At 48.8% G+C, this 57,671-nt stretch carries 48 protein-coding genes and 2 pseudogenes (1 of these 50 running past the window's edge); 26 read left to right on the top strand and 24 right to left on the bottom strand.

What is annotated here, in order from left to right:
- Positions 1-97: 97 nt before the first annotated feature.
- Positions 98-1,288, top strand: a complete 1,191-nt coding sequence (locus tag ACK8P8_RS02255) for a porin (RefSeq protein WP_369860062.1) — start codon at positions 98-100, stop codon at positions 1,286-1,288.
- Between the two features lie 384 nt (positions 1,289-1,672).
- On the opposite strand, the gene ACK8P8_RS02250 is transcribed toward ACK8P8_RS02255, so the two are convergent.
- From ACK8P8_RS02250 to ACK8P8_RS02200, 11 genes are all read right to left on the bottom strand, one after another.
- Positions 1,673-2,449: a nitrilase-related carbon-nitrogen hydrolase gene (locus ACK8P8_RS02250; protein WP_369860061.1), complete on the bottom strand. Its 777-nt coding sequence runs from the start codon at positions 2,447-2,449 to the stop codon at positions 1,673-1,675.
- A gap of 9 nt (positions 2,450-2,458) precedes the next feature.
- The gene (locus ACK8P8_RS02245; RefSeq protein WP_369860060.1) at positions 2,459-4,222 is read right to left on the bottom strand and encodes an aconitase family protein; all 1,764 of its coding nucleotides are present in this window, start codon (positions 4,220-4,222) and stop codon (positions 2,459-2,461) included.
- A gap of 158 nt (positions 4,223-4,380) precedes the next feature.
- Positions 4,381-5,139: a copper homeostasis protein CutC gene (locus ACK8P8_RS02240; RefSeq protein ID WP_369860059.1), complete on the bottom strand. Its 759-nt coding sequence runs from the start codon at positions 5,137-5,139 to the stop codon at positions 4,381-4,383.
- Positions 5,140-5,549: 410 nt separating this feature from the next.
- Positions 5,550-7,109 carry a DUF6562 domain-containing protein gene (locus ACK8P8_RS02235; RefSeq protein WP_410025507.1) on the bottom strand — a complete coding sequence of 520 codons (1,560 nt, stop codon included), beginning with the start codon at positions 7,107-7,109 and terminating at the stop codon, positions 5,550-5,552.
- A 206-nt stretch (positions 7,110-7,315) separates the two neighbouring features.
- Positions 7,316-8,005 carry a lipoyl(octanoyl) transferase LipB gene (gene lipB / locus ACK8P8_RS02230; protein WP_369860057.1) on the bottom strand — a complete coding sequence of 230 codons (690 nt, stop codon included), beginning with the start codon at positions 8,003-8,005 and terminating at the stop codon, positions 7,316-7,318.
- Positions 8,006-8,103: 98 nt separating this feature from the next.
- Positions 8,104-8,958 (bottom strand): lipoyl synthase, encoded by an 855-nt coding sequence (gene lipA / locus ACK8P8_RS02225; protein ID WP_186975641.1) that lies wholly within the window; start codon positions 8,956-8,958, stop codon positions 8,104-8,106.
- Positions 8,959-9,156: 198 nt separating this feature from the next.
- Positions 9,157-10,476, bottom strand: coding sequence for a TolC family protein (locus ACK8P8_RS02220; RefSeq protein ID WP_410025539.1), 1,320 nt, complete (start codon positions 10,474-10,476; stop codon positions 9,157-9,159).
- Positions 10,476-11,579, bottom strand: coding sequence for an efflux RND transporter periplasmic adaptor subunit (locus tag ACK8P8_RS02215; protein ID WP_186975642.1), 1,104 nt, complete (start codon positions 11,577-11,579; stop codon positions 10,476-10,478). The genes ACK8P8_RS02220 and ACK8P8_RS02215 overlap by 1 nt, the downstream gene beginning before the upstream one ends.
- 276 nt (positions 11,580-11,855) lie before the next feature.
- Entirely contained in the window at positions 11,856-13,115 is a 1,260-nt protein-coding gene (locus tag ACK8P8_RS02210) for an ABC transporter permease (RefSeq protein WP_099292683.1), read from the bottom strand.
- A 2-nt stretch (positions 13,116-13,117) separates the two neighbouring features.
- On the bottom strand, positions 13,118-14,392 hold the full coding sequence (locus tag ACK8P8_RS02205) for an ABC transporter permease (protein WP_186975643.1): 1,275 nt from the start codon (positions 14,390-14,392) through the stop codon (positions 13,118-13,120).
- A gap of 10 nt (positions 14,393-14,402) precedes the next feature.
- Positions 14,403-15,119 (bottom strand): ABC transporter ATP-binding protein, encoded by a 717-nt coding sequence (locus ACK8P8_RS02200; RefSeq protein ID WP_186975644.1) that lies wholly within the window; start codon positions 15,117-15,119, stop codon positions 14,403-14,405.
- Between the two features lie 792 nt (positions 15,120-15,911).
- On the opposite strand from ACK8P8_RS02200, the gene ACK8P8_RS02195 reads away from it, so the two are divergent.
- The 13 genes and pseudogenes from ACK8P8_RS02195 to ACK8P8_RS02135 all read left to right on the top strand — a co-directional run bounded on the left by ACK8P8_RS02195 (position 15,912) and on the right by ACK8P8_RS02135 (position 32,054).
- Positions 15,912-17,312, top strand: a complete 1,401-nt coding sequence (locus ACK8P8_RS02195; protein WP_186975645.1) for an alanine/glycine:cation symporter family protein — start codon at positions 15,912-15,914, stop codon at positions 17,310-17,312.
- 136 nt (positions 17,313-17,448) lie between these two features.
- Positions 17,449-18,708, top strand: a complete 1,260-nt coding sequence (locus tag ACK8P8_RS02190; protein WP_186975646.1) for a DEAD/DEAH box helicase — start codon at positions 17,449-17,451, stop codon at positions 18,706-18,708.
- Positions 18,709-18,728: 20 nt separating this feature from the next.
- Positions 18,729-20,228 (top strand): potassium/proton antiporter, encoded by a 1,500-nt coding sequence (locus ACK8P8_RS02185; RefSeq protein WP_186975647.1) that lies wholly within the window; start codon positions 18,729-18,731, stop codon positions 20,226-20,228.
- 134 nt (positions 20,229-20,362) lie between these two features.
- Entirely contained in the window at positions 20,363-21,775 is a 1,413-nt protein-coding gene (locus ACK8P8_RS02180; protein ID WP_369860052.1) for an AfsR/SARP family transcriptional regulator, read from the top strand.
- 195 nt (positions 21,776-21,970) lie between these two features.
- Complete coding sequence (gene nadB / locus ACK8P8_RS02175; protein WP_369860051.1) at positions 21,971-23,569, top strand: L-aspartate oxidase; 1,599 nt, start codon at positions 21,971-21,973, stop codon at positions 23,567-23,569.
- 27 nt (positions 23,570-23,596) lie between these two features.
- Positions 23,597-24,433: a carboxylating nicotinate-nucleotide diphosphorylase gene (nadC, locus tag ACK8P8_RS02170; RefSeq protein WP_369860050.1), complete on the top strand. Its 837-nt coding sequence runs from the start codon at positions 23,597-23,599 to the stop codon at positions 24,431-24,433.
- 9 nt (positions 24,434-24,442) lie between these two features.
- A complete protein-coding gene (nadA, locus tag ACK8P8_RS02165) occupies positions 24,443-25,369 on the top strand; it encodes a quinolinate synthase NadA (RefSeq protein ID WP_099292690.1) in 927 nt (308 codons plus the stop codon).
- Between the two features lie 240 nt (positions 25,370-25,609).
- Complete coding sequence (pheT, locus tag ACK8P8_RS02160) at positions 25,610-28,060, top strand: phenylalanine--tRNA ligase subunit beta (protein WP_186975651.1); 2,451 nt, start codon at positions 25,610-25,612, stop codon at positions 28,058-28,060.
- Positions 28,061-28,157: 97 nt separating this feature from the next.
- A pseudogene (locus tag ACK8P8_RS02155) lies at positions 28,158-28,661 on the top strand (septation protein IspZ); the annotation flags it as partial.
- Entirely contained in the window at positions 28,662-29,198 is a 537-nt protein-coding gene (locus tag ACK8P8_RS02150) for an NUDIX hydrolase (RefSeq protein WP_369860162.1), read from the top strand.
- A 373-nt stretch (positions 29,199-29,571) separates the two neighbouring features.
- Positions 29,572-30,150: a transposase gene (locus ACK8P8_RS02145; RefSeq protein WP_410025505.1), complete on the top strand. Its 579-nt coding sequence runs from the start codon at positions 29,572-29,574 to the stop codon at positions 30,148-30,150.
- Positions 30,151-30,178: 28 nt separating this feature from the next.
- Positions 30,179-30,592, top strand: coding sequence for a transposase (locus tag ACK8P8_RS02140; protein ID WP_410025504.1), 414 nt, complete (start codon positions 30,179-30,181; stop codon positions 30,590-30,592).
- Positions 30,593-30,743: 151 nt separating this feature from the next.
- A complete protein-coding gene (locus ACK8P8_RS02135) occupies positions 30,744-32,054 on the top strand; it encodes a phage integrase SAM-like domain-containing protein (RefSeq protein ID WP_410025502.1) in 1,311 nt (436 codons plus the stop codon).
- A gap of 58 nt (positions 32,055-32,112) precedes the next feature.
- Here the strand turns inward: ACK8P8_RS02135 and ACK8P8_RS02130 are convergent, their stop codons facing one another.
- Together ACK8P8_RS02130 and ACK8P8_RS02125 are read right to left on the bottom strand one after the other, a co-directional pair.
- Positions 32,113-35,421 (bottom strand): sacsin N-terminal ATP-binding-like domain-containing protein, encoded by a 3,309-nt coding sequence (locus tag ACK8P8_RS02130; protein ID WP_410025501.1) that lies wholly within the window; start codon positions 35,419-35,421, stop codon positions 32,113-32,115.
- A gap of 346 nt (positions 35,422-35,767) precedes the next feature.
- Positions 35,768-36,043, bottom strand: a complete 276-nt coding sequence (locus tag ACK8P8_RS02125) for a hypothetical protein (RefSeq protein ID WP_410025500.1) — start codon at positions 36,041-36,043, stop codon at positions 35,768-35,770.
- A gap of 253 nt (positions 36,044-36,296) precedes the next feature.
- On the opposite strand from ACK8P8_RS02125, the gene ACK8P8_RS02120 reads away from it, so the two are divergent.
- Positions 36,297-36,515, top strand: a complete 219-nt coding sequence (locus ACK8P8_RS02120; RefSeq protein ID WP_410025499.1) for a hypothetical protein — start codon at positions 36,297-36,299, stop codon at positions 36,513-36,515.
- A 23-nt stretch (positions 36,516-36,538) separates the two neighbouring features.
- Here the strand turns inward: ACK8P8_RS02120 and ACK8P8_RS02115 are convergent, their stop codons facing one another.
- From ACK8P8_RS02115 to ACK8P8_RS02065, 11 genes and pseudogenes are all read right to left on the bottom strand, one after another.
- Positions 36,539-37,069, bottom strand: a complete 531-nt coding sequence (locus ACK8P8_RS02115) for a hypothetical protein (RefSeq protein ID WP_410025498.1) — start codon at positions 37,067-37,069, stop codon at positions 36,539-36,541.
- Positions 37,070-37,134: 65 nt separating this feature from the next.
- Positions 37,135-37,416: an HU family DNA-binding protein gene (locus ACK8P8_RS02110; protein WP_410025538.1), complete on the bottom strand. Its 282-nt coding sequence runs from the start codon at positions 37,414-37,416 to the stop codon at positions 37,135-37,137.
- 208 nt (positions 37,417-37,624) lie between these two features.
- A complete protein-coding gene (locus ACK8P8_RS02105; RefSeq protein WP_410025497.1) occupies positions 37,625-38,644 on the bottom strand; it encodes a hypothetical protein in 1,020 nt (339 codons plus the stop codon).
- A gap of 15 nt (positions 38,645-38,659) precedes the next feature.
- A complete protein-coding gene (locus ACK8P8_RS02100) occupies positions 38,660-40,246 on the bottom strand; it encodes a phage terminase large subunit (protein WP_410025496.1) in 1,587 nt (528 codons plus the stop codon).
- Complete coding sequence (locus ACK8P8_RS02095) at positions 40,237-40,683, bottom strand: DUF5675 family protein (RefSeq protein ID WP_410025494.1); 447 nt, start codon at positions 40,681-40,683, stop codon at positions 40,237-40,239. The genes ACK8P8_RS02100 and ACK8P8_RS02095 overlap by 10 nt, the downstream gene beginning before the upstream one ends.
- Positions 40,684-40,802: 119 nt before the next feature.
- Positions 40,803-41,069, bottom strand: a complete 267-nt coding sequence (locus tag ACK8P8_RS02090) for an HU family DNA-binding protein (protein WP_410025493.1) — start codon at positions 41,067-41,069, stop codon at positions 40,803-40,805.
- Positions 41,070-41,110: 41 nt separating this feature from the next.
- Positions 41,111-42,091, bottom strand: a complete 981-nt coding sequence (pfkA, locus tag ACK8P8_RS02085) for a 6-phosphofructokinase (RefSeq protein WP_410025492.1) — start codon at positions 42,089-42,091, stop codon at positions 41,111-41,113.
- Positions 42,092-42,093: 2 nt separating this feature from the next.
- Positions 42,094-42,315 carry a winged helix-turn-helix domain-containing protein gene (locus ACK8P8_RS02080; protein WP_306449787.1) on the bottom strand — a complete coding sequence of 74 codons (222 nt, stop codon included), beginning with the start codon at positions 42,313-42,315 and terminating at the stop codon, positions 42,094-42,096.
- A gap of 20 nt (positions 42,316-42,335) precedes the next feature.
- Positions 42,336-44,891: pseudogene (glgP, locus tag ACK8P8_RS02075) on the bottom strand (alpha-glucan family phosphorylase); the annotation flags it as partial.
- A gap of 205 nt (positions 44,892-45,096) precedes the next feature.
- Complete coding sequence (locus ACK8P8_RS02070) at positions 45,097-47,313, bottom strand: patatin-like phospholipase family protein (protein WP_369859195.1); 2,217 nt, start codon at positions 47,311-47,313, stop codon at positions 45,097-45,099.
- A 16-nt stretch (positions 47,314-47,329) separates the two neighbouring features.
- The gene (locus ACK8P8_RS02065; protein WP_369859194.1) at positions 47,330-48,082 is read right to left on the bottom strand and encodes a helix-turn-helix domain-containing protein; all 753 of its coding nucleotides are present in this window, start codon (positions 48,080-48,082) and stop codon (positions 47,330-47,332) included.
- A 315-nt stretch (positions 48,083-48,397) separates the two neighbouring features.
- On the opposite strand from ACK8P8_RS02065, the gene ACK8P8_RS02060 reads away from it, so the two are divergent.
- The 11 genes from ACK8P8_RS02060 to atpA all read left to right on the top strand — a co-directional run.
- Complete coding sequence (locus tag ACK8P8_RS02060) at positions 48,398-49,834, top strand: TolC family protein (RefSeq protein WP_306449784.1); 1,437 nt, start codon at positions 48,398-48,400, stop codon at positions 49,832-49,834.
- 18 nt (positions 49,835-49,852) lie between these two features.
- A complete protein-coding gene (locus ACK8P8_RS02055; RefSeq protein WP_369859193.1) occupies positions 49,853-50,848 on the top strand; it encodes an HlyD family secretion protein in 996 nt (331 codons plus the stop codon).
- Positions 50,845-52,026, top strand: coding sequence for an ABC transporter permease (locus ACK8P8_RS02050; protein WP_369859192.1), 1,182 nt, complete (start codon positions 50,845-50,847; stop codon positions 52,024-52,026). The genes ACK8P8_RS02055 and ACK8P8_RS02050 overlap by 4 nt, the downstream gene beginning before the upstream one ends.
- On the top strand, positions 52,023-53,204 hold the full coding sequence (locus tag ACK8P8_RS02045) for an ABC transporter permease (protein WP_306449781.1): 1,182 nt from the start codon (positions 52,023-52,025) through the stop codon (positions 53,202-53,204). The genes ACK8P8_RS02050 and ACK8P8_RS02045 overlap by 4 nt, the downstream gene beginning before the upstream one ends.
- A gap of 242 nt (positions 53,205-53,446) precedes the next feature.
- Positions 53,447-54,949, top strand: a complete 1,503-nt coding sequence (gene atpD / locus ACK8P8_RS02040) for a F0F1 ATP synthase subunit beta (RefSeq protein WP_306449780.1) — start codon at positions 53,447-53,449, stop codon at positions 54,947-54,949.
- Positions 54,950-54,975: 26 nt separating this feature from the next.
- Positions 54,976-55,221, top strand: a complete 246-nt coding sequence (locus tag ACK8P8_RS02035; protein WP_306449779.1) for a FoF1 ATP synthase subunit delta/epsilon — start codon at positions 54,976-54,978, stop codon at positions 55,219-55,221.
- A gap of 17 nt (positions 55,222-55,238) precedes the next feature.
- The gene (gene atpB / locus ACK8P8_RS02030) at positions 55,239-56,306 is read left to right on the top strand and encodes a F0F1 ATP synthase subunit A (protein ID WP_369859191.1); all 1,068 of its coding nucleotides are present in this window, start codon (positions 55,239-55,241) and stop codon (positions 56,304-56,306) included.
- Between the two features lie 32 nt (positions 56,307-56,338).
- The gene (atpE, locus tag ACK8P8_RS02025; RefSeq protein ID WP_289300029.1) at positions 56,339-56,554 is read left to right on the top strand and encodes an ATP synthase F0 subunit C; all 216 of its coding nucleotides are present in this window, start codon (positions 56,339-56,341) and stop codon (positions 56,552-56,554) included.
- Positions 56,555-56,572: 18 nt separating this feature from the next.
- Positions 56,573-57,094, top strand: a complete 522-nt coding sequence (atpF, locus tag ACK8P8_RS02020; protein ID WP_369859190.1) for a F0F1 ATP synthase subunit B — start codon at positions 56,573-56,575, stop codon at positions 57,092-57,094.
- Positions 57,079-57,636 carry an ATP synthase F1 subunit delta gene (gene atpH / locus ACK8P8_RS02015; protein WP_369859189.1) on the top strand — a complete coding sequence of 186 codons (558 nt, stop codon included), beginning with the start codon at positions 57,079-57,081 and terminating at the stop codon, positions 57,634-57,636. The genes atpF and atpH overlap by 16 nt, the downstream gene beginning before the upstream one ends.
- A 4-nt stretch (positions 57,637-57,640) precedes the next feature.
- On the top strand, positions 57,641-57,671 hold the 5' portion of the coding sequence (gene atpA, locus ACK8P8_RS02010) for a F0F1 ATP synthase subunit alpha (RefSeq protein ID WP_369859188.1). The gene runs 1,550 nt beyond the window's last position; the window shows 31 of its 1,581 coding nt (coding positions 1-31); its start codon is at positions 57,641-57,643; its stop codon lies off the right edge, out of view.

The raw sequence follows: 57,671 nt of genomic DNA, 5'->3' as shown, positions 1-57,671 counted from the left end.
AAAAGATAAAAGTTAAAAACTAAAAGTTTGAGATAGCTTGAGGCTACTTCCCGGCTTTTAGTTTTTATTTTTTTAGTCTTAAACTCTTTCACCGAACATGAAAAAAGGACTTTTACAACTCACGCTATTCACGCTATTATCACTGGGAGTAAATGCCCAAGGTCTATTATCACGATTATCAAACGGCGATACACTCTCCAGTCAATCTCTTTTCGAACGATTGACCGGGATAGAGAAAAAGACCAATCGTTTCAATCTCACGCTAAATATGCATACCTCGTTCAACGCCGCTCTCGAAGATGGTTCCCTACAACAGGCCGCATTCAAGATGAACCAACTGCGACTGGAAGCCAAAGGGGATATAAACGACTGGTTATCTTACCGCTGGCGGCAACGACTGAATAGCGGCAACACCGCCCACGATCTGGACAATCTTCCATCGTCCATCGATTATGCCATGCTTACCATTCGTCTTACCGACAAATTGTCAACGATGATCGGTAAACAGGCAGCCGCCTATGGGGGGATTGGATACGATCTCGATCCGATAGAAATCTACCAGTACAGCGACATGATCGACCTCATGTATTTTGACTTTATGACGGGAATCACCTTCTCGTGTATGCTGACACCCTCGCAGGAAATCGTTTTACAAATCACCAACAGTCACACGGCATCTCTAAAAGACATATACGGTCTTCTTCCCAAAGATCTGGAAGAAAGCAGGGCACCCCTTGCCTACTCGGTCAACTGGAACGGGACATTCTTCAACGACGCCCTTAAAACCCGTTGGTCATTTTCTCTCCTAACTCAAGCGAAAGAAAAATACAATTACTTCTATGCCTTGGGAAATGAATTTACCTTGGGAAAATTCAACATGTACCTTGATTTCTATCTCTCGAAAGAAGATTTAGATAGCCGGGGCGTATTGAGTGAATTTTATAGGGAAGACGCTCATCTTCCTTGCGCGGAGAATGCCCGTTACACCTCTTGGGTAACCAAATTGAACTATCGTTTTTTACCTAAATGGAACGCTTTCGTGAAAGGAATGTACGAAACCGCTTCTTTATGCAAGAACATGGAACAGATGGAAAAAGGGAAATACCGTACTTCCTACGGTTATTTCGGGGGAATCGAATTTTACCCCATGACGGACAATCTTCACTTTTTCGCCACCTACATGGGACGCTCGTATCGATTCACGGAAAGAGCAAAAGCATTTGACAGCCACAATTACAACACATCGATATTTTCCGTCGGCTTGATCTACCACATTCCGTTGTTTTAGCAGCGAGTTGCAGGTTACAGGTTAACTTACTTGTATTAGGGACTGTAACTAGCTCTCCCTCTGTTTATAGAGGAAAACTGGCGAGTAAGAGAGAACAGACAGAGAGCTTGCTCGTTGTCTGTCGAACGAGAGCCAGTTCGAGACCGGTTTCCGAGCTCAATACCCCGAAGGGGGGGAGGGAGTTTTTTAATTTTAGATTTAATGATTTTAGATTTCAAATTAAACTCCTCCGTCCGCTTCGCAGCTACCTCCTCTATAAACAGAGGAGGAGTTGGAATACAGTCCCTAACGCAGGGAAAGCAACCTGCAACTCGCCGAAGGCGACTAAAAATCATAAATCTAAAATTCCTCAATCACCGAATCAGCAATTAATAAATCACTGAATCAATAAATCTCCACCACCTTTATCTCGTCTTTTCCTTCATCACAACGGTCTATCCACTCCCCGTCCGTGCCGACTATTCCCGAATCCCCGGCATAATACAATCCATTCGAGTCTGTACCCGCACAATTTACTCCTATCACGTGAGCTTTATTTTCTTTAGCCCTTTCCCGCAACAGTTTCTGCCAGTCTTCCCGACGGGAAGCCGGCCAATTCGCCACGTATATCGCCACGTCATACCCCGTCATGTTCCGGCTCCATTCAGCGAATCGTAAGTCATAACAAATATAAGTGGCTATCTTGAATCCCTTGTAATCAAAAATAAGTTGCCCTTCCCCCGGCGAGAAAGCTCCTTTTTTAAAACAGTTGTGCTTGTCGTAATACAAACACTTCCCGTCCGGGAAAGCCGCAATCAACCGATTGTAATACCGATCGCCTTCCGCAAATATCGTCGAACCCATCACCACCGCTTTTTTACTTATCGCCCACTCTTTCAACTTTTCACGTATATCCCCGTACCGGGCGGCAATCTCAGCTTTCTTATCCCCGCCTCCTTTCTTCATCTCGCAACCCGATGCAAACAACTCCGGGAACACAATTACGTCCGCCTCGCCACATCTCTCCACCCTCTCCCCGAACGCTTTCAGGTTTCCGTCCACATCACCCCATTGCAAGTGTGCTTGAATAAGGGCAACCCGTAAGGATTGCCCTCTCTCTGTTCCGGCGTACCCGGATACAACAAAAAACAACACACACATGAAAATCGTCAGTCGCATCATATCTTTAAATCATGAAAAGGCTTTCGCGAGTCCGCCTTTTCCGATAATTTCACTAAATTCCTTGTCCATTCTCGGGAGTGGGTATTCTCTGTCATTCAAATACGCAACCCGATTCTCCCAGTCGAATTTCAATGATTCACCGGAAGTATAGGCATCCGCAATAGCCCAGTCTACCAGAATCAGCAAACCGTGATTAATCGCCATACGATAGAAATCATGGTTTACCGACTTCACGATAACCAATTTCACCCCGACAGCCACCAACCCCGTGGCGGCGTGTTTCACCAACGGTCCGCGACCGAAGTTCTCCCCGGCTATGATAATATCACCCGGTTTCGCGTCCGTGGCAAAATTCTTATCCAACCCGGCGAACAAGTAAGGCTTGATCTCCTCCACCTGTTCCAGTGTCAAACGGTACATCAATTTCTCCGCGAAAATCTGGTTACTCGAGATATTATCCACGTCCGCATAATTCCATACCCCGTTCACCCTACGATAATCATAGCCGCCCAACATCACCGGCTCAACGGGTTTTACCTCGTATTTATAACGCACTCCCTCGAAATGAATCACCGACGAGAGCTCCCCGCGCAAAGCGGTCATGGCAATCGTGGCGGGAGAAGCAATATATTTCTCAACACCGGAGGCATTCGCACCCCCGATATACATGCTGTTCGCCGTCGATATCAAACGACTGTTCCCTGCCGAGGCAACGTGTCCGACACCGAGGCACGGTCCGCAACTCGAACCCAATACCATCGCACCCGAGTGCACGATCTTGTCAATAATACCTTCCTCTACCGCTTTCAAATAAATATCCCTTGAAGCGGGTACCACGAACAACTGGAAGCCGTCAGCGATACGCCTCCCGTCGAGAATCATCGACACCAGTCTTAAATCTTCCAAACGTCCCGAGGCACAAGCCCCGATCAATCCCTGTTGTATTTTTAAACCTTCAAATTCATCCACGCTTCGAATCTCTCCTTTTCGGGTATTGAATATCAAAGGAAAGACTTTCGCCAAATCAATTTCTATCGAATGGTCGTACACGGCTCCCTCGTCAGCCCAAACACCTCTCACGGCAGGCTCGTTGAAATAATCCGCCAGCGTGTCATCCGGTGGGAACGCGGCACTCACCACGCCCATTTCGGTAGACATATTGGCTATCGTCATACGGTCATCTATCGTCAACGACTCCACGCCCTCGCCGTGATATTCTATCGCCTGCCCGTTCACGTCAAGTTCCCCGAGTACACCTTTAATCCACAGTGCCAAGTCCTTCGCCAGAACACCTTCCGGCAAGCGGTTTTTCAACACGATCTTTACTGTTTCCGGAACCCGGAACCACATTTTTCCCGTCTTCCACAATACCGCGGTTTCAGTTTTGTTGATTCCCAAGGCAAACGCGTTGAAAGCTCCCGCTGTTGCCGTGTGTGAATCACTTCCCACCACCAGCATGCCCGGTCGCACCAGCTCCGCCAATATCTGGTGACTGATCCCGCTATCGCAATCGTAGAAATGTTCAATTCCCTGTTCCTCCACGAAATCCCGTATCGAGTTATACTCGAACGACAACTCGTGCATCAGCCCGGAGGCTTTCCCGTCCAGCACGATTACCACCCGCGACGGGTCGTGTACCTTCGTCCCGTGAATCCGCTCGAAAAGGAATCTGACCCTTGCCGAATTATCATGACTCATCACGTAATCCGGTTCCCGAATCACAACACTTCCTTTTTCCGCATTTAATATTTTCTCTACAAATGTACGCAACATCGTCTTCGCTTTTAGTTTACCCTTTTATTTTATTTTAGATTTTAGATTTTAAATTTTAGATTTTAGATTGAATGATTCAAGGATTTACGATTACCCGCGCGCGAGCCGCACTCATTTTAAATTCTAACACGGGCTTCCGGCGTCCTGCAATTTAAAATCTAAAATCTAAAATCATCTTTCGCTTCTTTCACCACCGCCTCTATCTTCTCCACGTCGCTGTAATACTGCTCGTATTCCGGCAATCCCGGTACTCCACCCATTGACACGTCCGGGTTACGGTACACCATCCGGCTATCCCTGCCGCTCTTGCCGCTCAAATGCACGGCATCCACCCCCGCGTCCAGTAACGAACGTGTATTCGCGGCGTTCACCCCGCTTCCCGCCATGACCTGTACGCGTCCGGCTGCCCGTTTGGTCAATGCTCTTATTTGCTCCAGTCCTTCCGCCACCGTGTTACGCCCTCCCGAGGTCAACACACGATAACATCCTGCCCGAATCACGTCTTCCAAAGCCTCGTTCAAATCCCGCGTCATGTCTATCGCCCGGTGGAAAGTAACTTTCAACGGGGCGGCAAGCTCCACCAGTTCACGGGTACGTTCCACGTCCACCGTTCCGTCAGCCTTCAAAATTCCCAGCACGACACCGTCCGCACCGCTCTCCTTCACGTGCCGTATCTCCTCTTTCATCAACTCAAATTCTTGCCCGGAATAAAGAAAGTCCCCGCCTCTCGGGCGAATCATCACGTAAAGTTCTATGGACAACAGTTTCCGTGCCATACGGATTATCCCAGCCGACGGTGTCGTCCCCCCATCATACATCGCCGCACATAACTCTACCCGGTTAGCACCTGCCGTTTGGGCATTCATGCACGATTCCAATGAAAACGTGCAAACCTCAACCTCAATATTTCTCTTCATTCCCTTACAATCTTCTTAACGCGAAATCCGTTTCATAACACGAATATAAAGAAATAATCGACAACCTGCAAATAATTCAAGAAATTAATGCTCCTGTCGATTCCGTGATCCTATCAATTCAGTGATTTATTGATTGCCGATTCAGTGATTGAGGAATTTTAGATTTATGATTTCTTGATTTATGATTGGAAAAGTTAGCTGAAGACGGGACTGTATTCCAACTCTCCCTCTGTTTATAGAGAGAGTACGGCGGAGACGGGAGGGAGTTTGTCGATTCTGTAATTCTATAATTTTAGATTGAATAATTCTAGCTACACAAACGATGCCACATGAATCACGGAATCGGAAATCATTAAATTAAAATTAAAATACTCGTTCTACGTAGCAAGACAAGGGCGTCAGTTAGTTATTCAATCGCTCTTGTAATTCACGTTCACGTTCTTGTTCTCGAAACGGGTAGCTATTTCTTCCCATCGCACCCGTTGGTCGGGGTGCAAGATCAGGGAAAGCGATTGGTCGTTCCCGTCACTTCCCGTTTGCTTGCCACACACGAGGTCATAATCCGCCGGATCTGCCATGGTGGAAGCATCGAGCGCCGCAATCCCGGCCTCGCTACAATCCAGAATCGTTAACGCCGTGCATCCCGTCAAGTCCAGCGTTGCGATCCGGGTTTTGTTGCAATACAATGTCGTTAACGCCGCACGTCCAGCCACGTCCAGTTTGGCGATCGGGTTGTTGCCACAAGCCAATTTCGTTAACGCAGGACATTCCGTCAAGTCCAGCGCCAGTATCTGGTTAAAGTGACACTCCAGCCTCGTTAACCCCGTGCGTCCCGCCAAGTCCAGCGTCGCGAGCAGGTTACCGTTACAACACAATGTCGTTAACCCGGTAAAGTACTCGATCCCTTTCAACGTCCAAATGTTCTGGTAATCCACGTTAAGCTCGGTGACGACCGCAGCTTTTTCCTTGATGATGTAGCCCTCGTTGTCGGCATAACCTTTCATGATACAGATGCGACGGAAACTGACGTCAGGGATGTAGAGGTCAAATTCCTTAGCGGTGACGGACACGGAAAGATTGACGTCGGGGCGCAATGTGCCGGCCAGGTAAAGGATGTTGCCAATGACTGCGGTGTTCCGGTCCCGTTCGACGGGAATATCGGCGGGGACAGTGAAGGAATCACCGCCCGCAAGGGTCATGACAATCTCGCCGAGTGCGATATGCGCCGGGCGCAGCGGGGCAAAGATATAGTCCTCGAGCAGGAGTCCCGTCTCGGTGGCGAGGGCAGCGACGGTGGGATTCACCGCAACGAGGTCGGCGGCGGGGGTACCAGTGGCAACGTTAAAGCCTCTCGGCACGCTGTACGCAAATGTGGCGGCGACGGACACCATGTCGTTATTCGCAACGTAAAGTCGCCCGAAAGGTCGGGTGAGGGTGACCGTACGGCGGCACGCACCATACTCTTTCTTGATGTCGAGGCTGGCACAGAAGGCGTCACGGGCGGAGTCGTTCACCTTGTAACCGGTGCCCGCTTTCCGGATGGCTACGGCGGTAAGGAGATTCAAGGTATTATAGTACAGGTCGGCGTAGTGGTTGAAAGTGACATCACCGGTGGAAGCGCAGTGTACCTCCACGCTCGTGCCGGTGTTCTCCTTAATGAAATCCGCCCATAGCAACGCCTTGTAGTCACTAGTACCGGGAAGCTGGAAGGCAAACTCAACGTTCTCGCCCGTATCGGCGATTTTCTCCTCGCGGAGGATGAGGTTTGCCGGGGTTTCCGCATCCCATGCTTCCACGATGTAGCGCAATTTGTGTCCCTCGGGTATAGCGATCGTCCCGGCAGGCGACGTGCCGTTATCAATGGAGACGGAGAGGGTGACACTGTAGTCAGGCTGCACTTTGTCTTTCCCGCAGGATGCCGCAAGAAGGACAAGCAGGGTGATAGTGATAGCCGTTACTGTTCTTTTCATGGTTTTCAATTTAATAATAATTATTACATTGTAGCCCGCTGTAACCGGGAATAACTGTCTTTTTCACGCCGAGGAGCCGCACGTTAACTCTCTAAAAACGATCGTTTAATTATACACAAATATATTGATATTTTCAATAAAAACAATAGTATTTTATTTTGTCTATTGAGTTACACGAATAATTACAAAAATCACGGGATCCGCAATCATTGAATCACTGAATCAACAAATTCCATCCCGAATAATTCCATGAAATACCGTTTCACGGCGTCTTTCACCTCTTGCATCGGCACGTCGTGTCCCAGCTCTTTAGCAATGGACGTCACCCCCTTGTCAACGAAACCGCAAGGATTGATATAATTGAAATAGTTCAAGTCCGTGTTCACGTTTAGCGCAAAACCGTGCATAGTCACGTAACGGGAGCACTTTATCCCGATGGCACATATCTTACGGGCACGGGGCGTACCCGTGTCAATCCACACGCCCGTGGCTCCCGCCAGCCGTTCCCCGCGGATACCGTATTCCCCGATGACACGAATCACGACCTCTTCCAGACGCTCCACGTAGTCTTTCACCCCCACCCCGAAATTAGCCATGTCCACGATCGGGTACACGACCAATTGTCCCGGTCCGTGATACGTGATGTCGCCGCCCCGGTTTACCTTCACGAACTCGGCATGCGCCGCCTGCAACTGTATCGCGCCGATCAGCATATTCGCCTCGTTTCCGCTTTTCCCAAGCGTGTACACGTGGTTATGCTCCACGAAAAGCAAATAGTTTTCCGTTTCCTCCCCTCGCAACTTCGCGGCAATCACCCGCTCGTGCAATTCTTCCTGCTTCTCCCATACCGGCATATAACTTGCCGTACCCAAGTCAAGAAACTTTGTCTTTTTCATGTTTAGTTTATAAGGTTTATAAAGTTTATAAGGTTCATAAAGTTCATGGTATCTTAATAGACTTTATGAACTTTATAAACCTTATGAACTTGATGAACTCATTTTACATGCTTCTCCGCGTGATAACTCGACCGCACCAACGGACCACTCTCCACGTGGCGGAATCCCTTTTCCAGTCCGATACGCCCGTACTCTTCGAAAGTCTCCGGGGTCACGTACTCTTTCACTTCCAAGTTCGCGGATGTCGGCTGGAGGTATTGACCGATGGTCATCACCTTGCATCCCGCGGCACGCAAATCGTCCATCGTCTGTAATATCTCCTCCCGCGTCTCTCCCAGTCCCAGCATAATACCCGACTTGGACACGATTCCCGACTCGCTCACCTGCCGGATCACTTCCAGCGAGATATCATATTTCGCGCGGCTCCGCACGCTATCCGACAATCGCCGCACGGTTTCCAGATTATGGGATATTACCTCCGGACGGACGTCTATCACCTGTTGCACCAGTTCCCGCCGTCCTTGAAAGTCGGGTATCAAAACTTCCATCGTCGTGTTCGGGTTCTCCCTCTTCACGGCTTCGATCACCCGCACCCAATGCCCCGCGCCCAAATCTTCGAGATCATCGCGATCCACCGAGGTTATCACGGCATGTTTCAATTCCAGCAACTTCACGGAGTTGGCTATATTCTCCGGTTCCCGCGGGTCAAGCGGAGCCGGACGCCCTGTCGCCACGTTGCAGAATTTGCACGAACGCGTACACACGTCGCCCCCGATCATGAACGTGGCAGTACCCGCTCCCCAGCATTCCCCTTGGTTCGGGCACATCCCGCTCGTACAAATCGTGTGCAAGTTATGTCCCCGCACGATGTTCAAAACTCCCGTGGACAACTGTCCCATCGGTAATTTAATTTTCAACCATTCCGGTTTACGTCTATTATTACAACAAGCCATAACGCTTCATTTTTTACAATCAAACGCGAATATACTTTTTTTTCTCCTCCCAACGCAACCTTTTTATATTTCCTGCATCTATTGAATGTGACTAAGTAATAAAAATGGGTTATAAAAAAGTGGACTCACGAAGTAGTTCCAATTTTAGGGTTAGTAGTAAATAGTGGTAAAGAAGGTGTGTTAAAAACACACCTTCTTTTATTCCAAGACAATCGGTATCCCCTTGTAATAATCCAATATCTTCAACCGGAAGAGATAGTCGTACTTCGCTTGAATACGATCGGAAACGGCTTTTTGCAAAAGGGTTTTGACCTCGTTAAATTCAACCCCGGTAGCCTTGCCTTCCTCGTATTTCCGCTCCGTGAGGCGATAGGATTCCTCGGCAGCTTCCACGGCGGTGGCACTGGAGAGGTAAGTGGATTGGGCGGCAATGGCACTATAATAGGCTTGTTGTATCTCCTTGAACAGAGCTTTCTTGGCGGCATCGAGCATAAACGATTGGTTCTGCATCTGCAAACGGGCACTCTTTACCTTGTCACGCGTTTCCATACGGTTGAAAATAGGAATGGTCAGCGTAAAACCGAACGATTTGTTCATGTTGTTGGTGAACTGGCTGCTGAACGAGGGGCTGTCGAAATTCGCCACGGTGTAGTAGCCCGTGGTAATCCCGGCGGCAAATTCCAACTGCGGGTACAAGGCACTTTGGGCAATACGGATACTCCGTTCGGCTCCCGCCACGCGATGTTGGGCGGCACGCACGATAGGTTTCGACACGACGGCAATATCGTAAATATCCTGTGGCGGGGTGAGCAACTCGAACGTGGGCTCCATGTCGGGAGCGACAATAGCGAACAGCTCCGGCGAAGACAGTTCCAGTATCTGGCTAAGATCGAGCAAGGCGAGTTTACGATTGTTCTCCGCTTGAACGGCAGTCACCCGATCTTGTGCCAAGCGGGATTTCGTTTCATAGAACACAGACGTGGAAGCTTTGCCCACCTCGTGCAAGCGTTTCATCCGGTGGTGCTGCGCCTCGCTCACTTTTAACTGCGCGGCGGCAACCTTACTGATTTCCTCCGCAAAAAGAACTTGCAGGAAAAGGGATGTGACCTGCATACTGACATCTTCACGCGCTTTTTTGAGGTCTTCCATCGCGGCATCGAGGTTGAGTTTCGCCAACGCTATATTGTGAGTGATCTGCATCCCGGAGAAAAGGGACACGCTGGTTGCCGCCTCGAAACTGGTATTACGGGTGTTACGGTCGAAATAGGTGTTATCCAGCGGGGACGCCACGCGCCCATAGCTGAACGACTGTCCCGCCCTCGCCCCCAAGTTCGGCAGGCGGCGGAATTTGGCGGTATGAACTTCTATCTCTTGACGGTCGAGGGCAATCTCCCGTTGTTTGATCTCGATATTGTTGTCAAGGGCGTGTTCGACACATTGGCGGAGTGTCCATTTTTCTTGTGCCCCCGCCCCGAGGCTGACCAGCATCGCCACGATTACAAATTTCGCTTTCATCATCATAGTGTGTTCGTTTTTTCGGTGCCGCGCACTTTATCGTCGGCGGTGATACCCTCTTTTACCTCTATCTTGATGCCGTCGCTGATGCCCAGCGTGACGGGACGACGCTCGAATACCTGCTCGGGACGCGTACCGGTAAGGACATGAACGTAGTTTTTACCGTCCTTGAATTCCACGCAACTTTCCGGCACGGTCAGCACCCGCGGCGACCGCTGCAACACGATCTCGGCGTTGGCACTGTACCCGGAACGTATGTAAACGGAATCGGGTATGGTGATAGCGGCTTTAATCTCGAAGAGGTTAGCCCCGTTTTCCTCCCTTGCGCGCGGGGATATGTACTCCAGACAGGCGTCAAACTGCATATCCTGCAAGGCACCGATCGTGAGCTTGATAGGCATCCCCTCGTGAACGCGTCCGACCTCGGTTTCATCAATCTTTCCCTTGAAGATCAAGTCACTCATGTTCGCCACGATAGCGATAGTGGTTCCGTCGTTGAAAGTGTTGCTCATGATCACGGAATTACCGACTTTCACGGGGACGTCGAGAATCAACCCGTCGATCGTGGAACGAATCATAGTGTTGCTCGCCGAGGCACTCTTGCGGGAGATACCGTCACGCACGATATCAAGGGCATCGGCGGCGGTTTCCTTCTCCTCCTTGGATTGCGACAGGGCAACCTCGCATTTCTCGAACTCCTCTTTACTGATCAGGTCGTCCTTGTACAGCGTCTTCATGCGCTCGAACTCCTGCACCGCCTGCCTGTAATTGATGTCGGAAATACGCAGGCGGCTCTCGGCGGCACTCAACTGTCCCATTTCGGGGATTACTTTCACTTTGGCAATCACTTCCCCGGCACGAATCGGCTGTCCCGCTTCCTTGTAGACCTCGGCGATGATACCCGATATCTGCGGCTTGATCAATACCTCGTTACGAGGCTCCACCTTACCCGTCGCCACCGTGTTTTTCTCCACGTCAGTGACAACGGGAGTGACTATCTCGTACACCTTCTTTTTAGGTTGCGACTTCACGTACAGGAACCCGAACGTCCCGATAAATACAGCTACAATCAAAAGTAGCACAAAGATTTTAAAGAGCTTTTTCATATTTTAGATTTTAAATTTTAGATTTTAGATTTAAACTCCCTCCCGGCTTCGCCGTATTGAGCTATCGCTCGAACTGACTCTCGCTCGGTAACGTGGAAACAAGTTTCCCCGCTACTCTCGCTTACTCGCCAGTTTCCCTCTATAAACAGAGGGGGAGCTTAGTTACTCACCGTCTTCGGTTACTATCACCAGCTCCTCCTCTGTTTATAGAGGAGGTGTCGGCAAAGCCGACGGAGAAGTTCATTTTCAATTTTCAATTCTCCATTTTCAATTGTTTCATTCTTCCCGAATCGCGTCGATCGGTTTTATATTCATGGCACGAAACGCGGGAGCCAGTCCCGCGAGGCTGCCGAGCAATAACAGGATGAAGGTTGCACCGACAACCGTCCAGAACGAGATTTCAAAACCGGCATAATAGCCCTTGGCAGAAGTCACGCCGACGTTCATCAGTTCGAGGACGTAGACGGCAAGGGAAATACCCAGCATACCCGCCAGTCCGGTAAGCACCATGCTCTCGCTGATAACCTGCCCCATGATATCGTAAGGACGGGCGCCGATAGCACGCCGCACACCAATCTCCCCGGTACGCTCGCGCACGGTGATCATCATGATGTTGCTCACCCCGATCACTCCCGCCAACAAGGTTCCCAAGCCGACAATCCATATCAACAGGTCGATACCTATAAACAGGTTCTCGTACAACTTGTATAACTTCTCCGCATTTATAAGGAGTACCGCCTGCGCATCATTCGGGGCAATCATGTGGTTCTGCTTGACGACGCGTTCCGCCGCCGACTCTATCGTCTGAATCTTCACGCCCGGCTTGCCCGTCATGGCAATAAGGTGTACCGAGTTGCCCGTCTGATAGGTATTCTGCATGGTCGTGAACGGCAGGATAACGGTTTCTTCGGCATTCCCACCGATATTGATGTCACTGTCGATCGTTTCGACCACGCCAATCACTTGGTAATACACGCCGTCCACGCGGATATACTTGCCCGTGGGATCTTCTCCCTTGGCAAACAGCGTTTCGTAAATACGAATACCGATCACGCAAACTTTACGCTGCTCGTTGACATCGATGTCATTGAGAAAACGCCCGTACACGAGAGATTGATGCTCAATATTCTCGTAATCCTTCATCACGCCCTTGACACCCCCGGTAAAAAACTTGTCTTCATACAATATATTATTATCCCCCCGACGACTGAAGAGCATCGGGACGATGTAAGCAATCTCCGGAATGTTGGAGCGCAGGATATCGACGTCTTTCACGTTGAGGCTCCAGTAACGTCCCTTGCGGAATCCCTTGTACGCCTCGCTTGTCGGGTGGGAACTGACAAAACAGGAGTTGGTGGCAAAACTGCTGAACGAACGCCCGATAAGTACCCGCATCCCGTTTCCCCCGCCAATCAGAACGATCAACATGAATATCCCCCAGAATACCCCGAACGCCGTCAGTATGCTCCGTGTCTTGTTGCGGGTGATCGTCATCATGATCTCTTCCCAACGGTCTAAGTCTATTATATTTCTCATAGTTAATCGGCTCTAAGTGCTTCAATCGGTTTAATTTGTACCGCCTTGCGTGCCGGGAAGAATCCCGCCAGCGTACCCGCGATGACGAGCAGCACGATAAACGAAAGGGCGGTGCCCAATCCCACGGTGGGGTCTTTAAATATGGTGAATTGCAGGAAATCGGTAGACTCCGCCACGGCTTGGGCGTCAAACAGGCGGGCTCCCCATTCCGTGAGAGCGATACCGCCGACCATACCGATATACCCGAAGAAGGTCGTGATAATGATCGACTCAAGGATTATCAGCCACAGGATTGACGCCGGGGACGCACCCAAAGCCTTGCGGATACCAAATTCTTTCGTGCGTTCCTTGACGGTGATCAACATGATATTGCTCACCCCGACCACACCGGAAAGCAACGTGAATATCCCGATCACCCAGATTGCGATCTGTATGATCTGTTGCGCGTCAAGGAATTGCAGGAAAAACGTGAAACGGTTCCACAACCAGACAGCACTACGGTCGGTCGGGTCGAAACGGTGGTGCGCGGCAAGTACTTCCTTGTAGCTCTGCTCGAAAGCATCGCCTTTCTCCCGTGTATCCAATCCCTTGGTGGTAAATAGAATCTGGTCGATTTTGTCACCCTTGATATAAACGTTTTGCGCCGTGGTAAAAGGGACAAAAGCGTCTTGGTCATTGCGTTCCTTATTCTGCACGTAGACTCCCACGACCTTGTAAGCGATGCCGTTCACGTTCACGTATTCCCCGACGGCGTTCCGTCCCTTGAACAGGGTTTCCGCCGTCCGCGGATGAATCACGATCACCTTGCGCCGTTCGTCGAGGTCTAATTTATTAATAAACCTGCCGTTATTCTCCGCTACCCGGTACGGCTCGATTTCCACGTACGAGGGCTCCACGCCGACAAGACTGCACACGACGTACTCGTCGCCCTTGGAGATCGTACGATTGTTCATCTTGAGGATAGCCCCCGCCACACCCACGTGCGCGGGGAACTTGGTTTCCGTGTTCAGCATATCGGTGTTATCAAGTTGTATCACCCTTCCTTTCTGCATCCCCTCGAAAGTCTTGCTCGTGCGGGAACCGTATACCTTGATGGAATTTGTCGCCCGATCGGCGAAGTTACTCTGAAAGCCATTCATCAGCCCGTTGCCGGAGCCGAGTAACACGATCAGCATAAATATTCCCCACGCGACGGAAAAGCCCGTGAGGAAGGTACGCAGCTTGTTCCTGCGGACGGTACTGATAATCTCGTACCAAATGTCAAATCTTATTTTCATGTCGTTCGGTTTATTTCATGAGATCCTCTTTGCCGAACACCAACACGTCGTGGTTACGGTTGTCTTCCACCGCCTCGATCACGCCGTCTTTAAGGCGGATAATCTTGTTTGTCCGGTTGGCAACACCACTCTCGTGCGTCACGACAATGACCGTCATACCCGTGTCGTTGACCTCTTTCAATATGTCCATCACCTCGACCGACGTCTTGCTGTCCAATGCCCCCGTGGGTTCGTCGGCAAGAATGATGCGAGGCTGCGAGATCAACGCCCGCGCGATCGCCACACGCTGTTTTTGCCCCCCGGAAAGCTCGTTAGGCATGTGGTGCCCCCACTCCTTCAAGCCAAGACGGTCAAGATATTCCAACGCCAACGCGTTACGCTTGCGACGGCTCACGTTCTGGTAGAACAATGGAAGCGCCACGTTCTCCATGGCATTCTTGAAAGAGATCAAGTTAAAAGACTGGAAAATAAAACCGATCATCCGGTTACGGTATTCCGCCGCTCTCGTTTCACTCAAGTCACGGATCAATACCTCGTTCAGATAATACGCTCCCGTGTCGTAATTGTCGAGAATCCCCAGAATGTTGAGTAACGTAGATTTGCCGGAGCCGGACGAGCCCATGATTGATACAAATTCCCCCCGCTCGATGTCGAGGTCTATGCCTTTCAGCACGTGCAACGGCGCACCGTTGTAATACGTTTTGTTTATGCCTTCTAAGTGAATCATCCCGTTAGTTGTTTAGTTTAGTGAATTGCTTTTTCTCATATATATACATTTTTTCTGAATAAATATTCGCACAACAATTAGCATTCCTTATCAATACACATGCCATTTTATCAAACAATTACATCTACAATTCATGGATGTATTAAATTTAACAACAATTCAATGGATTGTTAAAATTGCATATTTATAACTTTTTAAAAACTTTATAACACATACTTCCAAGAACCGTCACACTCGTCAACGAATGGAATACGCATTCATGATGAAGAACGAAAAGGCAGGAAAATCGGGGTACAAGAAATTGAAAATTGAAAGTTGAAAATTGAAAATGATTACCGAAGTAAGACTGTAATTCAACTCTCCCTCTGTTTATAGAGGGAAATCGGCGAGTAAGCGAGGGCAATGGAGAAGCTTGCTTCTTGATTGCCGAGCGAGAGCCGATTCGAGACCGCTTCGGGCTCAATACCCCGAAGGGGGAAGGGAGTTTGTCGATTTAGTGATTCAGTGATTGCCGATTCCGTGATTAATGAAGCGTTGCTTGTGCGGCTGGAATCATTCAATCTAAAATCACGAAATCACTGAATCAATAAACTCCTCCGTCTGCTTCGCAGCCACCTCCTCTATAAACAGAGGAGGAGCTGGAATACAGTCCCTAACGCAAATAATTAATTGGGTACTCGCCGAAAGCGAACAAATCATTTTCAATTTTCAACTTTCAATTTTCAATTGTCCGGCAACCCAATCCCTAATTTTAACGTATAAAAAGCGTATTTTATAAAAACTAAGGTACTCATGGAAACATTGAATAATTGGATTATATCGGTAAATGACTTTATCTACACGTACATATTAATTGCCGCACTGATCATCATCGGGCTATATTTCACGTTCAAGAGTAAATTCGTGCAATTTCGGAATATCCGCGAGATGTTCCGGTTGCTCGGTGACGGCATCGCAGGCGGTAGCCACAAGAACTCGGTTTCTTCCTTTCAGGCTTTCTGTATTGCAACCGCTTCGCGGGTAGGAACGGGAAACCTCGCCGGGGTGGCAACAGCTCTTGCGCTCGGGGGACCCGGAGCTATTTTCTGGATGTGGCTGATCGCTTTGGTGGGTTCTGCCTCCGCCTTTATCGAATCGACACTGGCACAGATATACAAGACGAAAGGCGAGCGGACGTATATCGGCGGTCCCGCTTTCTACATGGAACGGGGACTGAAAAAACGGTGGATGGGTATTCTCTTTGCCGTCATCATCACGATCACGTTCGGGTTGGTATTCAATTCCGTGCAAGCGAACACGGTGACTTTCGCCTTTAACGAAGTATTCGGGGTAAACCGCATGTGGTTCGGGATAATACTGACCACACTCACCTTCCTCGTGATATTCGGGGGAATACACCGTATCGCCGTTATCTCCGGGATACTCGTTCCACTTATGGCTATCGCGTATATCCTACTCGCCGTGTACATCCTGTTCACGCACCTCGGCACATTGCCGCACGTGGTCGGCATGATATTCTCCAACGCTCTCGGTTTCGAGCAATTCGCCGGTGGCGGACTTGGGGTTATCGTCATGCAAGGCATACGGCGGGGATTATTTTCCAACGAGGCAGGAATGGGTTCCGCGCCGAATGCCGCCGCTACCGCCGATGTGAGCCACCCGGCGAAGCAAGGATTGATACAGGCATTGAGCGTGTTTACCGACACGTTGATTATATGCAGTTGTACCGCTTTCATCATCCTGCTCTCGGACGTGCCGCTGGATGGCTCGATAAAAGGCATTCAACTCACGCAAATGGCACTGACACACCAAATCGGAAGCGCGGGCGGACAATTTATCGCTATCGCCATACTGCTTTTCGCGTTCAGTTCCATTGTCGGCAATTATTCGTATTGCGAAACGAATCTGCTCTTTATCTCGAAGAACAAGAAATACCTGCAAGTATACCGTATCGCCGTGGGCGGCATGGTGATGTTCGGTTCAATCGCCGCGCTCGATCTCGTGTGGAATTTGGCGGACTTCGCTATGGCAATCATGACGATCATCAATCTCGCAGCTATCGTGCTACTGGGTAAAGTCGCGCTGAAAGCCTTGCAGGATTATCAGCGGCAACGCCGTATCAGCAAAAAAAACATTGTCTTTAAAGCATCTTCTATTCCCGAATTGAAAGATTCGACAAGTGAATGGGAATAGAAACAATTTTTTTCTTAACTTTGCATCAACAAGATGGAAACGTTAAACGTGACAAGCGACATGGAAATATCCGGATTGCCGCGGCCTCTCGAGGGACACGAGAGCGCACTTTAAAACATAGAAAGAGTTAAAAAAGATGAGATTTGACGAGCTGGAACTAGAGGATGAAGTATTGCAAGGATTGGATGCAATGAATTTTCAGGAAACAACACCTATACAAGAATTAACTATACCCGTTATACTGGAGGGAAAAGACTTGATTGCCTGCGCGCAAACAGGCACCGGCAAAACAGCCGCCTATACCCTCCCCATTCTGAACAGACTGGTGAAAGACGAGAAGAAAAACGACGCGGTACAAGCCGTAATCATGGCTCCCACGCGGGAACTGGCACAACAGATAGACGTGCAATTCGAGGGATTCTCTTATTTTCTTCCCGTATCCACCGTAGTGGTGTACGGCGGCGGTGACGGGGCATTGTGGGATCAACAGAAAAAAGCGTTGCGCATGGGTGCGGACGTGGCTATCGCGACACCGGGGCGTCTGATAGCCCACCTGCAACACAGCGATGTCGATCTCTCACAGGTAAAATATTTTATACTGGACGAGGCTGATCGGATGCTCGACATGGGATTCTTCGACGACATCATGCAGATCGTGAACAAGTTGCCCAAGGATCGACAAACCATTCTCTTCTCGGCGACGATGCCACCGAAAATCAGACAACTGGCACAAAACGTCCTCCGGGACCCCGTGGAAATCAACGTTGCCGTATCCAAACCCAACGAGGCGATCATGCAAGCCGCCTACATTTGCCGCGAGTACCAGAAGATGGGGATCATCGAAGAATTGTTCAACAAACCGGTGTTACACAAAACACTTATCTTCGCCTCTTCCAAACAAAAAGTAAAAGACCTCGCTTTCACCCTGAAACGTAAAAAATTCAACGTGGCCGCCATGCACTCCGATCTTGAACAACCGGAGCGGGAAGCCGTCATGATGAATTTCAAAAACAATAAAACAGACATCCTCGTTGCCACGGATATCGTGTCACGTGGCATAGATATTGATGATATCGGATTGGTTATCAACTTTGACGTACCGCATGACCCGGAAGATTATATCCACAGAATCGGGCGTACGGCGAGAGCTGATGCCGAGGGCGTGGCTTTAACTTTCGTTTCCGAAGCGGAACAGGGCAAGTTCTATCGTATAGAACAATTTATAGGGGAAGAGGTCTATAAAATTCCCATTCCCGCCAACCTCGGAGAAGCACCCGCGTATAACCCTAAAGCATTCAATCACGGATCGTCAAAAGGGCGGGGAGGCAAACCCGGTAACCGTTCTTTCGTTAAAAAGAAGAACTACGCCAAACGAGGCGGAAGCCCACAAAATTAAACTGATAAAAAGAAACGCTTATGACTTTAGACGCTGGAAACATCTTACTTATTGGATCTATTTTATTATTCGTTAGTATTGTTGTCGGAAAAGCCGGTTTCCGATTCGGCGTCCCGGCGTTGTTGCTCTTTCTTGGAGTCGGTATGCTCTTCGGGACAGACGGATTGGGAATCGAATTCAACAATCCCCAGACAGCACAATTCATCGGTGTTATCGCGTTAAGTATTATCCTGTTCTCCGGTGGTATGGATACCAGTGCCTCGGAAATAAAACCCGTTCTGGGGCAAGGAATAATACTTGCTACCGTCGGGGTGATGTTGACCGCCCTGCTCACGGGATATTTTATATATTATATCACTAACCTGTGGGACAGTTTTATCAACCTCACTTTCATTGAATCGCTTTTACTCGCTTCGGTGATGTCGTCCACGGATTCGGCTTCCGTGTTCTCGATACTCCGGTCGAAACGTCAGGGACTAAAAGAAAACCTGCGTCCCATGCTGGAGTTGGAGAGTGGTAGTAATGATCCGATGGCGTACATGTTGACGATTCTATTGATTCAAATGATCCAATCCGGGGAAAGTAGCCTCGTGAATACAGCGTTACAATTCGTGATGCAAATGAGCATCGGTGCCGTGGCAGGATTCCTGTTGGGAAGATTGGCAGTTTACAGCATCAACAAACTGAATATCAATCAATCACTCTATCCTGTTCTCTTGTTGGCTTTTGTATTCTTTATCTTCTCCTTCACCGACTTGTTGAGAGGAAACGGTTATCTCGCCGTTTATATCGCCGGACTCGTGGTGGGCAACAAGAAGATGATACATAAAAAGAGTCTTACGACATTCTTCGACGGTATCACGTGGCTGTTCCAAATCGTGATGTTCCTCACACTGGGATTACTCGTGAACCCGGCAGAACTGTTGCCTATCGCTTCGCTGGGTATTTTAGTCGGGATATTCATGATTATACTGGCCCGCCCGCTTAGCGTTTTCCTTTGCCTTCTCCCCTTCCGGAAGATGACCACCAAAGCACGGGTGTATGTTTCATGGGTAGGATTGCGCGGAGCAGTCCCTATCATTTTTGCCACATACCCCCTCATCGCGAACGTACAGCACGCTTCACTGATATTCAACGTCGTGTTCTTTATCACGATCCTGTCGTTAGTAGTGCAAGGGACAACCGTCAGTTTCATGGCTAAACTACTCGGACTGTCTACCCCGGAAACCCGCAAGAATGTATTTAACGTGGAATTACCCGAAGAGATCAAAACCGCCATGTCCGAAATCGAGGTGATCCCCTCCATGCTCACGAAGGGCGATCGGCTGATGGACTTGATATTACCGGACAACACGCTGGTAGCCCTTATCAAAAAGAATGACGCCTATTGCGTACCCAAGGGTAAAACCAAACTCAACACGGGCGACAAACTCCTCGTGATCACTGACGACGATGAAGCCCTCAAAAAGACTTACGAGAGTCTTGGCATCACGGACTATTCGATTCAGAAGAACGCATAAGGGTTTATACGGAATAAAATTATTATTTTATAATTCATCAGCAAATGCTATATTTGCAGTGGATGAAAAACACCGGAAAACATACAACCTTTCACTTTAGCTTGCGACACCTTATAATCGTGAGTTTCATGTTCATGATGTCAGTTTTTCCGACCGGGAAGCTATTCGCGCAATCGGATTACAATAACACAGAAAAAAATGACACGGTACCTTCTGACAAAAACCGGTACATCTACTTGAAGAAACGATTACAGATTGATTTCGATATTACTCTACAAGCACACCAACAAACTTATTTCGGCCCGTTGCTACAAATCAACTCGAACGAAAACGAGTATTATAACCTTTTTCTGGATTACCGGAAAGGGGAATTACAACAATTAATCGTGTATTCCAGAGAGAACCTAAGAAAGTTGCCTATCCCCTCTTCCTCTCCGAACCCGGAATTTAAGGTAAAGCTGACCTTGTTCCAACAGAAAAAAGAATTTACGATTCAAATCGGCGATACATTATACACGATCAACAACCTCGGGTTCGATCCCAAGGCGGGGTATAAATTTGCTTTTATCGCCGACAAAGAGAAAGTACTCGACCGGGACGGAAAACCGGCATTACAGATCAGCAATATTCATTTTATCGAAACCACGGACAAACAATTCTCCGCTACTTTCTGGTATTGGTTTATCTTTATACTTATCGTGGACTTACTCGTGTTCGGCGGTGTACAATTGCGTAAAAGGCTTTTGCGCCGGAAACAATCCGCTTCAGCATCCCGGCTGGAAAATGAAGTTACAATCGCCAACAACGAATCTCCGGTACACATACCCCAAACGGTAAACGCCGTTTACCTGTTCGGCGGCTTTCATATCTACGATGCCGAAGGAAACAATATCACGAAGAAATTCACCCCCTTGTTGAAAGAACTTTTCTTGTTGTTATTGATACATACACCGGAAAAAGGCATCACCTCCGAGCGATTGAAAGAATTACTATGGTTCGACAAGACCGAACAGAGCGCCAAAAACAACCGGGCGGTGAACATCGGCAAATTACGAAGCCTACTGGATACCCTCGGGGAAAACGAGGTCAGCAATAAAACCGGAAGTTGGATTCTCAACCTTGCCCCGGAACAGATATACACGGACTATTACGATTATCTCTCCTTGTCGGCAAAAGGTAAATTAACCGCCCGGGAAGATATTCTGAAACTGCTGCAACTATCCAAGCAAGGCGCCTTCTTGTTCGACACGGATTACGAGTGGCTAGACCGCTACAAATCGACCGTATCGGATTACATTATCGATACCCTCGTGAGTTACACGGAAACTTCCGTGAATATTCAGACAGAACCCGATCTGGCATTACAGATAGCCGATTCGATCTCCCTTTGCGATCAACTTAACGAATACGCGCTCCAATTACGGGTAAACGCTTACGCTGCCCTAGGCAAACACTCCCTTGCCAAGAAAAGTTACGAGAAGTTCACGAAAGAATACCTCAATGCCTACGGCGAGAAGTTTTCCAAGTCGTTTACCGACATTCGCTAATCAACGCCTCATCCATAAAGTTCACCGTACCCCGCGAGTCTTTTGTCCACGGCAACTCATGTTACCGCTCCCCCCTTTTCAAAGGACATCCCTCACTTTATGAACTTTATAAACTTTATGAACCTTATGACCTTACTTTTTATTGGTTTAGATAAAAAATATTACTACTTTCGCATCAATTTACATGACAAAAAAATGCGTAGTTACGATTATATTATTGTCGGAAGTGGTTTAGCAGGTCTTTATACGGCCTATCGTGCGTCAGCTTACGGGAAAGTAGCATTGTTAACCAAATCCAATATCAGGGAAAGTAATTCTTATTTTGCCCAAGGTGGAATTGCTGCCGTTACCGGAGAAGATGATGCCCCGTTGTTTCACTTCCAAGATACGATCACGGCAGGAAGAGGTTTGTGCGACTATCCTGCCGTTCATGTTTTAGTAAACGAAGGACCCGTTCGCATACAGGAATTGATTAACGACGGTATGCACTTCGACACGGAGAACGGGGAACTTGCACTCGGTCTGGAAGGCGGACACCACCAAAAAAGGATACTACACGCCGGCGGGGACGCGACCGGGAGGATGATTACCAATTTCGTGATTGACAAAGTGGAACATTGTCCCTCGGTGGAAGTATTCGACAATCACGCTGTTATCGCCCTACTACAAGACGAGCACGGGTGCTACGGCGTCAGATGCTGGGATTTTAACGAGAACCGGGAAGAGGTATTCACGGGACACAACGTGTTACTCACTTCCGGTGGGACCTCCGCTATATACAAACGCACGACCAATCCCCACACCACGATCGGTGACGGACTGGCTCTCACGTTCGAGGCAGGATGCGAAATCGCGGATATGGAATTTATCCAATTCCACCCCTCCGCTATCTACACGCCCTCGGGAGAGGCTTATCTGGTCAGCGAGGCTGTCCGGGGAGAAGGTGCCCACCTGTTGAATCAACAGGGCGAACGCTTTATGGTAGGGAAACACGAGCTTGCCGAACTTGCCCCGCGGGATATCGTGGCGCAATCCATATTCCTACAAATGAAACAGAACAATCAGGACTACGTTTACCTGTCATTGAAACATCTCGATCCGGAAAAGATAAAGAAACGCTTCCCGAATATATTTGAAAAGTGCGCGGAACTAGGCATCGACATGACTGACCGCATACCAGTCGCACCTGCCGCCCACTATACCGTGGGAGGTGTCAGAACCGACTTGAACGGGCGGACAAATATCCCCCACCTTTACGTGTGCGGGGAACTCGCTTCATCCGGCATCATGGGAGCCAACCGACTGGCATCCAATTCACTCATAGAATGTCTGGTATACGGTAAACGTGCCGTGGAAGATTCCGTGCGGAACAGACGGGAAGCCCCGGTTCCGGAGATCACTCCCCGATTCCGTCTGGATGCGCGAAAACTCGACGCTTACCTGCAACTTAAAACAGAAGTCGCCGACATCATGACACAGGAAGCCGGAATCATCCGAAACAAAAGCGGATTACAGGAAGGCTTGAACCGTCTGGAAGCATTAAAAGCAAAAGAAAATTTTGAAGCAAACGAATATTATTCACTGGTTAGTAAAAACCTGCTCACCGTGGCGGAATTAATTATCCGTTCCGCCCTCTTCCGCGAAGAAAGCCGAGGCGGACATTTCCGCTCCGACTACCCGAACCCGGAAGATGCTTTTGTATGTCACATCATTCAACAAAAGGAAAAGGAAATCAGGACATTACCAGTACAATTGAAAATGACCGGTTCCGTGCGGCTGGAATCTAAAATTTAAAATCTAAAATCTAAAATTCAACAGGTTATGTACGACTCGCTAATAGAAAGACTAATCGACCTCGCCATTGAAGAGGATATCGCCACGGGGGACATCACGACCAATGCAATCATTCCCGTGCAGGCAAAAGCAGTTGCCGAGATGAAGGCAAAAGCCGACGGAGTTATCTCCGGGTTGGAAATCGCTAAACGAGTATTCGAGAAATTTGAAAAAGATATCGTGTGGGAACCGTTAGTAAACGACGGAACCGCCGTGAAAAAAGGAGATATCATCCTACGAATCGAAGCAAGCTATCGTACACTCTTGTTAGGCGAGCGATTATCGTTGAACATCTTGCAACGGATGTCCGGTATTGCCACGGAAACAGCCCGTTACATGAAAGAACTGGCAGGAACGCGTACCCGCTTGTTAGATACCCGTAAAACCGCACCGGGATTGAGAGTGCTGGATAAAATGGCTGTACACCACGGCGGAGGCTCCAACCACCGGATGGGATTATACGATATGATTATGTTGAAAGACAACCATATCAAGATTGCCGGAGGTATCCCCAACGCCGTGAAAGAAGCGCGTGCCCATCTCCCTCTCAGCATCAAACTGGAAGTGGAAACCACTACTTTGGAAGAAGTACAACAGGCACTTGACGCGGGATCCGATATCATCATGCTCGACAACATGAGCAACGAAGCGATGACCGAAGCGGTAAAACTCATCGCGGGCAGAGCCAAAACCGAAGCATCGGGAAACATGAGCATCCCCCGTCTGAAAGAAGTTGCCGCCACCGGGGTAGATTACATCAGCGTGGGAGCGTTGACACACTCGGTCACGGCAATGGACATTAGCATGAACATCAAAATGAACTAATACACGGTTATGACACACAAGGAAATTGTCGATAGGATACAACAGTTGAAGAAGGAAAAAAACGCTATTATTCTGGCGCACTATTATACCCGCCCGGAAGTTCAAGACGTTGCCGATTATTTGGGTGATTCACTGGGACTCTCCCGCATGGCAGGAGAAACGGATGCCGATATTATCGTTTTCTGCGGGGTTCATTTTATGGCTGAAACCGCTTCCATCATCTCCCCGAACAAAAAAGTACTGATTCCGGCAGAAGGAGCCGGTTGCTCTCTGGCAGAAGGCGTCAGCGGGTACGACTTGCGGGAATGGAAAAAGGCAAACCCGGACGGTCTTATCGTCAGCTACGTGAACACGACCGCCGAGGTGAAAGCGTACACGGATTACTGCTGTACTTCATCCAACGCCTTGAAAGTCGTACAAAGCCTGCCGAAAGACAAAAAGATTCTGTTTGTTCCCGATAAAAACCTCGGTGCTTACATCCAAAAGGTAACGGGACGGGAAATGGAAATCTGGAATGGCGATTGCTGCGTGCATGACCGTATCGATGCCCAAATGATATTGGATAAACTGGAACAATACCCGGATGCCGACGCGTTGATACACCCGGAATCCAGTTGTTCACACGACGATCGCGTATTGAATCATCCCAGAGCTTTCATGTATTCCACGGCAGGAATCATCAAACACGCCAAGGAATCACCGAAGCAACAATTTATCATCGCAACCGAATTGGAAACCATTCATAAGTTACAGGCGGATAACCCCACGAAAGAATTTATCCCCATTCATCCAACCGCAATCTGCGGACAAATGAAAAAAGTAACCCTTGAAAAAGTCCTCGACGCCCTTGAAAAAGAACAACACGAGGTACGCCTCCCCGAAGATTTAAGGCAGAGAGCGTGGTTACCGATCCAGAGAATGCTAGATATCAATTGAAAATGGAAAATGGAGAATTGAAAATGAACTCCTCCGTCAGCAAAGCTGACACCTCCTCTATAAACAGAGGAGGAGCTAGTGGCACTAGTCAAAGACAGTGATTAGAAATTAAGAGTGTAGAATTTGAAATAAAAGAAGTGTTGGCAAGTGGGGAGAAATCTAAAATCTACAATCATTAAATCTAAAATGGATAGAGGGAGTTCAATCTAAAATCATAAACCTAAAATCTAAAATTAAAACATGAACGTATCACTGAACTGGTTGAAAGACTATTTGAAGATAGACCAAAGCACTGAAGAGATTTGCAAAATACTGACAAGTATCGGACTTGAAGTAGGCGGCTACGAGGAGTTTGAGGCCGTGAAAGGAGGATTAAAAGGGCTGGTTATCGGTAAAGTACTGACTTGTGAAGAACACCCTGATTCTGACCACTTGCACGTGACCACGGTTGACCTCGGAACGGGAGAACCGGAGCAAATCGTGTGCGGTGCACCCAACGTCGCTGCCGGACAAAAAGTAGTAGTAGCTACTGTCGGTACAACCCTCTACAAAGGTGACGAAGAGTTCGTGATAAAGAAATCAAAAATCAGAGGAGTTGCCTCTAACGGAATGATCTGCGCGGAGGATGAAATAGGTATCGGCGAATCGCATGACGGAATCATGGTATTGCCGGAAGACACCCCTGTCGGGATACCCGCGGCAGATTATTTCAACGTTTACCGGGATACCGTTATCGAGGTGGATATCACCCCGAACCGTATCGACGGAGCCTCACACCTCGGTGTAGCCCGGGATTTGGCAGCCTACCTGCAACAGACACAAGACATACGGTACGCGCTTCCTTCCGTGGAAGGCTTCAAGCCGGACAGCACGGGAGCCAAGATATCGGTACGTCTGGAAAGACCGGAAGCCTGCCGTCGGTATGCCGGAATCTGCATTGAAGGCGTTCAAGTAAAACCCTCTCCCGAATGGTTACAGAACCGGATGAAAGCGATCGGGTTGCATCCCATCAGCAACATCGTGGACGTGACAAACTATATCCTGTTCGGTCTGGGACAACCCCTGCACGCTTTCGACAAAGATAAAGTAAAAGGAGATGAAGTGATTGTCAAAAGTGTTGCCAAAGGCACGAAGTTCACCACACTGGACGGCGTGGAAAGAGAATTGCACGAGGACGATCTGATGATCTGCAACAGCGAGGCTCCCATGTGTATTGCCGGAGTATTCGGGGGACAGGAAAGCGGCATCTCGGAAACCACGACGAACGTATTCCTTGAAAGTGCTTGTTTCGATCCGGTATTCGTTCGCAAAACGGCTCGTCGCCACGGCTTGAACACGGATGCATCTTTCCGTTACGAACGGGGAACAGACCCGAATATCGTGATTTATGCCTTGAAACTGGCAGCCATGATGATCAAAGAAGTAGCGGGCGGAAAAATCACATCCGACGTGATAGACATCTACCCGACACCCGTGGAAGATTTCGAGGTGACCGTGAAATTCGACCATATCGACCGTCTGATCGGTAAAAAAATAGATCACTCCGCCATCAAAAACATCCTTCGTTCTCTCGAGATGAAGATCGTGAAAGAAGACGAAGAGGGTATGTTATTACATGTCCCCCCCTACCGCGTGGACGTGAAACGGGAAGCCGACGTGATCGAGGACATTCTTCGCATCTACGGCTTCAATAACGTGGAAGTACCCAATAGCGTGAAGTCCACGTTAAGTTACAGCGAAAAACCGGATGATTACCAATTGAAAAATATCATTTCCGACCTGTTAGCCGCCAACGGATTCAACGAAGTAATGAACAACTCGTTGACCAAAGCCAGCTATTACGAGGACCTCACCTCCTTCGACCCGACACGGACGGTCATGCTGTTCAACCCGCTCAGCGCCGATTTAGGAGCCATGCGCCAATCCCTGTTATTCTCCGGGTTGGAAAACGTAGCGTACAACATCAACCGGAAGAACCACAATTTGAAATTGTTCGAGTTCGGGAAAGCGTATACCTTCCACAAGAAAGAAGGTACCGACGATCCTCAAAAGCAATACAAAGAAGAAAATATGCTTTCTCTTTTCATCACGGGTAATAAAAATATCACGACATGGAACGCCAAAGAAGCCAAAACAGACTTCTTCTACCTGAAAGCCTATTGCGAAATGATATTGAACCGGCTCGGGTTGCAACCCGATAACTTGAAAATAGAGGCAAGCGACCGGGATATCTTCCGCGAAGGATTGACTTACAAGGCAGGTGACAAACATATTGTTTCCATGGGTATCGTGAGCAAAACACCCTTGAAGAAAACGGATGTAAGCCAAGAAGTCTATTACGCTGAATTCTCGTGGGAAAATATATTGAAAGCGATCAAAAACCAAACGGTCACTTTCGTGCCGCTACCGAAATTCCCTTCCGTGAAACGTGACCTTGCCCTTTTACTGGACAAGAAAGTGACATTCAAAGAAATCAAGGATACCGCTTTCCGCACGGAAAAATCTTTCTTGAAATCCGTCACCTTATTCGACGTTTACGAGGGCGAAAAACTAGGTGCCGACAAGAAATCATATGCCGTAAGTTTCACCCTGCTTGACGAGGAAAAGACGCTCACCGACAAACAGATCGACAAGATCATGAACAAGTTGATGGGAACTTACAAACACCTCTTCAACGCTGAAATCAGATAGTCACAAGTTAGCAGGTTACAAGTACAGGCAAAGCCTCTAACTTGTAACCTGCAACTCCCTATCATTTTCAATTTTCAATCCTCAATTTTCAATTGTTATGCGTTCCCTTCTCCCCTCTTTTGTACTGATTATCCTGTATTTCATAGCCGAAGAATTTTTTGGCCCGCGAATCGGTTTGATTGCCGTCATCATACTTGGTGCCGGAGAATTTTTCTACTCGTGGATAAAAGAAAAGAGAATAAACAAAACGACTCTCGCCAATACCCTATTTTTCATCGCTTTGGGAGTAATCGCCGTGTTATTGGAAGGAACATCTTTTGAAAGAATACAACAAACCATCGTGGAAGCCGCCATGTGTGTATTGTTAGGCGTTTTCGCTTTCACGAAAGCCGACATGACGAAGACATTGCCCGAATCATACCGGAACACCTTACAAATCACCCCGGAACAGCAACAAGCCATGCACAGGATGCTCGGATTGTTATTCTATCTGCTTGTCATTCACACGGCTGTCGCTTTCGCTTCTGCCTTTCTCTGTAATGAAGAAGTACACGGTTTTATAGAAGGACCGTTATTATACATCCTGCTCGCCTTATTCTTCCTGACCTTCTTTGTCAAAAATCGTCTTCTAGCCAAAGCGGCACGTGACGACGAATGGTTGCCCGTGGTCAACGAGAAAGGGGAAGTTGTCGGAAAAGCCACCCGCCGCAGTGTACACTCCGGTTCCATGCTCCTCCACCCGGTAGTCCATCTCCACATCATGAATAAACAAGGAGATATCTACCTGCAAAAACGAAGCATGAAAAAAGACTTCCTGCCGGGTATGTGGGATACGGCAGTCGGCGGACATGTCGGGTTCGGGGAGAAAATTGAAGATGCCTTAAAACGGGAAACACAGGAAGAACTGGGAATCACTAAATTCAAAGCCCGGTTCCTCGGTTCTTACGTGTGGGAAAGTCCCCGTGAATGCGAACTCGTGTTCTCGTTCCTCTGTACCGCACACGACGCCATAAACATCCATAACGAAGAAGTTGACGAAGGACGTTTCTGGACTCGCGAAGAAATCGAGAATCCTGACAACACCTCCATATTCACCCCCAATTTCTTGCACGAGTATTATCGGTTACTGAAAAAATAACCTTACACTTGCAAAGTTGTTGCACGCCCCGTTCTTCCCCCTTGCCTACCCTCAAAGAGGCTATATTTACATAGCATAAACACATCATAAACGCAAATTTACGTTCATGCTACGTCCATGATACGTCCATGATACGTTCATGCTACGTCTTTGAGGTTAAGCAAGGGTAGCGTATGGTTCTGTAAAGCACGGAGAATCCCACAACACATGCAAGGAAGATTATACAAAAAGGGACTGTCTAACAAGTTTTAGACAGTTCTTTTTTGCAAAAAATAAGGCTTTCAATCTGAAAATCAGGAAGAAAACCTTTGTAATTTCAGATAGATTTATTATATTTGTTTTGCATAACCAATTAATAAACAATCTGATACCGATGGCAAAGATAGCATTTAAATCCGATAATCAGGGTCAATTACAGTTATTACCCCCGAGTCTTGATGAATTAATCCCTGCAACTCATCCTGTTCGTGTGCTGAACAATATCGTGGACCGTCTCGATGTGGGTAAAGTGCTCGCGAGTTATAAAGGAGGTGGTAATAGTTGTTTTCATCCCCGTATGATGTTGAAAGTATTGATTTATGCTTATCTGAACAATATATACTCTTCGCGTAAAATCGAGCGTCAGCTTCATGAACACATTCATTACATGTGGTTATCGGGTGGAGGACGTCCTGACTTCCGGACGATTAATTATTTCCGTGGTAAACGCTTGAAGGATTCTTTTGATGATATCTTCACGCGGGTGGTAGAACTTCTTCACTCGGAGGGTTTTGTCTCCCTTGAAGTTCAATACATCGATGGTACCAAAATCGAGTCGGCTGCCAATAAATACACCTTTGTATGGCGTGGAAGCATAGAAAAGTATGACAGCCGTCTGAGGGATTACCAACTATGCCGTTTATCACTGGCCTACCGATACGCTTACGCTTATCCCTTTCCTGGAGAGTTTTGAAAAACGTTACGGCAGACAAAGCAGAGTGATGGTTGCCGACTCGGGCTACGGCAGTGAGCAGAACTATGAATACCTGTTTGACCACAACCTCATTCCTTACGTCAAGTACAATATGTTCCATCAGGAGCAAAAACGCGGGTACAAGAAGAATGCCTTTCTCGTGCAGAATCTGTTCTATAACCCGAAAGGAAATTATTACGTCTGTCCTATGGGTCAGCATCTGTCTTTCATCCGGGAAGAGAAACGTAAATCAGATGCAGGATATATCTCGCGGGTCAGTGTATACAGGGCTGCCAGGTGTGTGGGATGTCCCGTTCGGGGACTTTATAACAAAGCTATGAGTAACAGACAGATAGAAGTTAATCACAGGCTTAACCGATACAAGGAAAAAATCAGATATCTGCTAGATTTTCCAACTCCAATAAAGTCAAAATCCGCATAGACTAAAACAACTACATATCAACAAGTTAATTGATTCGTCGGGTAACGGATTACTTCCGTTCCCACCCGAATACGGTGGATAGTTCTATTCTTATGTAGGTTCCCATGTAGGGAACCGGCAGGAATACATGAGCCACTAAAAAATTAACGATATGTATTGTTCGATCACATTCAAAGGTCGCAAAGACCCCCAGGACCCTAAGATGGTCAAACTGGAAATGATTTTCTACAAGACCGGTTACACCCGCATTCCCCGGGTCGTCAGCATCACCGGAGCTTACAAATGCTGGAACAACGAAACCCAGAGTTTTGAATCTGCCTCCAGCGAGTACCTCAAGAAAAACCAGCTGTTGCTTGAACTCAAAGAGAAGTACATGTCCATCGCCGAACGGTGGGAAAAGGACGGACGTAACTTCTCCGTGCTGCAATGGGCCGATTGCTTCAAACCCAAAGAAGAGGAAAAAGCAAAGCAGGAATCGAAAGTGCTGACCGTTCTCCAGCTCATCAACGCCAGAATCGAATACTTCGAGAACCACGAAAAATTCAAGAACGGCAAACTCGTCAAGAGCATCGGCACCGCCGGCATGTACAAGCAGCTCCGCACTTCGCTTTCGGCCTTCACCCAGAAGCAGTACAACAAAGACCTGTCCCGCTTTTACTTCACCGACATTACCCAGAAATTCCTATTGGAATACATCGTCTATCTGGAACGGCGCGGCATCGAAAACGGGAACCGTGCCGGCTTGCGCCAGTTCCTTCGCATCTTCCGTGCTTTGGTAAACTATGCCAAGGACGAACTCCACATGTACGGAGCCAACCCAGCAATCTTCGAGGCGGCTACGGAAAAGATGGCATGGGGACAGTTCGAGTCCAAAGCCGTCAATCCGAATATCATCCGGCGGATGGAGTTCATGGACCGCAGCCTCTTTTCCGAGCAGGAGCAACTCTGCCTCGACCTTTTCCTATTCAGCTTTTATAGTGGCGGTATGGCCAATGTCGATGTCGTCAATCTGACATGGGACATGATTAACGAAAAGGAAGGCATGATTGTCTATGAACGTACCAAATTCCCCAAGCTGGCCAAGCCCCTGCTTATCGACCGTCTCATCGTAATTCTGGAAAAATACAGAGGCAAGGGCATCGGCAACTACGTCTTCCCGGTCTATACCGAGAAACACGTAACCGACAAACAGAAGATGGGACGTCGTAACAGCTTCTCAACCCTCGTCAGCGAAACGCTGGACAAGGTTTGCGAGATTCTGGGAATCGACGAGAAAATGACGTGGTACACGGCACGAGGCACATTCATTTCCAGCGAGCTTGATGCGGGCACTCCAATTACCCACGTCGCTGAAATGGCCGGCAACAGCGCCCGAACCATCGAGAAACACTACTACAAGAACACCAAGCAGGAAGAACTGCGCCAGCGCATGAACGCCCGTTACGATAGTTGGGGGATATAAGTAATACATAGGCGCATACCCCGACCAAAAGTTATTTATTAGTTGGGGGTGCATAAAATTATAAACAACTCGCTATTTTTTCGCTTAACTCTGCAATAAAGGACTTAAATTCTTTTTTATGTTTTTTTATAAGAGATTGAGGAACTATCGCTTTGTAATCACCTCCGATATGAACTTCATCATCTGGATTTTCAACTATTCTTTTCAAATGTTGAGTTAGATGTCCTATATTGGATATCACGTTTATCCGCTCTAAACTTTCTTTCATGGCAGGATATTCGTGTAACTCTACATTAGTATGATTAAAGTCAGTCATATCAACTGCAAACAAGGCATATCGTTCTTTCTCTTCGATTGATCTTTTTAATTGAGATGCACTCATCATTACTGAATCAGATGTTACCCAACGTGATTTAACCTCAATATAGTAAAATGGCTTATTATTTATATATATGATAAAGTCTTGACCACCTTGCACATTTTCTGATTTTACATGGAGTTCCTTGTCTGATAAAGTTTCTTTTAGTATTTCAAGAAGACTCGTTTCAACATATTCTCCTAACATTTTTTTATAGGTCCAATCCGCTGTTTCGTTTTGTTCGTTTATTAGAGCCTTTCGACCAAGTTCAATAATGCGGGAAAGATTCTTTTCATCAACTAAACCAGCTATTGTATTTAATGTATTTTTATCTTCAACTTGCATAATCCGGAATAAGTGACGCTTTTTATCTTGATCTTGGATGACAGACATCATAATATTGGATTTGACGTTGTCCAATTCAGAGAACCAATTTCTCCATAGAGGATCTTCCAACTGTTCAATGATTTCAATCACTGACTTCTGATGGGAATAATTGCTTATATTGTATGAAGTACGTTCATATATACGCTTGACTATTTCATTTGCCAAATGTTCGGGTTGCAACATCTTAGTTCCAATGAAATATGGCGCATAGGAAGCATTTACAAGTTCATGTTTAACACTACTGCTATTATCAATGGTTGTATCTCTAACAATAATATCATAGAGGTCTTTCAAACGCGCAGGCATATCCGAATCTTCTTTTTGGAGCATCTCTGCATAACAATAGACGCCTATTTGGTTTGGATAAATTCTATAATATTGTAAAGTGCTGCACATGTCATCAAAGCCATATATCAATTCAATAAATTTCAAATGGGATTTGAATTGATTAATGGCAATGTCAGACAAGCTCATTTCATAGAGTGCATTTGCAATTAGAGGGCGATAGAAAGTTCTACAATCATAAACGTTCTTATTTAGTTTGACATCGTTTGTTGTAGTATAATTATAATATTCGTCCAATAACGGTAAAATGCGAGCTTCGAATGCTGTACTGTTATTTTCGACAACTGCATGTAATAACTCCATCAGCGCACTTACTGTTGAATGCGAAAAAACGGTCGTTTGAAAATCTTCTATTAGATACTCATTTTTATTGATAATAGATTTCTTTAAACTCGTCCGCATCGCATCTTGACTATCTCTCAACTTTCCTATATAGTTGGCAAGACATTCTTTAACTTTTGCGTTACCAAACTCCTCAAACCTGAATAAATTCTTAAACTGCGGATGAATAAAGCGGCTGACTTCATCCGGAATAAGTTCTCGCATGATATTTACTAAAATCTCATTGAATGCTTCTGGGCAAACGAGATCCTCTCGTAAGTGTAAATTACAATCCACGTTGGGAATTAGTTCATGCCTACTAAAACATTGCTCATGTTTAGATGTTACCAAGAAACAATCAAAAGTATAGAGATAATCAAGGTTTTCCTTTGTAATGTGCATTCCCTTGATATAACCAACCAAACTCTCTATATTAGCGAAACGATCTGTAGGTTGATCTGGATACCAATCTTGTATGGTTTCACTCCAATACAACAAATCTTCTTTTACTGGAATTGATCCTACTCCATACATTTCTGTCATGAAATAAAACAGAGCGTCTAATAAATTTGTATCGTTTTGGGCTGCTGAAGATAATTCGCTGTGGAGTATATGGATGCACTGAGGCATTGTCAAACCTGAACCAACTTGTACAAGATTCAACGACTCAAAGAACTTAACCCAGTAATTTTCTAATTGTTGATAATATTCGGCAAGTTTCGCATTTGGATGCTTAATTGGAAAGTTTGCTTTCGCCAAATACTTAACATCTTTCAGTTTTGCCAACCATCTGTTGATAAATCGTACAATCATGGAATTGGATAACTCCACAAGCTGTTTATTGGATTCTGCTTGATCATCATTGTTTTGACCGTTACCAACGAATCTCAAACTATCTCGATTGTCATTATCACATGTGAAACATGACGAATGCAGTATAAAATTGAATCCCCAGTTTTCCGTACCTAATAAAGGTAAATAAAGAAACAGATTTGGAACATTGGGGTCCCAAAGAAAGACCCGTAAATTCCCATCCTCATCTTCATGTATCGGAAGTATCACGATCGCATTACTTTCTGTCCCGTTTTCAGTTTCAGTCTCTGCTGTCAAATTTCTCAATAAATAAATTTTGATGACCGTATCATTCCTTGTATTATTGCGGTAAGAGTTTTGTTGTATATCCACACATATAAGTTCAATATCTTCAAACGTATCGATAAGCGTATCGTTTCCCCGAATGTATGAATCAGAAGTATTATCTATTACATCCCGAAATAAGATTGATTTAATTCTTTTGTTGAGAGCAAGGACATAAGGAGCCAGATGAACAGATGAATGTAAGGCTTCATTTGCATTTTCTTGCTCAATAGGGTATTTATGTAAATATTTGAAAATAGTTTGATTGTTTGGAGAGTCAATAATCTGATCCCAGGAGTTTCCCCAAGACTCAATCTCACTATTTAGTTCCTTCAAATTCTTTATCATTTGCTCTTTATCCTTGGGAGATCGGTCGAAAAGGATATTTTGGAAACAATAGTAATAATCTTTATTTTGAGATAATTTTATAGTTCCTGTCAACTCAAATGATAAGCCCAATTTATGAGTAGTTAGGAAACCTGTTCCATATTGTCCGATTTGAATTATATCATTTCTTGTTTTAGAACTGGTTTGGAGGCATAATGCTTCTATTGTATGGTTGTCAAAGGGAATTCCATCGTGTTGAAATATAAAATTATCTTTCTGCCTTACAAAAAGTATTTCTGCACCACCTTTTTTCGCAACATCACGAGCATTCTGTACCATTTCCCAAATGGCACGAGCTGGACGTATATTGTCATTCTTACTAATACCCGTGATAATATCATTTGCCGGTTTCCCCCACATCATATCATCATGAGCTTTTTCCCTTTCTCTTTTTATTTGTTCTAATTCAAGACTAATAATATTATTACTCATAAGTCACATATTTCAAGGATTCAATCACAAAAATACAAAAAGAGAGTATTCCTTCCCGTTATTTTAGGCAGAATACCTATCTTTGCAGAAGATTTAAGATATTTAGAAAGCGTTTAGCTTTTGCTTTGCAACACGAAGTCTGGTAAATTTCGATCTCCCGCAATGCAAATAGATAGACGCCCGCGTTATGCGTGGGCATTATCTGTTGCGGGAGAAGGTTTACCAGAGCCTGTGTTGCGACAAGTGTAATGTCCCACGCTTTTCGCATGTATAACCGACCTGAGAGGGACATAAGGTCTCAACATTCAGGTCAATGGAAAAATCGCTCTTGGAACAGCTTATGTCGCTACCTGTCGATGCCACCACCGCAACCGTACAAGGCGTCGCCATGCAGGTAATCGACGAAACAGTCCGGCAATCCCTCCTTCAATCCGACCCCGAAGATACGCACATCCACGAATGCACTCTCTCCAACGGTACATTCATCGCCGATATGCAAAACGGCCGGCTGATTGCCTTGTACAAAGTACAGTAATATATATAGTTTTCGGGCATCGGAAAACGAACCGTAAGAACTGATAAATGAGGTATTTTCATAAGTTCTTGCGGCTTCTTTATGCAAACACGGCAAATAATCGCTATCTTTGCAGTGTTTTAAGAAAAATATTGGAAAGCGTTTGGCTTTTATCCCGTAAATCGGAATCTGGTAAATTCACTACACATGGGATAACAAGACTGAATGCTCACGTTATGCGTGGGCGTTACTTGTTATGTGTAGGGTTTACCAGAACCTCGATTACGGCAAGCTGATGTCCCACGCTTTTCGTATATGAACATAACCGGTCTGTAGGGGCAACAGCCACCCTTACAAGGCAATGGACAAGAATCAGAAACACCCGTCCGCTCCGCAATCGGAACCTGTTCCCGGTAATAGTTCTCCCCGTGAACAGCAAGCCCGGGAAATCATGCAGCAACTCGTGGCCGAAGGCATTTTAGCCCCCAATGAAGCCGCCGAAGTTACTTTCTCTGACACGGCATTCGTTTGCATCCCGGATACAGAACAAAAGCCTGCCGACAAAAAAGGCGTGAAATAAACCATCCCACGCCTTTCATTTTTTTAGTCTGATTTACGCTTGCACAACTCGTCATACTGCGAGGCTGTCAACGTAAAATCCGTAATATCGAATCCGAGCACTTTCCACCAGTATCGGAACGAATAGCCCGTCTCCGTCGAAACCCGTTTGGTTTTGCAGAGCTTGTCGATAGCCTTCTCCCGCAGATTGGTCATGGATGCCACATCCTTCAGAGAGCGCATCACGGCCTCCAGCTTTCCCTCTTCATCGAATACCAGCACCTTGCGTTCTCGGGGACCCGCTTTACCGCCACGCTTTTTAGGCTCTTCCTCTTTCACATGTTCGACGTCCGGAACAAGTTTGTCCGCCTGCTGTTTCAGCAACGGTTTCGGCTGTAATCCGGACAACCAATACACCTGCTCGCCGCTGACCCGAAAAGTGACACTGCGTCGCCCGGCAAGCTGTTCAGGCTTGAACAGACATCGGTGCACCGAGTCATTTTTCTTGTCGATGACAATTTCGACAAGCAGAGAATCGCCCTCTGCCAGTTCCTTGATGTCAATTCGGTGCGGCATCTTTTCACCGCTGCGGCGTCCTTTTCGGAGGATAATTCGCTCTCTGACTACGGCCATCGGTCCTGTTATTTAGTTTCCCTCACGGCAGCCAGGAAAGTCTTGGCCGGCTTGAACGCAGGAATGTTATGCGCAGGAATCGTAATCGTTGTGTTCTTCGAGATATTACGGGCTACCTTCTCGGCCCTTTTCTTGATGATGAAGCTGCCGAATCCGCGCAGAAACACCTCATTCCCCGCAATCATCGACCCCTTCACACTCTCCATAAACGCCTCCACGACATTCATTACTACCGTCTTTTCCACTCCCGTCTGCTTTGCAATCTCTGCAACGATTTCAGCTTTTGTCATAATGCTCGATATTTTTAAGTTATAGATTTCTTTTAGCAAACGCAAATATAATGAAAAATCGTGTAATAAACCGCTGATAATTAACACTTCCGCAATCAGATGCAGAAGTTTACTTATAGTCTTTTCGTGAACCGTAAACCAATTAAATATCTGATTACTAATATACTGCATTCAGATATATGCAAAACGACTTGAACAGAACAAAAAATCACGTCATCCACGGATTTTTCCACGGGTCGTAGTCCGTCTGGAACGTGGCGAGCTGCCAGTCCGTCACAGGCTTGTTGTCCTCCGCCACTTTTCGGGGAATCTGCGGATTCAACCGCAACCGCGCCGCGTCCGCAAGCCATTTCATCGAATCCTCGTAATCCCGCATTCTGACCACGCTCACATTGTTCGGGGCGATAAGTTTCGTCAGTTCGTACAACGCCAGCCGCACCATGTGTTTCTTCAAGTTGTAATTGCGCGGGTCATGCGGCGTGAGATTCACTCCCCGCTGCGGCAGGTCGGCATTGACATCCGTTCCGGGATAGAACACACGCCCCTCGTACACCACATATTCGTGTTCCGAAAACTCATAGTCGTTATAGGCGGGATCGTAGTCCGCAATGGCTCCCCAGCAGTCGGATTCCATCGGCGTGACGTTATTGTCGAATCCGTCCATGCTCATCAGCGTATAGAACGCTCCTTCGAACTCCACCACATCCCACAGCTGGTAGTTTATCGGCTGCCACAAAGTATATTCCGCCTCTAACCAGCCCTCGACCATCGGAATGCGGATCTCACCGAACTTGTACCCGTTCTCGGCCGTACAGATATACACCGCATCGTTGTACAGCACAAGGTCATTCGGATAATAGGTGCCGAACTGTGAATAACGCTCGACGGTGCTCGTGTCCAAATTGATATCCACATGCTCCTGCCAGTAGGTTTTCACCGCCGGCATTTTATAACCGCTTATGGAGCGGATAACCTCGCAAATCGTCCCCTCATGGTAGATATGCGCTCCCACGGGAAACGTAATCCGACGGTCGTATTCCGCAATATACTTACCCTTGCCGAGTTCCCGCTCGATTTCGTAATTCTCCGACAGATACTCCACGATGCTCATCTCGGCCGACTCCTCCGCCTGGATAAACCGGTCGCTGTTCCCTCTGGTCATCTGCGAAAGGGCCTCTTGCGTGATGATGCCCAAATAGTCTTCGTTATTAAGAAATCTTCTGTACATGTATCGTCTTTTTCTTTAATAGTTGAATCCTTCGTGAAGCATTGCTGTCGATACCACTTGGTAGTTTCCCGCATTGCCGTTTTTGTACTTGTGCCAGCTATCCCGCAGGTAGTAGCAGAGCAGATAGTCCAGGCAGTCGGACAGGTGGCCGTACTTCTCGTATTTCACACCGGTTTTCGGGTCGGTCACCTTCTGCTTGGACTTGGTGCCGTCCTCGTTTTTCGTCTGGTATATCAGGTCTTCCGTCAGTTTGCGGCAGCGCAGGTCGATGCGCAGCTCCCAGCCGTTGTAACCGTCAAATAGTTCATTGACGAACTCGCACCGCGTAATCTGGGGAGGCTGTTTCTTGAGTAGCTTCACGCGGGGATGCAGCACTCCTTGTCCGAGCATTTCCGAGATGACCGTAAAGTTGTTGATACCGTCCTCGGACGCTGTGGAACGTTGCAATCCTGCCGGGTCGCCCGTTACGTCCACACCGCCTATCTGTTTATCCAAAAGCAGTTTCTTTTTTATTCGGCGGGCCAATGCCGGTGTGTTGTTCTCTTTGGCGGCAGCCGTGCCCAATACCTCTTCCAGAATGTAAACTTTCCGCGTGTCGTAGTCGATTTGGGCAAGCAGCACACTCATGTGCGGAGCCACATTGAAATCCCACACGGTAATCAGCGGCCGAGTCGGGTCGTACACCCGCTCTTTCAGCCCCGTGATCAAATGCACGGCTCCATCGAATCGGTTGTAGATAGCCATGTCGTTGGCCTCCACGAAGTCCCAATTGCCGTAAAGCAACCGCTCTTTCGTCGCCTGGTCGCTGATTTTATTCAAGGCGGCTTCGTAGGTCTGGCGGAAAGCAATGTCGGGATTGTCGAACACCGAGAACGGCACGTAGGCTTCGCCCTCACGGAGCGTCACCCGGTCGCCGTTGTCGTCCTGCACGAACCGTCCCCGTATCCAGTTGGTCGTGGGGTTTGTCGTGAGCAGCATTTTCGAGACCTTGAAGGTTTCGTGGGTCTTCCAGCGCAAACGCGAGAACAACACCTCGATGGCCTTCTGGCTGACCTCTGACACCTCGTCGCAGGCGGCAATCGTCGCCTCCATCGAACCGAACCGCTCGAAGTTGGGGTCGGACGGCTGATCGGCCAAATCGAGCATGATGATGACCGAATCGTTCCAGAACCGCAGCGTACCGGCCACATTGTTGATGTGGTAGTGTTCGTCTTCCACCAATCCCCACTGCTTGATGACCATGCGGATGGTGTTCCACGTCGATTCTTTCAGGCTTTTCAGCGTCTTTCGGGCCACTACGGCACGGATATCCGGGAAGCGGATGCAACTGCTCACAAGCCATACGCTGGATACGAACGACTTACCACCGCCCGCAGCTCCGCCGCCCAAAACCAACTGCGGAATGTTTTGGTTATTGCAACGCTTGCAGTAAGGTTTGTAGCGTGGATTGTGGTTGGCGTCGTACCCGATAAGCATCTGTTCCACCTCGCCGCCGCACAACGGACATTCGGGCTGGAGCAGTTTCCAGAGTTCGTATTGCTTGGGCGACGGGCAAAAGTCGATTTTCAGACTTTCGGGAGCCTTCAGTTTCTTCAACGCCATGCTTCCACAATTTCGATTTCAATGTCGGAAGCCTTGGCAAGCCGGACATTCAGTGCGTCCGATGTCTTGCGCGATTCGGTGACCTTGCCCTTGACCGTGTTTTTCCCCACAATGATACACCCGGCGGAATCCTCCTCCGTATTGCCGCTGTGAATCAGAATACCTAAGAAATGCGGCACGTCATGCAGGTACGGCAGCACCCGCTTGAACCGCGTACTGTATTCCATCGTCACCTTGTAGGTGCCTGCCGGAATCGCCGTGTGGGCATACACTTTCTCCTTGCAGCGGCATGAGCGTCCCGACGGCGTATCGGGACATCGGGTAGGCAGTTCACGGATTTTGTCTTCGATGGTGTGGCAAAAGAAACGCCCGTCGATTGACAGGTCGCCGATGGTATAGTTTTCCGCCTTGTATTTGCGTCTGAGAAGCAGTTTCATTCTTTGATGCTGTTAGAGTTACATCAAAGAATAGCGGTACGGCAGCCGGAAACGGTTATAGCAAAAGCGACCCCGGCACAGACAATACCGAGGTCGCTTCATAAATGAATCCTATAAACTTATTTTTTCCTGCGAGGTTCCACAAAAACGATTTTCCGTACCCCTTCGGTTACGATATACTTTTTCAATGAAGGCGAATAAAGCCGTTTCGACGGAATGTCCTTTATGACGAAAGAACCGAATCCGGCCCATTTTACAGGTTCTCCCGTATCAAGTGTATGCTTGATTATCTCAACCGTTTTGTTAAGAACTAAAGCGACTTTGTCTTGCGACACGGATGGTGTGAGTTCCCGGGAAACGGTACGGATTAATTCCTTCTTATTCATGTTATCTCAATTTGCCAATTATTCCATATTGAGTTCAAAAATCATATCGACAGCATTCGTACCAGTTCGACATAATCACGATTGATGCCCTTGTCGTGCTTGATGGCTTTTGAGAAGGGCACATAGACGATTTGGCTATTTCTTACTCCGATCATCACGTTGCGTTGTCCCTCCATCAGCGCTTTGACGGCTGATTCCCCCAGACGCGATGCAAGAATTCGATCCAATGATGTAGGTGACCCTCCCCGTTGGAGGTGTCCCAAAATCGTCACGCGGGCATCATATTGCGGGAACTCTTTTTTGACACGTTCGGCCAGTCCGAGCGCTCCGCCCGTCTGCGGATTCTCCGCAACCAATACGATTGCCGAGTTCTTGCTCTTGCGGAACCCGTTGTTAATGAGTTCGGCTAACTGGTCTACTTCAGTCTCCATTTCAGGAATGATGGCCGCTTCGGCTCCCGATGCGATGGCTCCGTTGAGTGCGAGATAACCGGCCGTATGTCCCATGACTTCCACAAAGAAGAGGCGTTCATGGCTCGTTGCCGTATCGCGTAGCCGGTCTACCGCCTCCATGATCGTGTTGAGTGCTGTATCATAGCCGATTGTTGCGTCCGTGCCGCTGAGGTCGTTGTCGATGGTCCCCGGCAACGCAACGATCGGGACGTTGTATTCGTTTGCAAGGTCTTGTGCTCCGGCAATCGAGCCATCGCCGCCGATGACGACCAATGCGTCGATGCCGGTCGCCTGCATGTTGTCGTAAGCCTGCTTGCGCCCTTCAGGTGTCATGAACTCCTTGCAACGGGCGGTTTTCAGCATCGTGCCTCCTTGTTGGATGATGTTGCTGACGCTTTGCGATTTCAAATCGATGATATCATTCGTCACCAGTCCTCGATACCCGTGCTTGATGCCTTTTACTGAAAATCCATAATAGATGGCCGTGCGCGTCACGGCACGGATTGCAGCGTTCATACCGGGAGCATCGCCCCCAGATGTCAACACGCCTATACATTTTATCTGGTTCATAACTAAAAGTAGTTGTTGAAGTGAATGATAAAAGCGACTCCATCTTTCTCGGGCAGAGGCTCGAATTCGATTTTATCCTCACGGGCCAGCCACCCGATGGCGGCATTTAGATCTCGTTCCGAAAGTCCACTTTCTTTTTTCAATTCGTCATACGTTCTTTGAACGTTGTCGCTCAATATCCGCCAAATAATACCGGCATTGAGCCCAATACTGTGTTTATCCATGATTTTATTGCTTTTAATGAGAACCAGCGTACATAACAGAAATCCTGTCTGTGCGGCAATTTATCGTTTTTAGGATACATGCGGAACGCCAACTTGAAACTGCCGGCATTCGACACTCCGATCTTCGCGCGGAAAGTGTAGAGCGTTCCCTCACGCTGTAGCATTTCAAATGGTGTAACAGAATAGATGCGCTCCCTGCCATTCTCGTTGTGGACGGTCACAAACTCCACGCCGATGGCGTCGTCCAATCCTTTTTCGTCCACGACGATAGTAACCTCATAGTCGCGTCCGGCTTCGATGGTGGCGTTCAATCCGTCGCCGACTTCCAACGATTTGATTTCGATGGAATCCCAGCGATCTGCCACGGCCGCTTTCCACGCTGCCAATGATTTCGCTTCAGCATATCCGTCGACGGACAGCATCCGGTAACGGTTTGCCAGTTTCCCGTAGAACTTGTCGTAATAGTCATCCAATTGCCGTTTCATAGTGTAATGGGGAGCGATCTGTGACAGCGAGTTTTTGATGTATTGTACCCAACCTTCGGAGTATTCCTTATCTTTACGATCATAATAGAGCGGCAGAATCATGTGTTCCAGTATATAATAAATAGCTGTGGCATCTAATTGATCCTGAAATTGCGGATTGTCGTAGGAGGCTTCTGCCGGCAGCATCCAGCCCGCTCCTTTACGATAGCCTTCCGCCCACCATCCGTCGAGCACCGAAAAATTCAGCACACCGTTCATCGCAGCCTTTTCGCCCGACGTTCCCGAGGCTTCGGCCAGACGGGTCGGCGTATTGAGCCAGACATCGACACCGGCGACGAGCCGGCTTGCCAGCTCCATGTCGTAGTTTTCGAGGAAGACGATTTTGCCGAGGAACTCCGGCCGATGCGAGAGCTCTATGATTTGTCTGATAAGTCCTTTGCCTGCACCGTCTGCCGGATGCGCCTTGCCCGTAAAAATGAACTGCACGGGGCGTTCGGGATTGTTCACAATTCTCGCAAGCCACTCCGTGTCGGAGAAGAGTAGATGGGCCCGTTTGTAGGTTGCGAAGCGGCGGCCGAAACCGACCAGCAAGGCACGAGGATTGAATTTTTCGACAATGGGCCCTATAATGGACGGATCGAGCTGGCTCTTCTGCCAGTCGGCCTTGCATTTGCGCTTCAGGTATTCCATCAGGTCGCATTTCATCTGCATGCGGATTGCCCAAATGCGTTCGTCCGGCACTTCATAAATCGCCTGCCACCGCTTTTCATCGGACTGGTTCTTGAAAAATGCTTCGCCGAAATACTCCGCATAGAGTTCTTTCCATGGAGCAGCGCACCATGTCGGCAGATGCACTCCGTTGGTGACATAGCCTACGTGGTTCTCTTCGGGCAGATAGCCTTTCCACAGCGGCGCAAACATCTCTTGCGAAACAGCGCCGTGCAACTTGCTCACGCCGTTCACCTCCTGACAGGTACGGCAGGCGAATACGGACATACAGAATTTCTCCTCCTTGTCATCGGGCTCGTTCCGCCCCATTCCCATAAGCGTATCCCACGTAATACCGAGACGGGCGGCGTATTGCTCCATGTACTTGCGGAACAACGGTTCGTCGAAATAGTCGTGTCCGGCCGGGACAGGAGTGTGTACCGTATAGAGCGACGACGCACGCACCAGCTCCATCGCCTGTGCGAAAGTCAGCCCCTCGTCGATGTAATCGCACAGCCGTTGGATGTTGATTAGTGCAGCATGTCCTTCGTTGCAATGATATACATCTTTTTTGATGCCCAGTGCCTTGAGTGTCATCATGCCTCCTATTCCGAGCAGAATCTCCTGCTTGAGCCGGTTTTCATTGTCGCCTCCGTAGAGATGGTGCGTGATGAACCGATCATACTCGCTGTTCAGGCTGTGGTCCGTGTCGAGTAAAAAGAGTGAAATCCGGCCGACATTGACCCGCCAGACTTTGACATGTACAGTAAAATAGTCCGTATAGGGAACATGAACGACCAATTGCTTCCCTTCATGATCCAACACTTTCTCGATGGGGAGTTTCCCGAAATTCTGTGCCTCGAAAACTTCACTCTGTTCCCCGTCCATCGTAATGCTTTGGTCGAAATAGCCATGCCGGTAAAGCAATCCTACGGCACAGAGGTCGACATTACTGTCCGAAGCCTCTTTGAGGTAGTCGCCAGCCAACACGCCCAACCCTCCCGAATAGATTTTCAGGATTTTGTTCAATCCGTACTCCATGCTGAAATAGGCTACAGAAGGCCGTTTGGCATCAGGTTTCTCATCCATATATTTGTGGAATCGAGTATAGATGTCATTCATTTTGGCGATGAACGACGGATCGGCGGATAGGGCCTCCAATCGCTCGTAGCTCATCATTTCCAACAGGACAATAGGATTGTGCCCTGCCTTTTCCCACAATTCAGGGTCGAGGCCGGCATAGAGCGCTGTAGCCTCATCGTGCCACGTCCACCATAAGTTATGTGCCATCTCGGAGAGTTTCTCCAGTTCTTGCGGCACATGCGACGCTACCGTGACTTCATGCCATGACGGAGCGTTCGTTTTACAATTCAGATATTCCATCATTCGAATAAATTTCGTTATGGTTGTTTAATTCTTTCGAGTGTAAAATTATGGGGGGTCCGAAGTATTTCCGGTGTTCGATTTTTACTGACGAATAGTCTAAATCATACAGCATGAACAGATTGGATACAGATAGTCACGTATGGAACACAACGTCCCGAATTTGCATGAAATTCGGGACGTTGCCTACAAAGAAAAAAGAGGTTCAGAACTTGAAGCCGGCACTTATATAAACGCCTACGTTTTTGTATAGATTAGAATAATTCGCCTGAATAGCAATGGGTCCCAACAGAAAATCATACGAAAACCGAAGAGCGCATCCCCATAAATCGTTGCCGCTAAACATATCTTCGATTTTATCGTTTTCCTTTCCGTATTCTCCCAAAGCTGTCGCATAAAATTTTTTATGGATACGATATCGGAATGCCAGTTTCGTTGCGGCGAAATTCCGTTCGATGAAATGGACATGCTGTACGCTTTCCCACGCTTTCTGCCAAGGCAGATAGTCGGCATCGACATTTCCTCCTACACAATTCCGATAGATATACGGGAGGTTGTCGTTGAAAAGGAAGCGTCCCTGTATCGATGGCAACAGACAAAAGCGCGAACCGAGCCGGATTGCTGTTCCTGCGTGAAAATCCAATGCACCGGATGGCCCTTCGTCGTTGTATGAAATACCATCGTCCGTATAGAGAGTGCCTCGAATCCGTATCCTGCTTCCATGAGTAGGATAATATACCCGGTCATACGTGTCCATTGTAAAATCTGCAAAATAGTTCAGAAAAGCGTCGGAGCGAATTTCATGTGGTGTCCCTTGCCGGTCGAATAGTTCGGAACGGTAATCGTAATATTCGAATTGCGCCCCGATTTTCATACGGAAATTAGCGATGTCGCGTGTATAGTAGCCGGATAAGGCATGGGATGTGAATTTCATTGTCCCGACATCGTGTTTACCGACATAAAGGTCGAAATCGTGATACCCTAACCGATAGGAAACGCCGAATTTGGCACCGAACAGATGTCCGAAAGCGTACTCGGCTTCCAGATAGGGATTTTTCGATATGCGTCCAGTAACGGAATAGTGATGTTTGGTCGCCAGTTGCTGGTTGTTGGACAGGTTGACCAATATGCTTGCCAATTCTTCAGTATCGAAACGAGCTCCGATATTGATCTTGCGGTAATCCTTCATTTCAAGCAGAAATACCAAATCGTGCGGGTCCGTATTGCCCAAACGATATTCCACACGTGAAAAGATGTCGAATCCCTGCAATTTGACCAATACACGGTCTATTTCCGTTTGCGATATTTCCGAATGCTCTTGTAATCCGATTTTTCTGCGCACCCACTCTCTCTCTTTGCCTCCGATGCCTTCAATTTCAATTTTCCCTATCGAATATGTCCCTGCCAAACAAGATTTTGTTTCCTTTTCGGGCGAAAAATCCGGAGCGTTGTCATAGTATATATATCGGCGTAAAGCAAGCAGATCGTCCCATTTCTCCCGTGCAGCAAGTTCCCCACGCAACAACATCGTATCGATGGCTTCGGACTGAAAGCTGGCGGCATTGTAACCTTTTAGTGCCGGATTGATATAGAGATCCGCCTGCTCTTTGTTGCTCCGGTATTTCGGTTGCCCCATAATGCCAACCAACTGGTCGAGCACGGTGGAGGCCGATTTCAATTCTTCTTTGCTGCGCCACCCCGTACTCAGATCAATACAAATAACCACATCGGCTCCCATCTCTTTCACGACATCCACAGGCAGATTATTCAAGGCTCCACCATCGACCAGCAGCATACCGTTCCATTCCACCGGAGAAAATACACCCGGTATGGACATGCTGGCCCGCATGGCAAGCGGCAAGGAACCGGAATCCAACACGACCTCTTTCCCTTCGACTATATCGACGGCTACGCAGCGAAACGGGATTGGCAGATCGGAAAAGTGGTCCACGCTATGATACCCTACGGTAAGTTTGGAAAACAGGTTCAGGATGTTTTGCCCCGCGACATACCCTCCCGATGTAAAGGCGACCTTTTTCTCCTTAGAAAGCGGGATATGCAGCAGATATTTCTCCTTTTCTTCTTTGGATAGGAATGCTTCGGATTCTCTTTTTACTTGATCTTTGATTAAAAACATCCAATCCTGATTGCGATACAGGCTGTCAAGGGTAGCGGCATCGTAGCCGATGGCATATAAACCTCCCACAATTGCTCCGATACTCGTTCCTGCGATATAATCTATGGGAATTTCGGCCTCTTCCAATACTTTCAATACTCCGATTTCCGCAGCACCCTTAGCACCTCCGCCTCCGAGTACCAAGCCTACTTTACGGCGTTCCTGTGCATACGAACCATGACAGTTCCAGCCGAGCAAAAATAATAGGCAAAATAAACATTTAATCAAGTATTTATTTTTGTTCATCTTGTCTTGCGTTTATCTATCCTTGTTTTTGTCTGAATTCAGACGGCGAGCATCCCAGCCGCTGCCGGCAATATCGTCCGAAAAACGAGAGGTTCGGGAAGTCGAGTTCGTCGGAGATCTCCTTGATGCTTTTCGGGGAATTTTTCAGGGCATCGGCTACTTCGCGCGTCAGGGCTTCGTGAATCCACTCTGAAGCGGTCCTGCCGCTTGCCCGTTTGACCGCCGTAGAGAGATAACGCGGTGTCTTGCAGAGCCGTTCGGCATACCATTGTACCGTGCGAGGTACGGGTTTGGTCGAAGAAAGCAAGTCTATGAACGCCTGACAGATCTGATGCCGGGACTGAAGCGGTTCCCCGACCGACTCCGTTTCCGCCGCAACGTGATTGCCGAGTACATGGGCGGTCTGATAAAGGAACGCCTGCAATAGACATCGCATGACCTCATCGTAGTAGAGATGGTCGATACATATTATTTTCCGTTTGAGGAAATTGTAATCTTCCAGCAATTCGGCGGCTTCTTTTTCGGACAGATGAATTTTGAAATTACGGCTCATATAGAACACCTTGTTCCACAAATCCGCCGAGTTCGGAAAGATCCGTTTGGAAAAGGCTGCCGAACATCCGAACAGATACCCCTTGAAATCGGGGCTCATCATCGTGCGGGTAACCATCTTATCCGGCGTGCAGAATGCAATATCGTTCGGTTCGATAGTATAAGGTGTCCCGTTGACCTCTATTTGGAAACATCCTTCGATACAAAAAAGCAACATGCGCCAGCCCTTTTGATCATCGATCTGGACGAAATCCCTCGCATTTTCGAAGATGATGAAATGTTCCGACAGAAACCTGAAAGGTTCTTCGTTATTGGATTCGAGTTGCATATTATTCCGGTTATTTATTAGATTGTTTCAACGATACAAAAGTAAGTTCTTTCCGGACACGACAGGTGACCGAAACCGCTTATTTAATGTCCGATATTTACCAAACTACACAATGTGTAGAATATCGGCTATTTTGCCATACGGATAGATAACTGCGGATTCGTGTGAATCGGCCATTTTTGCGGCTGAAACAAAAGCAGAAATATGAAAACACGAATCTTAACAGGATGGCTGCTCGTTTCGGTATTCACGGTGCAAGCCCAAACGATGGAGCTTTCGATCGAAGAGTGCCGGACATTGGCCATCGAGAACAACAAGGAGCTGCGCATTGCGAGCGAGAAAGAGCAGGCGGCCTATCATCGACGCAAGGCCGCTTTCACGAACTACCTGCCCAAAATATCGGCGGCAGGAGCCTATATGCGCACTTCGGACGAACTGTCGCTTTTGAGCGATGAACAGAAAAATGCATTGGGAAATCTCGGTACGAATGTCGGAGGGCAGTTACAAGGCATTTTGCAACAATACCCTTCGTTAGGCGAGCAACTCGGCCCCATCGCAGGATCGCTTGTCGGAGGGCTTGATGCCGCCGGTGCGGGATTGGTGGATGCTTTGCGCACCGATACGCGGAATATGACCGTGGCGTCGGTGATGCTGACGCAGCCGATATACATGGGCGGCAAGATCGTAGCCTATAACAAAATCACCCGTTTTGCGGAGCAGATTGCCCAGAGCCAGCATGACCAGCAGTTGCAAGAGGTGATTCTCGAAGTCGACCGCACCTATTGGCAGATTGTCTCTTTGCAGTCGAAAAAACAACTGGCCGAGAGTTACCTCGAATTGGTACGGAAACTCGACGGCGATGTCGATCACCTGATTGAAGAAGGAATGGCGACCAAAGCCGACGGCCTGAGCATCAAAGTAAAAGTCAATGAAGCGGAGGTAACACTTATTCAGGTTAATAACGGTTTGGCTCTGTCCAAGATGCTGCTTTGTCAGTTGTGCGGTCTGGAGATGACAACGGAAGTCCGCTTGCGGGATGAAGCCACGGAGTTGCCGGCTGGAACAACTGCTGCTGACATAGAGACGGCTTTGGAGAACCGTCCGGAACTCCGCAGCCTCGACATGGCACAACAGATCGGCAAGCATAAGGTAACGATCGCCCGCTCCGAGTTCATGCCTAACGTAGCGCTCACAGGCGGCTACCTGACGACCAACCCTTCGCTCACGAACGGATTCCAGAAGAAGTTCAACGGCCTGTGGAACGTCGGCGTGGTAGTGAAGATACCCATACTGACATGGGGAGAACGCCATCATAAGGTACAGGCTGCCCGCCGCGAAGCTGCTATCGCCACGTATCAATTCGATGAAGCGGCTGAAAAGGTCGAGTTGCAGGTGACACAAAGCCGTCAGAAAATGCAGGAGGCGACCGAGCGATATGCAGCCGCCACGCGCAGTCAGGCGGAAGCCGACGAGAATCTGCGCTGCGCCACGCTCGGTATGCAGGAGGGGGTCATTCCCGTCAGCAACGTGCTGGAGGCGCAGACCGCATGGCTTTCCGCCCATTCGGAACAACTCACGGCCCGTATCGACGTGATGCTCGCCGACCTATATCTGCGTAAGGCTTTGGGTACATTGAAATAATTCAAACTTTAAGAGTATATGAAAACGAACAAACAGCAAAAAGGGATTCTTTTAACGGCCGCCGCAATGCTTGCGGTAATTGCAGTCGTTGTAATCATCGGGCTTTCGTTGCCCGAACGGGAAGAGTATATTCAGGGCGAGGTCGAAACGACGGACTACCGTGTTTCGTGCAAGGTGCCGTCGCGTGTTTTGCAAATCAGGGTCGCCGAAGGCGACCGCGTGCACAAGGGCGACACGCTGGCCGTCATGGAGGCGCCCGACATGGCCGCCAAGCTGGCGCAGGCCGAAGCGGCCCGTTCGGCGGCCGAGGCCATGGAGCTGAAAGCCCGCAACGGCTCGCGTCAGGAGCAGATACAGGCTGCCTACGAGGTGTGGCAGCAGGCCAAAGCAGGGTTACAGGTGGCGGAGAAGACTTTCCGACGTATTGAACGCCTGCACGGTGAGGGAGTCATCGCTACCCAGAAGTTCGACGAGGCTCAAGCTAAATACGATGCTTCCGTTGCAACCGAACGGGCCGCTAAAGCGCAGTACGATATGGCCGTAAACGGAGCCCGCCATGAAGACAAACTGGCTGCCGAAGCTCAGGTGACACGGGCGCAGGGTGCCATCGCCGAGGTGACCTCTTATATGAACGAGACGATACTCAGAGCTTCGGATGACGGACTGGTGACCGAAATTTTTCCCGAGGTCGGCGAGCTGGTCGGTACGGGAGCGCCGATCATGAACGTGGCACGCATGGACGACGTATGGTTCACATTCAATATCCGTGAGGACCTGTTGCCTGGTATCTCGGTCGGCAAGGAACTGACCGCTTATCTGCCCGCTCTCGATATAACCGTTCCGGTGCGTATCACGCGCATGAAGGACGTGGGCAGCTTCGCCGTGTGGAAGGCCACCAAAGCGCTTGACCGTTTCGACCTGAAAACATTTGAGGTGCGTGCCCGCCCCGTATCGCCCGTCGAAGGGTTGCATCCGGGCATGTCAGTCGTACTCCGTAAAAGCGAAATCAAATGAAATACCGAGGAATCATAGGACGGTTAAAGACTATTTTCCGGCGGGAGTTGGGCATCCTCTCCCGCCGGCCGATATTCCTTTTTTGTATGTTCTTCATGCCGGTGATTTGCGTCATCTTCTTCACGTCGCTGATGCGGGCCGGTTTGCCTACCGATCTGCCGATGGGACTGGTCGACGAAGACCGTACACATGTTACACGCATTATCGCACGCACGATGGAGGCGTTCGAAGCCTCGGAATTCACAGACCAGTACGACTCGTTCACCGAAGCGCGCGAAGCGGTACAACGTGGTGAAATATACGGATTCTTTTATATCCCGAAAGGTACGACCGAAAAGGCACTGGCCAGCAAACAGCCCCGTGTATCGTTCTACACCAATGAAGCCTACTTCGTGCCGGGAACATTACTGATGAAGGATATGATGACTGCCTCCGAGATTCTCTCGCTGGCGCTGACTCGCGAGACGCTCTATGCTAAAGGGTATAACGAGGATGATGCGATGGCCGCCATACGTCCCATCGTCACCGAGGCGCATCCGCTCAATAATCCGACACTGGATTATTCCGTTTACCTCTCGAACATTTTACTGCCGGGAATTTTAATTCTGCTTATTCTGCTTTCAACGACTTACACGATCGGACTGGAATGGAAGCAGAAAACCCAGCGGATATGGTTTCGCATGGCAGATTATTCCGTGACAACGGCTTTAGCCGGCAAGCTGTTGCCGCAGACGGTACTGTATTCGCTGATGATCGTATTCTACGACGTCTATCTCTACCGCTTCATGGGATTCCCGTGCAATTGCGGGATTGCGGCGATGATGGGCATCGGCATTCTGACCGTCGTGGCCTCACAGGCGTTCGGCGTCTTTCTGTTCGGCGTTTTCAGCGGGCAGATGCGTCTTGCGATGTGTCTGTCGTCGTTGTGGGGTATTCTCTCGTTCTCGCTGGCGGGATTCACCTATCCGACAACTGCCATGGCTCCCGTGTTGGGACATTTGGCAGCCTTGTTTCCGCTGCGCCATTACTACCTGCTCTATGTAAATCAGGCATTGAACGGCTACCCGATCGCTTACGCATGGCCGTCGGTCGTCGCATTGCTGCTTTTCATCATGCTGCCGCTTGCGGTAAATCGCCGTTATCGGGTCGCATTTCTCAAATATCATTATAAGCCATGAAATCGATACGCAATATTTTTCACATCTGGTACGATGAGTTGGCAGATATGTTCAAGGATAAGGGAATTCTGATCTTTGTCATTTTCGTTCCCTTGTTTTATCCGCTTCTTTACTCATGGGTATATACCAACGAAGTTGTGCGCGAAGTGCCGGCTGCGGTCGTCGATGACAGCCGCACGACGCAGAGTCGTGAGTTCATCCGCATGGTGGATGCCACGCCTGATGTCGACGTCGTGGCGCACTGCACCACGGTCGCCGAGGCCGAGGAGTTGCTGCGCCGCCGCGAGGCATTCGGCATCATCCGCATTCCCGAGAGTTTCACGAAAGACATTTGGCACGGCGACCAGACCGTCGTCGGTATATACAGCGATATGAGCAGTATGCTCTACTACAAGGCTTTGCTGCTGGCAACTACCAAGGTGTCGCTGGAAATGAATGCCGATATAAAAGTCGAACGCCACATGCACGGCACGACCGATCGACAGGACGAGATACAGCATACGCCCATCGAATACGATTACGTCGCGCTGTACAATCCGCAAAGCGGCTTCGCGGCGTTTCTCATACCGCCCGTGTTGATGCTGATTCTACAGCAGACGCTGCTGTTAGGTATCGGCATGTCGGCAGGACGCATGCGCGAACGGTTCCGCGGATCGCTCGTGCCATTCCATCACGACTACAAAAATCCCGTCTACATAGTATTAGGGAAAGCTGCGGCCTATTTCGGCATCTACATTGTGATGGCCGTCTATGCCTTCACGATTGTCACACACGGGTTCTCGCTGCCGCAGTTGGGTGACCTGGCCACGCTTACAGCCTTTGTCGTGCCGTTCCTGCTTGCGTGTATCTTCTTGGCGATGGTGCTCTCGTCACTCGTCTGGCGGCGCGAGGACTGCATCCTGCTCTTCGTGTGTCTCTCCGTGCCGCTGCTCTTTATCTCGGGCATATCGTGGCCGGGAGCGGCCGTTCCCGCCTTCTGGAAGGCGGTCTCCTGCCTCTTTCCTTCGACTTTCGGCATGAATGGATATGTCCGCATCCAGTCGATGGGTGCAACGCTTTCGGACGTTGCTTTCGAGCTGCGCGGACTTTGGATTCAGGCCGGCGTCTATTTCCTCCTTGCCTGTCTGATTTACCGCAGGCAAATCAAGTTGATAGCGAATCGGTACTATCATAAGTAAGAACTCGTAAACGGATTGTCGCAGCCCCTTCGTCGATGGACGGAGGGGCTGCATTTTCTATAAAAGCCGGAATTTTTGCATATCGGATTACTTTCGATATATCCGTTTCGGATTCACAAATGTTCGATATGTTGTTTTGAGGAATGGGCGGTATATATCGGACAACCTATGAGCGGAAAAGATAACTACCGTATCGTGCAGAATTAGTTGCTTTGCTATACGAAATAAACAAGACAAAACAAATGGAAGGATACATTTCACAAATCATCGGTCCTGTAGTGGATGTTCATTTCCCGGATGTGGAAAAGAAACGACAACTACCAGCCATCAATGAGGCACTTGCGATTCGTAGAGAAAATGGTGCGGAACTGATTGTAGAGGTCCAGCAGCACATCGGCGAGCATACGGTACGCACGGTTGCGATGGATTCGACGGACGGCTTGCGGCGCCACATGAAAGTAAATTCGCTCGGCCGTTCGATCTCTATGCCGGTTGGCGACCAGATCAAAGGACGTCTGATGAACGTCACGGGCCAAAATATCGACGGTATGCGTCCGCTCGACCGCACGGGCGAAGCCTCGATTCACCGCGAACCGCCGAAATTCGACGAGCTGGCCACCTCGCAGGAGGTGCTCTACACGGGCATCAAGGTTATCGACCTCTTGGAACCCTATGTCAAGGGCGGTAAGATCGGCCTGTTCGGCGGTGCGGGCGTGGGCAAGACAGTGCTTATCATGGAGCTTATCAACAACATCGCCAAGGGTCATAACGGCTTCTCGGTTTTCGCCGGTGTGGGCGAACGAACGCGCGAGGGTAACGATCTGCTGCGCGAGATGATCGAATCGGGTGTCATCCGATACGGTGAGGAATTCAAACGCAGCATGGAGGAAGGCCATTGGGATCTCTCGAAGGTCGATTACGATGAGGTAGCCAAATCGCAGGCCACGCTGGTGTTCGGTCAGATGAACGAGCCGCCCGGTGCGCGCAAATCGGTCGCTCTGTCGGGGCTGACAGTCGCCGAATCGTTCCGCGACAGCGGTGAGGAGGGGGCATCGAAGGACATTCTCTTCTTCATCGACAACATCTTCCGTTTCACGCAGGCCGGTTCGGAAGTTTCGGCCCTGCTGGGGCGCATGCCCTCGGCCGTGGGCTACCAGCCGACACTGGCAACGGAAATGGGCCAGATGCAGGAACGTATCACTTCGACTAAGCACGGGTCGATCACCTCGGTGCAGGCGGTCTACGTGCCGGCCGACGACCTGACGGACCCCGCACCGGCCACGACTTTCACCCATCTCGACGCGACGACCGTCCTGAGCCGCAAAATCGCCGAACTGGGCATCTACCCGGCCGTTGATCCGCTGGAATCCACGTCGCGCATCCTCGACCCGAACATCGTCGGCGAGGAGCACTACCGGACGGCCCAGCGGGTGAAACAGATTCTACAACGCAACAAGGAGTTGCAGGATATTATCGCCATCTTGGGCATGGATGAGCTTTCGGACGAAGACCGCACGATCGTGAATCGCGCCCGCCGTGTGCAGCGGTTCCTTTCGCAGCCCTTCTCCGTGGCCGAGCAGTTCACGGGCGTCCCGGGCGTGATGACGCCCATCGCCGAGACGATCCGGGGCTTCCGGATGATTCTCGACGGCGAGGTCGACCATCTGCCCGAGCAGGCATTCCTGAACGTGGGCACCATCGACGATGCCATCCGCAAGGGCGAAGAATTATTGCGGAAATCGTGATTGCGAAACTTAAAAAACATGTTGATATGCAGCTTACTATTGTGGCTCCGTGCGGCGTATTGTGCCACACGACCGTCGAAAAAGTCTCCCTGCCCGGAGCGTTAGGGGCTTTTACCGTTTTACCCGGCCATGCTCCTTTGATTGCCCAACTGTCAGAAGGCAAAATATCCTACACGAGCGGGACAAAAGAACATGAACAGGAAATCCGGCGAGGTTTCGTCAAAATAGAGCGAGACACGGTGGAAGCCAATGTCGAACTCGCTGAACCTTGATCGCAAAAAAAAATATTATGCAATGGAAATATAAAATATTGCTTTTTATCGCTTTGCTGCCGCTTCCGTTTCATGCGGCAGCGGAACAGTCAGGTCCCGATGTGATCGGTGTAGTGATGGAGCATATCGGCGACAGCTACGAATGGCACATCACGACCGTGGGTGAACGGGAATGGACAGTTCATCTGCCCGTCATCGTGCGCAGCCGAACGACCGGCTGGCACTGCTTCTCCTCTGTGCGGCTGCACGGCGGTGCCGAATACGAGGGACTGCGCATTGCCTCCGAAGGCGATTATGCAGGCCGCATCGTTGAGCGGCAGGACGACGGGTCCGATGTCCGGCCGCTGGACCTCTCGATTACCAAAACGGCGGCGGGGCTGCTGATAAACAGTGCGCTGGTCGTCGCGCTCGTGTTGGTCGTCGCACGCTGGTATCGCCGCCACAGGGTGACCGAGGAGGCGCCGCGCGGCGTGGTCGGGTTGTTCGAGATGCTCTGCTCGTCGCTGCTGGACGGCATCATCCGTCCCTGCGTCGGAGAACGGTGGCGCAAGTTCGCGCCATACCTGCTTACGGTCTTTTTCTTCATCCTTGTGAACAACCTGATGGGGTTGATACCGATTTTCCCGGCAGGTGCGAATGTGACGGGCAACATCGCCGTGACATTGGTGCTGGCTGTGGCCACGTTTCTGGCCATCAACCTCTTCGGAACCAAACACTATTGGAAGGATATTTTCTGGCCGGACGTACCGACATGGCTCAAAGTGCCGGTTCCCATCATGCCCCTGATTGAGTTCGTCGGAATCCTGACCAAGCCGTTCGCACTGATGATTCGTCTGTTCGCCAACATGATGGCGGGCCATTCGGTGATCCTGATCCTTACGTGCATCGTCTTTGTCACGGCGGAAATGGGGGCCGCGGTAAATGGTTCGATGACCGTGGTGTCAGTGCTGCTCAGCGTCTTCATGAATTGCCTTGAACTATTAGTGGCATTCCTGCAAGCCTATGTCTTCACGATGCTCTCGGCTGTTTTCATCGGTCTGGCACAAGAAACGCCTCATACGGAACAAAATATAGAAACCAAATAAAACACAAGTCAAATCTCAAATTAAGTTGAATTATGGAAACTTTAGGAATTTTCGGTGCTGCCATCGGTGCAGCTTTGGCCGTCATCGGTGCGGCTTTCGGTATCGGTAAAATCGGTTCGTCGGCTATGGAAGCCATCGGCCGCCAACCCGAAGCGGCGGACAAGATCCGCACGAACATGATTATCGTTGCTGCCCTGATCGAGGGTGTCGCCCTGTTCGCCGTAGCCGTATGTTTCATGGCACTGTAATCATTAACGACAGCAACCATGGGACTATTACAACCCGAATCGGGATTGCTGTTCTGGATGACGCTTGCGTTCGGTACGGTGTTTTTCCTCGTAGCGAAATTCGGTTTCCCGGTTATCGTCAAGGCAATTGATGATCGGAAACATTACATCGATTCGTCGCTTGCAACGGCACGGAAAGCCCGGCAGCAACTCTCCGAGGTCGAAACGGAAAAACGCATGATGCTGATGGAAGCGGAGGCTGAACGTACAAATCTGCTTCGCACAGCTTCTGCGGAACACGAACGTATTCTGTCGGAAGCACGGGATCAAGCGGCTAAAGAACGTGTGCGGCTGGTAGCGGAAGCCCGTGCTGAAGCTGAAGCGGAGCGGGAAGCTATATTGCAGGATGCCCGCCGACAGGTCGCCGTGCTCGCCGTGGCGATAACAGAAAAGATGTTGCGACGCGAATTGCAGGACAAAACATCGCAGACCGTACTGGCAGAACAACTGCTCGATGAAATCGAACACCCGAAAAACAAAACGACATGGACACCGGATTGATAGTCAAACGTTATGCCACGGCATTGGCCGACTTTGCCGCCGCCAATGGCGAGGAGCAGAGGGTTTATGATGAGGTGCAGCATTTGATCGCCGTTTATAAGACAGAACCGTCGCTTCGGGATGCCTTGCTTTCGCCAGTCTTGCCTGTTACAGCGAAAGAAGCGCTTTTCCGGCAGGTACTGGATAGCGGTAGCAGTCGCACGCTGGATGGATTCTTCTCGCTGGTGTTACACCGCCGTCGGGAAAAGTATTTGTATTTCATGTTATACTCCTACCTTTCCCTATACAAGCGGCGGCACGGCATACTCGATGCGGCACTGACGACTGCCGCACCCGTGAGCGATGAAACGGCAGAACGGATTACAGGTATCGTCCGAATGAGAACCCGCAGCAGGGAAGTACGTCTACATCGCAAGGCAGACGAATCGCTTATCGGTGGATTCGTTTTCCGTATGGACGACCTGCTCCTCGATGCCAGCCTTTCACGGCAACTGAACTTGCTGCGTAAACAATTAGGACGCAAACAAAATAGAATTGTATGAAATCATGAACACAGAACAGATAAAACCATCGGAAG

The sequence above is a fragment of the Butyricimonas muris genome (assembly GCF_046365375.1).
Classification (GTDB): Bacteria; Bacteroidota; Bacteroidia; order Bacteroidales; family Marinifilaceae; genus Butyricimonas; species Butyricimonas muris.
The sequence above is the reverse complement of the archived record's forward strand: the minus strand, read 5'-3'. Positions and strand labels throughout refer to the sequence as shown.

What these genes read in the sequence shown, in the direction of transcription:
- ACK8P8_RS02255 (WP_369860062.1), top strand. Translation starts at nt 98, where the DNA reads ATGAAAAAAGGACTTTTACAACTCACGCTATTCACGCTATTATCACTG.
- ACK8P8_RS02250 (WP_369860061.1), bottom strand. Translation starts at nt 2,449, where the DNA reads ATGATGCGACTGACGATTTTCATGTGTGTGTTGTTTTTTGTTGTATCC.
- ACK8P8_RS02245 (WP_369860060.1), bottom strand. Translation starts at nt 4,222, where the DNA reads ATGTTGCGTACATTTGTAGAGAAAATATTAAATGCGGAAAAAGGAAGT.
- ACK8P8_RS02240 (WP_369860059.1), bottom strand. Translation starts at nt 5,139, where the DNA reads ATGAAGAGAAATATTGAGGTTGAGGTTTGCACGTTTTCATTGGAATCG.
- ACK8P8_RS02235 (WP_410025507.1), bottom strand. Translation starts at nt 7,109, where the DNA reads ATGAAAAGAACAGTAACGGCTATCACTATCACCCTGCTTGTCCTTCTT.
- lipB (WP_369860057.1), bottom strand. Translation starts at nt 8,005, where the DNA reads ATGAAAAAGACAAAGTTTCTTGACTTGGGTACGGCAAGTTATATGCCG.
- lipA (WP_186975641.1), bottom strand. Translation starts at nt 8,958, where the DNA reads ATGGCTTGTTGTAATAATAGACGTAAACCGGAATGGTTGAAAATTAAA.
- ACK8P8_RS02220 (WP_410025539.1), bottom strand. Translation starts at nt 10,476, where the DNA reads ATGATGAAAGCGAAATTTGTAATCGTGGCGATGCTGGTCAGCCTCGGG.
- ACK8P8_RS02215 (WP_186975642.1), bottom strand. Translation starts at nt 11,579, where the DNA reads ATGAAAAAGCTCTTTAAAATCTTTGTGCTACTTTTGATTGTAGCTGTA.
- ACK8P8_RS02210 (WP_099292683.1), bottom strand. Translation starts at nt 13,115, where the DNA reads ATGAGAAATATAATAGACTTAGACCGTTGGGAAGAGATCATGATGACG.
- ACK8P8_RS02205 (WP_186975643.1), bottom strand. Translation starts at nt 14,392, where the DNA reads ATGAAAATAAGATTTGACATTTGGTACGAGATTATCAGTACCGTCCGC.
- ACK8P8_RS02200 (WP_186975644.1), bottom strand. Translation starts at nt 15,119, where the DNA reads ATGATTCACTTAGAAGGCATAAACAAAACGTATTACAACGGTGCGCCG.
- ACK8P8_RS02195 (WP_186975645.1), top strand. Translation starts at nt 15,912, where the DNA reads ATGGAAACATTGAATAATTGGATTATATCGGTAAATGACTTTATCTAC.
- ACK8P8_RS02190 (WP_186975646.1), top strand. Translation starts at nt 17,449, where the DNA reads ATGAGATTTGACGAGCTGGAACTAGAGGATGAAGTATTGCAAGGATTG.
- ACK8P8_RS02185 (WP_186975647.1), top strand. Translation starts at nt 18,729, where the DNA reads ATGACTTTAGACGCTGGAAACATCTTACTTATTGGATCTATTTTATTA.
- ACK8P8_RS02180 (WP_369860052.1), top strand. Translation starts at nt 20,363, where the DNA reads ATGATGTCAGTTTTTCCGACCGGGAAGCTATTCGCGCAATCGGATTAC.
- nadB (WP_369860051.1), top strand. Translation starts at nt 21,971, where the DNA reads ATGCGTAGTTACGATTATATTATTGTCGGAAGTGGTTTAGCAGGTCTT.
- nadC (WP_369860050.1), top strand. Translation starts at nt 23,597, where the DNA reads ATGTACGACTCGCTAATAGAAAGACTAATCGACCTCGCCATTGAAGAG.
- nadA (WP_099292690.1), top strand. Translation starts at nt 24,443, where the DNA reads ATGACACACAAGGAAATTGTCGATAGGATACAACAGTTGAAGAAGGAA.
- pheT (WP_186975651.1), top strand. Translation starts at nt 25,610, where the DNA reads ATGAACGTATCACTGAACTGGTTGAAAGACTATTTGAAGATAGACCAA.
- ACK8P8_RS02145 (WP_410025505.1), top strand. Translation starts at nt 29,572, where the DNA reads ATGGCAAAGATAGCATTTAAATCCGATAATCAGGGTCAATTACAGTTA.
- ACK8P8_RS02140 (WP_410025504.1), top strand. Translation starts at nt 30,179, where the DNA reads ATGGTTGCCGACTCGGGCTACGGCAGTGAGCAGAACTATGAATACCTG.
- ACK8P8_RS02135 (WP_410025502.1), top strand. Translation starts at nt 30,744, where the DNA reads ATGTATTGTTCGATCACATTCAAAGGTCGCAAAGACCCCCAGGACCCT.
- ACK8P8_RS02130 (WP_410025501.1), bottom strand. Translation starts at nt 35,421, where the DNA reads ATGAGTAATAATATTATTAGTCTTGAATTAGAACAAATAAAAAGAGAA.
- ACK8P8_RS02120 (WP_410025499.1), top strand. Translation starts at nt 36,297, where the DNA reads ATGGACAAGAATCAGAAACACCCGTCCGCTCCGCAATCGGAACCTGTT.
- ACK8P8_RS02115 (WP_410025498.1), bottom strand. Translation starts at nt 37,069, where the DNA reads ATGCCGCACCGAATTGACATCAAGGAACTGGCAGAGGGCGATTCTCTG.
- ACK8P8_RS02110 (WP_410025538.1), bottom strand. Translation starts at nt 37,416, where the DNA reads ATGACAAAAGCTGAAATCGTTGCAGAGATTGCAAAGCAGACGGGAGTG.
- ACK8P8_RS02105 (WP_410025497.1), bottom strand. Translation starts at nt 38,644, where the DNA reads ATGTACAGAAGATTTCTTAATAACGAAGACTATTTGGGCATCATCACG.
- ACK8P8_RS02100 (WP_410025496.1), bottom strand. Translation starts at nt 40,246, where the DNA reads ATGGCGTTGAAGAAACTGAAGGCTCCCGAAAGTCTGAAAATCGACTTT.
- ACK8P8_RS02095 (WP_410025494.1), bottom strand. Translation starts at nt 40,683, where the DNA reads ATGAAACTGCTTCTCAGACGCAAATACAAGGCGGAAAACTATACCATC.
- ACK8P8_RS02090 (WP_410025493.1), bottom strand. Translation starts at nt 41,069, where the DNA reads ATGAATAAGAAGGAATTAATCCGTACCGTTTCCCGGGAACTCACACCA.
- pfkA (WP_410025492.1), bottom strand. Translation starts at nt 42,091, where the DNA reads ATGAACCAGATAAAATGTATAGGCGTGTTGACATCTGGGGGCGATGCT.
- ACK8P8_RS02080 (WP_306449787.1), bottom strand. Translation starts at nt 42,315, where the DNA reads ATGGATAAACACAGTATTGGGCTCAATGCCGGTATTATTTGGCGGATA.
- ACK8P8_RS02070 (WP_369859195.1), bottom strand. Translation starts at nt 47,313, where the DNA reads ATGAACAAAAATAAATACTTGATTAAATGTTTATTTTGCCTATTATTT.
- ACK8P8_RS02065 (WP_369859194.1), bottom strand. Translation starts at nt 48,082, where the DNA reads ATGTTGCTTTTTTGTATCGAAGGATGTTTCCAAATAGAGGTCAACGGG.
- ACK8P8_RS02060 (WP_306449784.1), top strand. Translation starts at nt 48,398, where the DNA reads ATGAAAACACGAATCTTAACAGGATGGCTGCTCGTTTCGGTATTCACG.
- ACK8P8_RS02055 (WP_369859193.1), top strand. Translation starts at nt 49,853, where the DNA reads ATGAAAACGAACAAACAGCAAAAAGGGATTCTTTTAACGGCCGCCGCA.
- ACK8P8_RS02050 (WP_369859192.1), top strand. Translation starts at nt 50,845, where the DNA reads ATGAAATACCGAGGAATCATAGGACGGTTAAAGACTATTTTCCGGCGG.
- ACK8P8_RS02045 (WP_306449781.1), top strand. Translation starts at nt 52,023, where the DNA reads ATGAAATCGATACGCAATATTTTTCACATCTGGTACGATGAGTTGGCA.
- atpD (WP_306449780.1), top strand. Translation starts at nt 53,447, where the DNA reads ATGGAAGGATACATTTCACAAATCATCGGTCCTGTAGTGGATGTTCAT.
- ACK8P8_RS02035 (WP_306449779.1), top strand. Translation starts at nt 54,976, where the DNA reads ATGCAGCTTACTATTGTGGCTCCGTGCGGCGTATTGTGCCACACGACC.
- atpB (WP_369859191.1), top strand. Translation starts at nt 55,239, where the DNA reads ATGCAATGGAAATATAAAATATTGCTTTTTATCGCTTTGCTGCCGCTT.
- atpE (WP_289300029.1), top strand. Translation starts at nt 56,339, where the DNA reads ATGGAAACTTTAGGAATTTTCGGTGCTGCCATCGGTGCAGCTTTGGCC.
- atpF (WP_369859190.1), top strand. Translation starts at nt 56,573, where the DNA reads ATGGGACTATTACAACCCGAATCGGGATTGCTGTTCTGGATGACGCTT.
- atpH (WP_369859189.1), top strand. Translation starts at nt 57,079, where the DNA reads ATGGACACCGGATTGATAGTCAAACGTTATGCCACGGCATTGGCCGAC.